Origin of the sequence: Komagataeibacter oboediens (assembly GCF_018491655.1) — a bacterium.
GTDB classification, from domain to species: Bacteria; Pseudomonadota; Alphaproteobacteria; order Acetobacterales; family Acetobacteraceae; genus Komagataeibacter; species Komagataeibacter oboediens.
Map to the genome: position 1 here is coordinate 57672 of NZ_JABLUU010000007.1, position 56633 is coordinate 114304.

General features: G+C 63.9%; 52 protein-coding genes and 1 other RNA gene (2 of these 53 cut by a window edge). 20 read left to right on the forward strand and 33 right to left on the reverse strand.

The window, feature by feature from the left end:
• Positions 1-627, reverse strand: partial view of a hypothetical protein gene (locus HNO79_RS08025; RefSeq protein WP_010513109.1) — the 5' portion only. The gene continues 66 nt to the left of window position 1, outside the view; only the first 627 of its 693 coding nucleotides appear in the window; the start codon lies at positions 625-627; its stop codon lies off the left edge, out of view.
• Positions 628-694: 67 nt separating this feature from the next.
• Complete coding sequence (gene aat / locus HNO79_RS08030) at positions 695-1354, reverse strand: leucyl/phenylalanyl-tRNA--protein transferase (RefSeq protein WP_214165169.1); 660 nt, start codon at positions 1352-1354, stop codon at positions 695-697.
• A gap of 83 nt (positions 1355-1437) precedes the next feature.
• On the opposite strand from aat, the gene HNO79_RS08035 reads away from it, so the two are divergent.
• Together HNO79_RS08035 and HNO79_RS08040 are read left to right on the forward strand one after the other, a co-directional pair.
• The gene (locus HNO79_RS08035; RefSeq protein ID WP_010513111.1) at positions 1438-2412 is read left to right on the forward strand and encodes a 2-hydroxyacid dehydrogenase; all 975 of its coding nucleotides are present in this window, start codon (positions 1438-1440) and stop codon (positions 2410-2412) included.
• Positions 2413-2443: 31 nt separating this feature from the next.
• On the forward strand, positions 2444-2632 hold the full coding sequence (locus tag HNO79_RS08040; RefSeq protein ID WP_010513112.1) for a hypothetical protein: 189 nt from the start codon (positions 2444-2446) through the stop codon (positions 2630-2632).
• 60 nt (positions 2633-2692) lie between these two features.
• Here HNO79_RS08040 and HNO79_RS08045 read toward each other — a convergent pair whose 3' ends face one another.
• From HNO79_RS08045 to HNO79_RS08055, 3 genes are all read right to left on the reverse strand, one after another.
• Positions 2693-3544 carry an EcsC family protein gene (locus tag HNO79_RS08045; protein ID WP_010513113.1) on the reverse strand — a complete coding sequence of 284 codons (852 nt, stop codon included), beginning with the start codon at positions 3542-3544 and terminating at the stop codon, positions 2693-2695.
• Positions 3545-3725: 181 nt separating this feature from the next.
• Positions 3726-4139 (reverse strand): EVE domain-containing protein, encoded by a 414-nt coding sequence (locus tag HNO79_RS08050; protein ID WP_048856423.1) that lies wholly within the window; start codon positions 4137-4139, stop codon positions 3726-3728.
• Between the two features lie 10 nt (positions 4140-4149).
• Positions 4150-4443: a YciI family protein gene (locus HNO79_RS08055; RefSeq protein WP_010513116.1), complete on the reverse strand. Its 294-nt coding sequence runs from the start codon at positions 4441-4443 to the stop codon at positions 4150-4152.
• A gap of 176 nt (positions 4444-4619) precedes the next feature.
• Here HNO79_RS08055 and HNO79_RS08060 point away from each other — a divergent pair, with 176 nt between their 5' ends.
• The 8 genes from HNO79_RS08060 to HNO79_RS08095 all read left to right on the forward strand — a co-directional run bounded on the left by HNO79_RS08060 (position 4620) and on the right by HNO79_RS08095 (position 10107).
• A complete protein-coding gene (locus HNO79_RS08060) occupies positions 4620-5423 on the forward strand; it encodes a heme ABC transporter permease (protein WP_048856424.1) in 804 nt (267 codons plus the stop codon).
• Positions 5420-5566, forward strand: a complete 147-nt coding sequence (gene ccmD / locus HNO79_RS08065) for a heme exporter protein CcmD (protein ID WP_010513118.1) — start codon at positions 5420-5422, stop codon at positions 5564-5566. The genes HNO79_RS08060 and ccmD overlap by 4 nt, the downstream gene beginning before the upstream one ends.
• Positions 5563-6093, forward strand: a complete 531-nt coding sequence (ccmE, locus tag HNO79_RS08070) for a cytochrome c maturation protein CcmE (RefSeq protein WP_010513119.1) — start codon at positions 5563-5565, stop codon at positions 6091-6093. The genes ccmD and ccmE overlap by 4 nt, the downstream gene beginning before the upstream one ends.
• Before the next feature lie 8 nt (positions 6094-6101).
• Positions 6102-8081: a heme lyase CcmF/NrfE family subunit gene (locus HNO79_RS08075; protein WP_200409653.1), complete on the forward strand. Its 1980-nt coding sequence runs from the start codon at positions 6102-6104 to the stop codon at positions 8079-8081.
• The gene (locus HNO79_RS08080) at positions 8078-8650 is read left to right on the forward strand and encodes a DsbE family thiol:disulfide interchange protein (protein WP_039734855.1); all 573 of its coding nucleotides are present in this window, start codon (positions 8078-8080) and stop codon (positions 8648-8650) included. The genes HNO79_RS08075 and HNO79_RS08080 overlap by 4 nt, the downstream gene beginning before the upstream one ends.
• Positions 8647-9126, forward strand: a complete 480-nt coding sequence (locus HNO79_RS08085) for a cytochrome c-type biogenesis protein (protein ID WP_010513122.1) — start codon at positions 8647-8649, stop codon at positions 9124-9126. The genes HNO79_RS08080 and HNO79_RS08085 overlap by 4 nt, the downstream gene beginning before the upstream one ends.
• A gap of 7 nt (positions 9127-9133) precedes the next feature.
• Positions 9134-9856 carry a c-type cytochrome biogenesis protein CcmI gene (gene ccmI / locus HNO79_RS08090; protein WP_048856427.1) on the forward strand — a complete coding sequence of 241 codons (723 nt, stop codon included), beginning with the start codon at positions 9134-9136 and terminating at the stop codon, positions 9854-9856.
• Between the two features lie 71 nt (positions 9857-9927).
• Positions 9928-10107: a DUF1674 domain-containing protein gene (locus HNO79_RS08095; RefSeq protein WP_010513124.1), complete on the forward strand. Its 180-nt coding sequence runs from the start codon at positions 9928-9930 to the stop codon at positions 10105-10107.
• A gap of 144 nt (positions 10108-10251) precedes the next feature.
• Here HNO79_RS08095 and HNO79_RS08100 read toward each other — a convergent pair whose 3' ends face one another.
• Both HNO79_RS08100 and HNO79_RS08105 read right to left on the reverse strand, forming a co-directional pair.
• Positions 10252-10773 carry a hypothetical protein gene (locus tag HNO79_RS08100; protein ID WP_039734914.1) on the reverse strand — a complete coding sequence of 174 codons (522 nt, stop codon included), beginning with the start codon at positions 10771-10773 and terminating at the stop codon, positions 10252-10254.
• 54 nt (positions 10774-10827) lie between these two features.
• Positions 10828-12000: a serine hydrolase domain-containing protein gene (locus HNO79_RS08105; RefSeq protein WP_214165168.1), complete on the reverse strand. Its 1173-nt coding sequence runs from the start codon at positions 11998-12000 to the stop codon at positions 10828-10830.
• A 156-nt stretch (positions 12001-12156) separates the two neighbouring features.
• Here HNO79_RS08105 and HNO79_RS08110 point away from each other — a divergent pair, with 156 nt between their 5' ends.
• Positions 12157-14781, forward strand: a complete 2625-nt coding sequence (locus HNO79_RS08110) for a M16 family metallopeptidase (RefSeq protein ID WP_244987473.1) — start codon at positions 12157-12159, stop codon at positions 14779-14781.
• Between the two features lie 163 nt (positions 14782-14944).
• A complete protein-coding gene (locus HNO79_RS08115) occupies positions 14945-15232 on the forward strand; it encodes a hypothetical protein (protein WP_010513129.1) in 288 nt (95 codons plus the stop codon).
• A 119-nt stretch (positions 15233-15351) separates the two neighbouring features.
• Here the strand turns inward: HNO79_RS08115 and HNO79_RS08120 are convergent, their stop codons facing one another.
• The 5 genes from HNO79_RS08120 to aroA form a co-directional block, all read right to left on the reverse strand.
• On the reverse strand, positions 15352-19134 hold the full coding sequence (locus HNO79_RS08120) for a cellulose synthase subunit BcsC-related outer membrane protein (protein WP_214165167.1): 3783 nt from the start codon (positions 19132-19134) through the stop codon (positions 15352-15354).
• Positions 19135-19149: 15 nt separating this feature from the next.
• On the reverse strand, positions 19150-23595 hold the full coding sequence (gene bcsA / locus HNO79_RS08125; RefSeq protein ID WP_244987474.1) for a UDP-forming cellulose synthase catalytic subunit: 4446 nt from the start codon (positions 23593-23595) through the stop codon (positions 19150-19152).
• Between the two features lie 599 nt (positions 23596-24194).
• Positions 24195-25910 (reverse strand): 30S ribosomal protein S1, encoded by a 1716-nt coding sequence (gene rpsA, locus HNO79_RS08130; RefSeq protein WP_010513132.1) that lies wholly within the window; start codon positions 25908-25910, stop codon positions 24195-24197.
• 275 nt (positions 25911-26185) lie between these two features.
• Entirely contained in the window at positions 26186-26827 is a 642-nt protein-coding gene (gene cmk / locus HNO79_RS08135; RefSeq protein ID WP_214165165.1) for a (d)CMP kinase, read from the reverse strand.
• Positions 26824-28176, reverse strand: coding sequence for a 3-phosphoshikimate 1-carboxyvinyltransferase (gene aroA, locus HNO79_RS08140; protein WP_214165164.1), 1353 nt, complete (start codon positions 28174-28176; stop codon positions 26824-26826). Before aroA ends, cmk begins: the two co-directional genes overlap by 4 nt.
• 178 nt (positions 28177-28354) lie before the next feature.
• On the opposite strand from aroA, the gene HNO79_RS08145 reads away from it, so the two are divergent.
• Complete coding sequence (locus HNO79_RS08145; protein ID WP_029329244.1) at positions 28355-28693, forward strand: TIGR02300 family protein; 339 nt, start codon at positions 28355-28357, stop codon at positions 28691-28693.
• Positions 28694-28735: 42 nt separating this feature from the next.
• Here HNO79_RS08145 and folB read toward each other — a convergent pair whose 3' ends face one another.
• The 9 genes from folB to HNO79_RS08190 all read right to left on the reverse strand — a co-directional run bounded on the left by folB (position 28736) and on the right by HNO79_RS08190 (position 37075).
• On the reverse strand, positions 28736-29137 hold the full coding sequence (folB, locus tag HNO79_RS08150; protein WP_214165163.1) for a dihydroneopterin aldolase: 402 nt from the start codon (positions 29135-29137) through the stop codon (positions 28736-28738).
• Positions 29138-29161: 24 nt separating this feature from the next.
• Complete coding sequence (locus tag HNO79_RS08155; protein WP_214165162.1) at positions 29162-29947, reverse strand: SDR family oxidoreductase; 786 nt, start codon at positions 29945-29947, stop codon at positions 29162-29164.
• Positions 29944-30540 carry a recombination mediator RecR gene (recR, locus tag HNO79_RS08160; RefSeq protein ID WP_010513139.1) on the reverse strand — a complete coding sequence of 199 codons (597 nt, stop codon included), beginning with the start codon at positions 30538-30540 and terminating at the stop codon, positions 29944-29946. Before recR ends, HNO79_RS08155 begins: the two co-directional genes overlap by 4 nt.
• Positions 30541-30562: 22 nt before the next feature.
• Positions 30563-30886: a YbaB/EbfC family nucleoid-associated protein gene (locus HNO79_RS08165; protein WP_010506817.1), complete on the reverse strand. Its 324-nt coding sequence runs from the start codon at positions 30884-30886 to the stop codon at positions 30563-30565.
• A 15-nt stretch (positions 30887-30901) separates the two neighbouring features.
• Positions 30902-32917 carry a DNA polymerase III subunit gamma/tau gene (locus HNO79_RS08170; RefSeq protein ID WP_214165161.1) on the reverse strand — a complete coding sequence of 672 codons (2016 nt, stop codon included), beginning with the start codon at positions 32915-32917 and terminating at the stop codon, positions 30902-30904.
• Positions 32918-32983: 66 nt separating this feature from the next.
• An RNA gene (gene ffs / locus HNO79_RS08175) (signal recognition particle sRNA small type) lies at positions 32984-33078 on the reverse strand.
• Positions 33079-33148: 70 nt separating this feature from the next.
• The gene (ggt, locus tag HNO79_RS08180; RefSeq protein WP_214165160.1) at positions 33149-34924 is read right to left on the reverse strand and encodes a gamma-glutamyltransferase; all 1776 of its coding nucleotides are present in this window, start codon (positions 34922-34924) and stop codon (positions 33149-33151) included.
• 73 nt (positions 34925-34997) lie between these two features.
• Positions 34998-35804, reverse strand: coding sequence for a type I methionyl aminopeptidase (gene map, locus HNO79_RS08185; RefSeq protein WP_214165159.1), 807 nt, complete (start codon positions 35802-35804; stop codon positions 34998-35000).
• A 137-nt stretch (positions 35805-35941) separates the two neighbouring features.
• A complete protein-coding gene (locus HNO79_RS08190; RefSeq protein WP_214165158.1) occupies positions 35942-37075 on the reverse strand; it encodes a D-alanyl-D-alanine carboxypeptidase family protein in 1134 nt (377 codons plus the stop codon).
• 311 nt (positions 37076-37386) lie between these two features.
• Between HNO79_RS08190 and clpS the strand changes: the two genes are divergently transcribed.
• From clpS to HNO79_RS08205, 3 genes are all read left to right on the forward strand, one after another.
• Complete coding sequence (clpS, locus tag HNO79_RS08195; RefSeq protein WP_026019524.1) at positions 37387-37767, forward strand: ATP-dependent Clp protease adapter ClpS; 381 nt, start codon at positions 37387-37389, stop codon at positions 37765-37767.
• Between the two features lie 161 nt (positions 37768-37928).
• Complete coding sequence (gene clpA, locus HNO79_RS08200; RefSeq protein WP_214165157.1) at positions 37929-40259, forward strand: ATP-dependent Clp protease ATP-binding subunit ClpA; 2331 nt, start codon at positions 37929-37931, stop codon at positions 40257-40259.
• A gap of 88 nt (positions 40260-40347) precedes the next feature.
• Positions 40348-40671, forward strand: coding sequence for a YnfA family protein (locus HNO79_RS08205; protein WP_214165156.1), 324 nt, complete (start codon positions 40348-40350; stop codon positions 40669-40671).
• 94 nt (positions 40672-40765) lie between these two features.
• On the opposite strand, the gene HNO79_RS08210 is transcribed toward HNO79_RS08205, so the two are convergent.
• From HNO79_RS08210 to HNO79_RS08220, 3 genes are read right to left on the reverse strand one after another with little or no spacing between them, the layout of a single operon-like run.
• The gene (locus HNO79_RS08210) at positions 40766-41335 is read right to left on the reverse strand and encodes a DUF3465 domain-containing protein (RefSeq protein ID WP_214165155.1); all 570 of its coding nucleotides are present in this window, start codon (positions 41333-41335) and stop codon (positions 40766-40768) included.
• A 55-nt stretch (positions 41336-41390) separates the two neighbouring features.
• A complete protein-coding gene (locus HNO79_RS08215) occupies positions 41391-42320 on the reverse strand; it encodes a polyphosphate kinase 2 family protein (protein ID WP_048856438.1) in 930 nt (309 codons plus the stop codon).
• A gap of 2 nt (positions 42321-42322) precedes the next feature.
• Entirely contained in the window at positions 42323-43081 is a 759-nt protein-coding gene (locus tag HNO79_RS08220; RefSeq protein ID WP_010513150.1) for an SDR family NAD(P)-dependent oxidoreductase, read from the reverse strand.
• 129 nt (positions 43082-43210) lie between these two features.
• On the opposite strand from HNO79_RS08220, the gene HNO79_RS08225 reads away from it, so the two are divergent.
• Entirely contained in the window at positions 43211-43795 is a 585-nt protein-coding gene (locus HNO79_RS08225; RefSeq protein ID WP_200409665.1) for a YqgE/AlgH family protein, read from the forward strand.
• A 16-nt stretch (positions 43796-43811) separates the two neighbouring features.
• On the opposite strand, the gene HNO79_RS08230 is transcribed toward HNO79_RS08225, so the two are convergent.
• The 6 genes from HNO79_RS08230 to HNO79_RS08255 form a co-directional block, all read right to left on the reverse strand.
• A complete protein-coding gene (locus HNO79_RS08230) occupies positions 43812-44687 on the reverse strand; it encodes a TIGR01459 family HAD-type hydrolase (protein WP_214165154.1) in 876 nt (291 codons plus the stop codon).
• Positions 44684-45760, reverse strand: a complete 1077-nt coding sequence (locus HNO79_RS08235; RefSeq protein ID WP_214165153.1) for a quinone-dependent dihydroorotate dehydrogenase — start codon at positions 45758-45760, stop codon at positions 44684-44686. The genes HNO79_RS08230 and HNO79_RS08235 overlap by 4 nt, the downstream gene beginning before the upstream one ends.
• Before the next feature lie 44 nt (positions 45761-45804).
• On the reverse strand, positions 45805-47013 hold the full coding sequence (locus HNO79_RS08240) for an L-dopachrome tautomerase-related protein (protein ID WP_214165184.1): 1209 nt from the start codon (positions 47011-47013) through the stop codon (positions 45805-45807).
• An 86-nt stretch (positions 47014-47099) separates the two neighbouring features.
• The gene (locus tag HNO79_RS08245; RefSeq protein ID WP_214165152.1) at positions 47100-48446 is read right to left on the reverse strand and encodes a cytochrome c; all 1347 of its coding nucleotides are present in this window, start codon (positions 48444-48446) and stop codon (positions 47100-47102) included.
• Entirely contained in the window at positions 48443-50230 is a 1788-nt protein-coding gene (locus tag HNO79_RS08250) for a GMC family oxidoreductase (protein WP_010513158.1), read from the reverse strand. Before HNO79_RS08250 ends, HNO79_RS08245 begins: the two co-directional genes overlap by 4 nt.
• Positions 50227-50877: a gluconate 2-dehydrogenase subunit 3 family protein gene (locus HNO79_RS08255; protein ID WP_408887042.1), complete on the reverse strand. Its 651-nt coding sequence runs from the start codon at positions 50875-50877 to the stop codon at positions 50227-50229. The genes HNO79_RS08250 and HNO79_RS08255 overlap by 4 nt, the downstream gene beginning before the upstream one ends.
• A 415-nt stretch (positions 50878-51292) precedes the next feature.
• Here HNO79_RS08255 and cbiB point away from each other — a divergent pair, with 415 nt between their 5' ends.
• A complete protein-coding gene (cbiB, locus tag HNO79_RS08260) occupies positions 51293-52312 on the forward strand; it encodes an adenosylcobinamide-phosphate synthase CbiB (RefSeq protein ID WP_214165150.1) in 1020 nt (339 codons plus the stop codon).
• A gap of 94 nt (positions 52313-52406) precedes the next feature.
• On the opposite strand, the gene HNO79_RS08265 is transcribed toward cbiB, so the two are convergent.
• The 3 genes from HNO79_RS08265 to cobU are packed head-to-tail and all read right to left on the reverse strand — an operon-like array spanning position 52407 to position 55104.
• A complete protein-coding gene (locus HNO79_RS08265; RefSeq protein WP_214165149.1) occupies positions 52407-53906 on the reverse strand; it encodes a cobyric acid synthase in 1500 nt (499 codons plus the stop codon).
• Complete coding sequence (gene cobO, locus HNO79_RS08270) at positions 53906-54514, reverse strand: cob(I)yrinic acid a,c-diamide adenosyltransferase (RefSeq protein WP_010513162.1); 609 nt, start codon at positions 54512-54514, stop codon at positions 53906-53908. The genes HNO79_RS08265 and cobO overlap by 1 nt, the downstream gene beginning before the upstream one ends.
• Positions 54511-55104: a bifunctional adenosylcobinamide kinase/adenosylcobinamide-phosphate guanylyltransferase gene (cobU, locus tag HNO79_RS08275; protein WP_214165148.1), complete on the reverse strand. Its 594-nt coding sequence runs from the start codon at positions 55102-55104 to the stop codon at positions 54511-54513. Before cobU ends, cobO begins: the two co-directional genes overlap by 4 nt.
• On the opposite strand from cobU, the gene cobT reads away from it, so the two are divergent.
• Positions 55103-56131 (forward strand): nicotinate-nucleotide--dimethylbenzimidazole phosphoribosyltransferase, encoded by a 1029-nt coding sequence (gene cobT / locus HNO79_RS08280; RefSeq protein ID WP_214165147.1) that lies wholly within the window; start codon positions 55103-55105, stop codon positions 56129-56131. The genes cobU and cobT overlap by 2 nt on opposite strands.
• Positions 56128-56633, forward strand: partial view of an adenosylcobinamide-GDP ribazoletransferase gene (gene cobS / locus HNO79_RS08285; RefSeq protein ID WP_214165146.1) — the 5' portion only. The gene runs 247 nt beyond the window's last position; only the first 506 of its 753 coding nucleotides appear in the window; it begins with the start codon at positions 56128-56130; its stop codon lies beyond the right edge, outside the window. Before cobT ends, cobS begins: the two co-directional genes overlap by 4 nt.

Below are 56633 nucleotides of genomic sequence, written 5' to 3' on the forward strand. Positions count from 1 at the left end.
CTTGCGGTATCCCTCCGGCGGCTGGAACATGCTGTCGGGAATGGGGCCGTACACCACCTTCGTCGCCTCCAGCCTGCCCTTCAGCCCGTCGCCATCCACGCCGATTTCCTGCAGCACCACGCCATCATCGGTCACGCAGGCCGTGGCACTGCCCTGATCCGTCGTGACGTCCCACTGCGTGCAGGCCACGCCAGCCACGGTGGAGCCACCCTTGCGCACGAAGGTCATGGACAGGTCGAGCAGGAAGGGATTGCGGATGCCATAACGGGCATCAAGCTGGCTGTACACCTTCTGCGGGTTGATGATGATCGTGACCTGGCGGCTCATGCGGTTGAGGATCGTCTCCCCCATGCCCTGTGGGCTGTCGATTCGCATCAGGCCACCGTTATAGGCGAACCATGTGCGCACGGCCTTGGGTTCGGGCACGCCGTCGGGCTGCACGTTATAGTCCACCTGCACGTCCCGGGTGGGGGTCAGCGGGGGATGAATGCTGCCCGGGTCCTCCGCCCGCGCGGGGGAAATGTCATGGCCGGACGCAATTCCCATGGCCACCGCCGTCATGCCCAGCCGCAGCGCACCCGCCCTTGTCCACTGCCATCGCGGGCGGGCCGTTCCATGCTTCATCATGTTTCCCCTTGCTCATCTGCCACGACGGAACCCTGCATGGCCGGTCATGTCAACCGCCCGCCCCGCATCACGAACGCAGGGTACGGATGGCGGCCTCCAGTTCCGTTACGCGATCATTTCCAATCCATGTCGCCTGTTCACGCACCGCATGGCCAAGCTGGCGCATGTAGTCGCGCGCCGGGATTTCCACCCCGCCAAAGCTGGCCAGGTGATCGGTACCGAACTGCGTATCCAGAACGCTGTATCCCCCCAGCCGCAGGCGCGCGACAAGATGGACAAGTGCGACCTTGGATGCATCGCGCATGCGGCTGAACATGCTTTCGCCAAAGAACGCCGCCCCGATCGCCACGCCATACAGACCGCCGACCAGCCTGCCGTCGTGGCGCACCTCCACGCTGTGGGCGTACCCCATGTCATGCAGCTGGCAGAACAGGGTGCGGATGCGTGGGCTGATCCATGTCGTCTCCCGCCCCGGTGCCGGTTCCGCGCAGCCATCCATGACGGCGGGGAAATCCTGATCTACCACCACGGCAAAGCGCGCCGACAGCACCGTGCGCATGAGCCTGCGGCTGACATGAAACCCGTCCAGCGGCAGGATACCGCGCATTTCGGGACAGAACCATTCCAGTTCATCCGACCTGGCGTCGGGCGCCATGGGAAACAGCCCCGCCATGTAGGCACGCAGCATAAGTTCCGGCGTAATGGGAACCGTCTCTTGACCCGTCATGTTCTTAGGATAACCCTTCCGCATGCTTTCATGGGCATAACGTCCCATCGCATGCCCCCGTTTGGCAGGAGAAACCACCCCATATGTCCGATACCCGTCCCCGCCTGTTACTGACCCAGCGCCAGACCGCACCGGTCATGCAGCGCATTGAACAGGATTTTAACATACCCGCCGTGCCGGAACGTCAACTGACAACGCGCGAACTGCTGGATACGGCACGTGCGTTCCAGCCACAGGCCATCCTGATTTCCACCGGCCTTCCGCTGCGTGGTGATGACGTGCTGCTGCTGCCCGACAGTGTGAAGGTCGTGGCCACCGTAAGCGTCGGCACGGACCATCTGGACATTCCCGCCCTGCATGCGCGTGGCATCGTGGTGACCAACACGCCCGACGTGCTGACTGAATGCAATGCGGACATGGCCATCCTGCTGATGCTGGCGGCGGCACGACGGGCGAGTGAGTATGGCGCGCTGATGCGCGAAGGCTGGGGCCGGTCGCTGGCCATGGACGAACTGCTGGGCACGCGCATAAGTGGCAAGCGGCTCGGGATTGTCGGCATGGGCCGCATTGGCCGGGCCGTGGCCAGGCGTGCGCGCGGCTTCGACATGGACGTGATGTATTCCAACCGCCGCCGCCTGCCTGCGGACCAGGAAGCCGGGGCGACCTATTTCAGCACCGTGACCGACATGCTGCCGCATTGCGACATCCTGAGCCTGCACATGCCAGCAAGCCCGGAAACCGATGGCATGATCAATGCGGACCTGCTGTCACGCCTGCCACGCGGGGCGATTTTCATCAATGCGGCGCGTGGGGCGCTGGTGGATGAAGATGCGCTGATCGATGCCCTGCGCAGCGGCCAGCTTGCTGCCGCCGGGCTGGATGTCTACCGCAACGAACCCAATCCCGACCCGCGCTTCCTTGAGCTGCCCAACGTCTTCCTGACCCCCCATGTGGGCAGTGCGACGGTGGAAACACGCACCGACATGGGCATGCTGGCGGTGGACAACGTTGTTGCGGTGCTGAATGGCCGCGACGCGCTGACGCCGGTCCGCGCCTGATGGCGACGCGACAGCGGAAAAGGACAGGGTCATGATCGGACTGCCCGGCGTTTTTGTGGTATTTGCGCTGATCACGCTGCTGCTGCAGTATCTTGTCCCCCGTTACCACGGAATACTGGATACGCTGCTGGGGTTTTACGCGCTGTTCGCGCTGGTGGCTGCGATCATCGAACTGCGCGCCCACCCGAACCCCGCGCCCGGCGTACCGGACAGATCATAAAGGCGCTTCCGGTGTGGCCTTTTCAAAAAAAGGCGGCACCGGAAGTCCCGTTCCCCTCAATCAGCTTTCGCGCATCTGCGCGGCCGCATGGGCCTTCAGGTCAATCGCGGTACGACGGACTTCGGGCCCGTATTCACGTTCCAGCCGACGGATGGTGAAATGCGCCTGCGCCACCGCGCGGTAATGCGACAGGAACGCGACATTCAGCGATGCCCCGCACAACGCACCGGCCACCGGCATCATCTGCAACGCGAATTTACGTGACAGGCCCAGCCCGTAATGGGTCGCGACCTCACTGACCAGCATGACGACCGGGCGACCACGCAGCATGGCGCGGGCGGAGAAATAGCCCAGTTCGTTATCTTCTCCCTGCCCCTGTCCCTTTGACGCGCCAAAGGGGAAGGCACGCAGCGCGAACACTTCCAGACAGGCGGCGCGCGCCTCCTCCTGTGACAGGTCTTCACCCTGTTCGCGTGCGATGCGGGCGATTTCACGCATGATGGTCAGGGTGGTGAAACTGACATCCGCCATAAGCCCGGGCAGGCCGGTAAAGCCACCCACGGCCCCCGACACCGTAACGGCGGCCTTCAGCGCCGGGTCACGCCAGGCCGCCCCGTCATCAGGGGTGGCCGATACGTCACGGGGGCGGTCCATGCCCACAACCGCCAGGTCAAAGGCGCGGCGGATGGCGGTTTCCGCTGTCGCCTGCAGCCGTGCCTGCAGCGCCGGGGCCAGACCCAGCGTGCGCATGCCCAGCATGGCCGCCTGCCCCACGGCCCCGCCCATAAGGTCAGCAAGGCGCACCAGCACGCCGCGCCCTGACTCGACCCGTTCCAGCGCCTGCTGGAGTTCAGTGATACACGCGCTGTCCAGCGTCAGCGGCGCCAGTTCGTTTGAGGAACCTGCACTCATTACAATGCCCTTCGCCTGATCTTCCGTACCTTACGGACTGGTGCGCCCTGCCCGGCCATGATGGCCGGGCACGGGCAACCGCCCGCAACACCCATGCGGCAGTTCCCACCGTTTCAGCACCATGATGCGGTTCTTGCAACGTGCATCACCATGCCCACAGCCATGAAACGTGGCATGGGGCCTAGCTGTTCCAGCCGCCCATCCGGCACAGATGGCGCCAGTGCGCATCCGAAACCGGCACGACAGACAGCCGCGACTGCCGGATCAGCGCCAGATCCGCAAGGTCCGGGTCGGCCTTCATTGCCGCCAGCGTGACCGGTTGCGGCATGGGACCGATGGCACGCACGTCAACACAGACCCATTTGCCATCCGCCGCCGTAGGATCGGGATAGGCGTCCCGCGCCACCTCGACCACGCCCACGATCTCCCGGCCCACGTTGGAGTGATAGAAAAACGCCCGGTCCCCCACCTTCATGGCCGCGAGGTTTTTCTTCGCCTGGTGGTTGCGCACGCCGGTCCACGGTTCAATGCCGTTTTTCACCTGCTCGGACCATGAAAAGGCATCCGGTTCGGACTTGATCAGCCAGTACGCCATGACCGTTTTTTTACTCCACCCGAAGCCCATCACGAAAAACTGAACGGAACGGACGGATCACCACGCTCTCGAACAGGTCAACCTTTGCGTACGGGTCTTCCACCGCGAATCCTTCCGCCGCAGCACGGTCAGCCACATCCACCACCAGCAGGCTGCCACAGGGGCGGTTTTCCGCGTCCAGCAGCGGACCGCCATGAACAATGTGGCGCTTCCACCGTTCCAGATAGGCCAGGTGACGTTCGCGTGTTGCCTTGCGGGTTTCAAGACTGGCGGGCTTGTCGGTACAAATGATCGCAAACAGCATGTTTTCTCCTCCTGCGGGCCGACCGTACCATGATGGGACAGGACTGGCCGTGTCTTTTTTAACGCGATAGTGTAGAGCAGGAAAACGCAAGCCCCCACCCACACCGGGGGGATGCCACGAATTTCTTGACCGTTTTCATCGCAGGGACAGGTGCCCCGGGCACGGATGGATCAACCTTGAACGCAACGCAGAGCCTTACCGCACGAACCGGTAACCTTTTTCACCGTTACGCCAATCCCGGCCGTTTCCTGCGCATGGGGGCGAAGCTGCAGCCATGGCTGACATGGCCCGCGCTGGTGCTGTCCGCCGCCGGAATCATATGGGGACTGTTCTTCTCCCCCGCCGACTGGCAGCAGGGTGACAGCGTGCGCATTATGTACGTGCATGTGCCGACCGCGTGGCTGGCCTCGTCCGGTTACATGGGGCTGGCGGTGTGTTCGCTGCTGTCACTGGTCTGGCGGCACCCGCTGGCGGATCTGGCTGCGGTGGAAATCGGGCCGGTGGGTGCCGCCATCACCGCGGTCTGCCTTGCCACCGGTTCGCTGTGGGGCAAGCCGATGTGGGGCACGTGGTGGGTATGGGATGCCCGCCTGACATCCGTTCTGGTGCTGTTTTTCCTGTATCTGGGCCATATCGCGCTGATCCGTGCGTTCGATGAACCACAGCGTGGCTACCGCGCCGCCGCCATACTGGGGCTGGCGGGCGCGGTCGACCTGCCGATCATCAAGTTCAGCGTACAGTGGTGGAACACCCTGCACCAGCCCGACAGCATCACGGTTACGGGGGCACCGACCATGTCCACCTCCATGCTGTGGCCGCTGGGCCTGACCACACTGGGCTTTACGCTGGGGTTTGGCGCGATCGTGCTGGCCCGCCTGCGCGCATCGGTCATGGAAAGCCGTATCCGCACGATCCTGGCCGCCAGCCGTGGCCGCCAGTCCACCAGTCCCGCACCCCAGCCTGACAGTGCCGCCGTATGACCCATCTGCCCTATATCCTGGCCGCCTATGGCCTGACGCTTGGCGTTGCGACGGTCCTGTCCGTCAATGCCGCCGTCCGCCTGCGCAGGGCGCGCAGGCGCCTGTCCGCCATTGAACAGCCCCGGACACGCCAGCCGTCATGACCCGCAAGAGCCGACGCCTGTGGCTGGTGGTGGCATGCATGATTGGACTTGGGTCCGCTGCCGCCCTCACCCTTAACGCCTTTTCATCCAATATCGTCTTTTTCATGGCCCCGTCGCAGGTCCAGGCCAAGCCGCCGCCGGCTGACCGCACCATCCGCCTTGGCGGCATGGTCGTGGCTGGCAGCGTGCGCCGTGAAAAGGTAAAGGATTCGCCTGTCGCCATATTCGACGTGACCGACGGGCAGGCCGCCGTGACCGTGCGGTATGAAGGCATCCTGCCCGACCTGTTCCGCGAGGGGCAGAGCGTGGTTGCCGTGGGCACCGTCAGCCCCGACGGCACTTTCCGCGCCAGCGAGGTACTGGCCAAGCATGACGAAACCTACATGCCCAAGGAAGTGGCCGAAGAATTACGCCGCAGCGGCAAGTGGGACCCCCGTTTCGGCAAGGCCCCCGACGCGGCAAGCTGGAACACCATGACGGCGTCCGACCCGAAAAAACCGGCCACCCCGACACCTGACGGAAACTGACATCCGCAATGAACCCGGAACTTGGAAATTTTGCACTGGCGCTGGCATGCTGCATGGCCGCCGGACAGGCCATCCTGCCCCTGATCGGGGCCAACCGGCGTGATGCGCGCCTGATGGCGCTGGCGCCTGCGCTGGCGGTGGGGCAGATGATCGCGCTGATCACCTCCTTTGCGTGCTTGATCCACGCAGCCATCACAAATGACTTTTCGGTGCAGAACGTGGCCGCCAACAGCGCGGTCAGCAAGCCGCTGCTGTACAAGATCACCGGCGTATGGGGCAATCATGAGGGATCGGTCCTGCTGTGGGCGATGATCCTGTCGATCTGCGGTGGCGCCGTAGCACTGTTCGGCCGCAACCTGCCATCCGCACTGCAGGCGCGCGTGATCGCGGTGCTGGGTGGGGTCGCGGCGGGCTTTGAACTGTTCTGCCTGACCACGTCCAACCCGTTCGCGCGCGTATGGCCTGCGCCGCTGGATGGACAGGGCATGAACCCGCTGCTGCAGGACCCCGGCCTCGCGTTCCATCCGCCCATTCTCTACACTGGTTATGTCGGCTTTGCCGTACCGTTCGCATTCGCCATCGCCGCCCTGATCGAGGGCCGGGTGGATGCGGCATGGGGGCGGTGGGTACGCCCATGGGCGGTGGCAGCATGGTGCTTCCTGACCTGCGGCATCGCCATGGGGTCGTGGTGGTCTTACTACGTGCTGGGCTGGGGTGGATACTGGTTCTGGGACCCGGTGGAGAACGCCTCGCTGATCCCGTGGCTGACGGGCACCGCGCTGGTTCATTCCGCCATTGTGGTGGAAAAGCGTGAGGCGCTGAAGATCTGGACCGTCCTGCTGGCCATTGGCACGTTCTCGTTCTCGCTGTCCGGCACGTTCCTTGTGCGGTCGGGCATCCTCAATTCCGTGCATGCCTTCGCCAATGACCCGGCGCGTGGCGTGTTCATCCTTGGCCTGCTCGCACTTGTCATTGGCGGGTCGCTGCTGCTGTTCGCCATCCGCGCGCCGCAACTGACCACGGGGGGGCTGTTTTCGCCCGTATCGCGTGAGGGGCTGCTGGTCCTGAACAACATCCTGCTGTGTTCGATCTGCGCGGTGGTGCTGACGGGCACGATGTACCCGCCCTTCATGTCGCTGCTGTTCGGCAAGACGATTTCGGTTGGCAAGCCGTTCTTTGACGCCACCACCATTCCGCTGGCCATACCGCTCATGGTGTTCATGGGGTTTGGCCCGATGGTGCCGTGGAAGCGGGCACAGATGTGGCCGGTGCTGCGCCGCCTGTGGTGGGCGGCCTGCGTTGCGCTGGTGGCGCTGGTTGTCGCGACCTTCCGCATGCGTGACATCCTGCCGGTGCTGGCGACCGCAACCGCCGTGTGGGTGATCTGTTCCAGCATCGCCGATATTGCCGAGCGACTGCGCCTGTTTCGCCAGCCGCTGGGGCAGAGCTGGCAGCGCGCCCGCAGCCTGCCGCGCGCAGTGTTCGGCGCGGCACTGGCCCATGCGGGCGTTGGCATCGTGGTGCTGGGCATTGCCGGCATGTCGCAGGCGGCCCACCGCATTGTGGAAGTGCATGTAGGCGAGAGCGAGATGCTGGCCGGTGACAGCTGGACCCTGACCGACGTGCATCCGGCGGAAGGCCCGAACTACAGCGCGCTGGTCGCCACCATCGAGGTCCGCCACAATGGCCGGCTGGTCACCACGCTTCACCCCTCCAAGCGCACATTCGCCAGCCAGCACCAGACCACGACGGAAGTCGCGATCCATACCAACCTGATGGCCGACATCTATGGCGTGCTGGGCGACAAACATGGGGATGACGCCAACCCGACCTACGTGCTGCGCCTGCATTACAACCCGCTGGCACCGTGGATGTGGCTGGGCGGGCTGATCATGGCCTTTGGCGGGGCACTGTCGCTGTCCGACCGGCGCGTACGCGTCGGTGCGCCACGCCGGGCGAAAACCGTTGACGTGGTGGTGGTGCAATGAGCGGCCAGCCGTCTTCCCCCACCCGTCGCCGCCTGCTGATGGCGGCTCCGCTGGTTGTCGCCGGCGGGGTGGGCGTGGGATTCTGGCGCATGCTGTCGGGCATGACAAAGGGATCGTTCGACCCGCATGACATCCATGCCCCGGCGCTGAACCGCCCGGTGCCGGATTTCGCCCTGCCGGACCAGGCACCGGGACAGGGCTTTTCCGCGCAGGACCTGCGTGCGCTGAAATCCCCGGTTCTGGTGAACTATTTTGCGTCATGGTGCATTCCATGCGTTGCCGAAATGCCGGTGCTGAACGCGCTGAAGGAACGGCTGCCGATATGGGGCATTGCCTACAAGGACAAGCCCGAGCACGCGCTGGGCTTCGTGCAGCGCGCGGGGAATCCCTATGCCCGTATTGCCGCCGACCGTGACGGGCTGGCGGCAATTGACTGGGGCGTGTCCGGCGTGCCGGAAACCTTCCTGATCGGCCCGGGCGGCGTGATCCGCTGGCATACGGCCTCACCCATTACCGAAACCATGATTACCAGTACGATCATGCCGCTGGCGGACAGCCTGAAGCCATGAAGACACATTCCCTGCGCCATGGGGGCGTGATCGCCCTGCTGGTCTGCCTGCTGTCCGCCCCGCTTGTAGCCATGGCGGTGGACGACCCGTCGGAAATGCTGCCCGACCCGGCGCAGGAACAGCGCGCCGAGGCCATCGGGTCACAGTTGCGCTGCCTTGTGTGCCAGAACGAGTCGATCGAGGACAGCAGCGCCGACCTGGCCCGTGACCTGCGCCATGTCGTGCGTGAACACGTGGCCAGGGGCGAAAGCAACCGGCAGATCATGGACTGGATGGTCAATCGCTATGGCAACTTTATCCGCCTCAGGCCACCGCTGACCGTTGGCACGCTGCTGCTGTGGATCATGCCGCTTCTGGCCCTGTGCATTGGCATCGGCGTGGCGTGGTGGACATTCCGCAGGCCCCGCACGGTGACGCCCACGCCCCTGACGGACGAGGAACGCCGCCGTCTGTCCGACCTGACCGAAACACGCTGAGAGTCACATGATCTGGATTGGTATCTGCCTGCTTGGCGTGATCGCACTGCTGCCCGCGCTGATCTCGTTCCGTCGCACCACCCTGCTGCGTGATGAACGCGAGACGGCGCTTGTCCTGCATCAGGCGCAGCTTGCGGAACTGGAACGCGATCTGGTCGAGGGCATGATCGCGCCCTCCGAACATGACAGCGCGCGGCTGGAAATCCAGCGCCGCCTGCTGGGCACGGACATGCTGCCTGCCTTCGTCGCGGGTCAGGGGGCGTCCACCGGGGGCATTACCGCAGCGCTGATCGCGCTGCCGGTTGCCGCCGTCGGGCTGTATCTGACGGTCGGGCATCCGTCGCTTCCGGCCCAGCCGCTGGCCCCACGCCTTGTGGCCCTGCAGCATGAAGACCACCGCAATGACGCGATCATCGACCGCCTGCGCGACCAGCTGAAACAGATCCCCGCCGGTGACCCCAGCCTGTTCCAGGGCTACGTGCTGCTGGGCCAGGCCGAAGCCGGGCGTGACCACTATGCCGCTGCGGCGCAGGCATGGCGCAGCGCCATAGAGCAGCGTTTCGACCCCGAAGTCGCCGCCCGCGCGGCAGAAGCGCAGATGATGGCCGATGGCGGCCATATCTCGCCCGAGACGGCGGACCTGTACCGCCGCGCGCTGGATGCGGCACCGCCCGATGCACCGTGGCGCATGACGGTGCAGCAGCGGATTGCGCAGTCCGAACATCAATAACGCGCTATCCCGGCATCCGTCCGGGCGTTTTGGGCTTGCCAGTTTCATGGCGTTGGGCGGAAACTGATGTCATGAGCAAGGACAACACCCCCTCCCCCGCCCCTGTCGCCGATACGGCGCAGGACGAAGCGGCCAAGGAAGCCGCGCTACTGAAACAGCCTGCCGAGGCGGATGAAGTCGGTGGCCCCAAGGGGCCTGAACCGACCCGTTATGGTGACTGGACGGTCAAGGGACGGTGCGTGGATTTCTGAGAAAGCATCTCAAAATACTCCACCGATAAAAATGAAAAGTTTCTGGTGGTCGCCTTTTTCAAAAGGGCAGCGTTCTTCGAAGCTTTTTGAAAAAAGCTTCACCAGAAACTTCTTACAGTCCCTGATCCATTCCCGGCGTGGCGATCAGCCGATTTCGTTTGGCAGCGGACCACGACCGAAGGACGTCTGTCGCGCGCGGTGCCCCGGCGGCGGCACGTTACATGAAATCAGGTAGATCCCCGCAACGAACACAAGCTGCGACAGGGAATTGAACCACAGCGCCAGTTCATATGCCCGGTCCGCCGTAACGGCCTGATAGAAGGCATAGGCCGCGAACGGAATGGAAATGGGCCGCATGCCCGCCAGCATGACGCGCAGCGGATTCTGGTATCCCGGTTTTACCAGCCTGCGCATGCGGTGGATGCCGATATAGAAAATCACCTCGAAAAACCAGCCGAGCACGTTTGTAATCAGGTTATCCAGCGTCATGCCCTCCAGCACCAGCAGGGCGGAAATGGACGCAGCCGACAGCACGATGGACCCGACCTGAAAGCTCATGCCCATTTCCATGGCCGTCAGGCGTTCAGGCAGGGCATCGGCAAAAGGCTGGAAAACCCGGTCCAGCAGCCAGGCGTCAAACTGGTTGACGCGATTACCAAATGACATGACAGTTCCCAGTATCCTCATATCGATCGTGGCGCAGGCGCATCCGCCGTTCCATCACGCGCCACAGGCGGCAGTGACCACCGCATCGGGATATACCCCCGCCATTCCGGCCACCGCGGTATTGCTGAGCATGACGATGCTCATGCCACGCGCACGATCCACCACCCATTGATGCCCGTACACGCCCCCCCATGTAAAACTGCCGGGGCTGAGGGGCGTACGCGCCACCGCCGGGTCCGCTATGATCGCCGCCCCATAACCGAAGCGCCGTCCCCTCGCCAGTGGCCCCATATCAATATCGCCAATCGCGTTCCTGCCAAACAGCATGGCGGACGCGGGGGACAGCATCCCTTCACCACCAATGCGCACCGCTTCGAGGAATGCGAGGAACTCCGCAGCCGTCCCTACCATGCCCGCGCCGCCGGATGGATAGGACGCGGGATTGGGGATGCGGTCGGGGGCGAAGCGGATTTCCCCCACCCCGCCGCCAGGCAGCAGGCGCGGCAGGGCATATTCCGCCCCCATGCGGATTGGAACCGGCCGGGCATCGGCATAACAGGTGGCAGGGGACTGCAATGGCGTCAGCATGAAACCGCTATCCCGCCACCCCAGCGGCGTGCCGACATACCGCCGCACCGCTGCAGGCAACGACAGGCCGCATGCCTTTTCAATCACCCCGCCCATCACATCCAGTCCCAGCGAATAGGCCCATCCCTGCCCCGGCGCGAAGATCAGCCGCGTTGACGCCAGTCGGGCCAGATTGTCCGCCAGCGACAGTCCCGGTTCCGCAATGCCGTCAGATACACCCACGCGGGTATAGGGATTGTCATCACGCGGAAACGAAAATCCATAGCTCAGACCACTGGTATGGGTCAGCAACTGGTGCAGCGTGATTTCGCACGCACGCCCATCGGGCATGGCGGGACGGAAATGCGGCAGGTACCGCGTAACGGCGGCATGCAGGTCCAGCAGCCCTTCCTCCGCCATGGCCAGGGCGACGGCGGTCACCACCGGCTTGGTCAGGGATGCAAGGCGGAACAGGGTATCGACCTGCATCGGCAGGCCGCCTTCCCGGTCGGCCTGACCCGCGGCTTCCGCCACCACGACCTCTCCATCCACCGCCACCATGACCACGGCACCGACCAGACGGGACGTCTCAACAGCTGCATCCATGACCTGACGGATACGTTCGCGCATATGGGCCTTATCCACCGAGACATGGGACATGGTTCGATCCTTATAAGGGAGGGTTATGACAGGCAGGGGCCGCATGAACTGGTCGCCATGACCAAAGCAGCGTAGTCTGGAGATATGATAGCACGCCTGTTTTCCAAAACATTATGCCTCTCCCTCCTGTTATGTGGCAGTTGCCTGGTACCGTCCATGGCCCGCGCGGTGTCCCCCGCTTCCGCCACCGTCCAGCCTGAAACGCCGTTGCAGGCCACCCTGCCCAACGGACTGCGCGTGGTAATCGTGCCCGACCGGCTGGCCCCGGTTGTCAGCACCGAAATCAACTATCTGGTGGGGTCCGCTGCTGCACCCGCGGGCTTTCCCGGCACTGCGCATGCATTGGAACACATGATGTTCCGTGGCAGCAAGGGGCTGGACCGTGACCAGATGGCGGCCATCGGCGCGCGACTGGGGGGTGATTACAATGCGGATACCACGGAAAACGTAACGCAGTTCTTTTATACCGCACCTGTGGACAACCTTGATGTCCTGCTGCGTATCGAAGCCCTGCGCATGAATGGCCTGACCCTTGCAGCCGATGACTGGACGCACGAACGCGGCGCGATCGAGCAGGAAGTCTCCCGCGATCTGTCCAGCCCCGGCTATGTCTATCTGTCGCGGCTGCAGTCCATCCTGTTCGCCGGTACGCCCTATGAGCATGACGCGCTGGGCAGCCGTCCATCCTTTGACAGGACGGATACGGCCCTGTTGCGCCGCTTTTACCGGCAGTGGTACGCGCCCAACAACGCCATCCTTGTCATTGCAGGTGACGTGGATCCCGCGCGCACGCTGGCGATGGTGCGCGAAACCTTTGGCGCGATCCCCGCGCGCAGGCTGCCGGCCCGTCCGGAAATCCACCCGGGTCCCGTTCATGCGCAGACCCTGCAGTTCCCGACCGATTACCCGGTAGGCCTTGTGGCCATCGCCAGTCGCATGCCGGGCCAGAGCAGCCATGATTATGCCACCGCACGCATCCTGTCCGACGTGTTGTGCAGCCAGCGTGGCGCGTTGTACGACCTGGTGCCACAGGGGCGTGCGCTGCTGTCGAGCTTCGATTTCGTGACCAAGGCGGATGCCGGCATTGGTATTGCGATCGCAGCCTTCCCCAAGGGGACCAGCCCCGCCCCGCTGGAGGCGCGCATGCGCGACATCCTGCGTACCTTGCGTGAAAACGGTGTGCCATCAGATCTGGTCGATGCAGCCAGACGCAAGGAACTGGCGCAGCTGGGCTTTGCCGCCAACAGCATTTCCGGCCTTGCGGAAAGCTGGTCGGAGGCACAGGCCATAATGGGCCTGCAGTCGCCCGATGATGAAGCTGCCGCCTTTGCCGCCGTCACACCCGAAGACGTCAACCGCCTTGCGCGTGAGGTGCTGGACCCGCAACAGGCCATTACCGCCATCCTGACCCCGCGCGATGGCGGCCATCCTGTCGCGGACAAGGGATTTGGCGGCGCGGAATCTTTCGCCAGCACACCGGACCATCCCGTCACCCTGCCCCGCTGGGCCAATGACAGCCTGCTGGCCCTGCGCCCGCCCGAAACATCGGTCCAGCCAGCGCAGTACACCCTGCCCAATGGCCTGCACCTGATCGTGCGTCCGGCATCCGTCAGCCATACCATCAACGTGTATGGCACCATCCGCCAGAACGAGGACATGCAGGAACCACCCGGCAAGGAAGGCATTGCCGACATTACGGATGAACTGTTCCGTTATGGCAGCACGACGCACGACCGCGTCGGACTGCAGAAGGCGCTGGACGATATTGCCGCGACCGAAAGTGCCGGATCCGATTTCAGCCTGAACGTGCTGACGCCTGACTTTGACCGGGGGCTGGACCTGCTGGCGGAAAATGAACTGCATCCCGCCCTGCCCGAACAGGGGTTCAGGGTCGTGCGCGGCAATACGGCGGCATCCCTGTCCGGCCTGCTGCATTCACCCGAATACCTGTTCCAGCGCGCCATGCAGGGCGCGGTATCCCCTGCGGGCGACCCGTCATTGCGGCAGGCGCGGCCGGAAGGGGTGATGAAACTGACGCTGGCGGACTGCCGTGCCTTCTGGAAAGCGGCCTACAGGCCGGACCTGACCACCATCGTCATTACCGGCGATATTACGCCCGCTGCCGCCTACCGCGCGGTCTCGCGCACATTCGGCGCATGGCGGGCCAGTGGCCCGACACCCGTGGTTGACCTGCCCCCCCGGCCCGACAGCCATACCAGCGTGATGAAGGTGCCCGACCCGTCCAGCACGCAGGCTACTGTCTCGCTGCCAGAAAGCCTGTCGCTGAACGTGTCCGATCCTGACCATTTCGCGCTCAACCTTGGTAATGAAATCCTTGGGTCCGGCTTTTCATCGCGCCTGTATCGCGACCTGCGGGTGCGCAGCGGCTATGTCTATACCGTACGCAGCCATCTGACATGGAAACGCCACCGCAGCGCCTACAGCATTTCCTTTGGCGCGGACCCTGACAAGGTCGCGGCGGCGCGCAATGCCGCCATCCATGACATTACCGCCATGCAGGAACAGCCCGTCAGTGAAGATGAGCTGGCCATGGCGCGCGCGGGCATGCTGCGCGGGCTGGCCCTGCAATCCGCCAGCCTGGACACCATTGCGGCAACTTACCTGCATTTCAGTGATCTTGGCCTGCCACTGGACCAGAACGACATTGCGGCCCGGGCCTATTACACGCTGGATGCCATCGCGATACGCGACGCATTTCGCAAATGGATACGTCCCGCCGACCTGGCTGAAATCATCAAGGGACCGCCTGACGCGCCATAATGCCACGAACCGGCCCAAAACATGGACGGGGCGGGTTGGCCTGCCCCGATCTTCAGGTTATGAACCAGATAGGATAAATTCGACGTAGATGACCTCTTGTTACAGTTTGCTGAAATTTTATTTCAAGACAGAATAAAACCGGTTTCAAAAGGAATTTTCAGTCATGGATACCCCCGCAACGCAGGATGAAGTCGTTGGCACATGGTTATCCATTTCGCATCGGTTCTATATTTCCTATGTTTCGCAAAAAGACGAATGGCATATCTTCCGTGTGACCGTAAAACACATCCTGACCATGTTCGGGATCAGGCCATCACGGCAGGCACGGACATCGTGTGGCGATTTTTATGTCAAAGACAATGAACTGAAAGACATGACGGACAAACAGTTTGTCCGTCACATCATGCACCTGTCCGACAAGGCCTCCTATCAGGAATACGGCCTGCGTTGACCTGCCTGACAGACGGATATGTCACCCGTTGCGATGCTGACGGAAAACAATAAAGGGTCCGCTGAAAACGTCCGGAATATGTGCAGGACGTTTTGCAGACAGACCCTTCAGACAGTCCCCTAATGGGACGGGGCGTAATGGATCATGAAGATCCCATGCACTTCATCCCAGCTTCCGGAGCGGGAATATCCCCCCTCCAGTCCCATGCGCCATCCGGGTGTCAACTGGTAGATCATGCGCGCCTGTACGTTCCCCGCCAGACCGCCAGTCGACAGCCCGGCATAGGTCTGGTGCCCCTGAACACCACGTCCCCCCAGCGGAAAGATCGCGGTCGGGTCCTGCGTATAATGCTGGTAGCCTGCTTCCCCCCTGAACATCCATGACCACCGGCCGGAATGTCCGTCATAAGTCACCGGCACCAGCGCCGCCATGAAGGCGCGGGGGGAGAAGTATCCCCCCTGTCCCCACGTGAAATAATACGTGTTTCGCTTGTAACCGAAATAGACCAGATCAAGCCCGAGCCGCAGGTGCTGGGTATCGCGCCCCTTCCATATCTGCGCCGATCCGCCTGCCCCGGCTTCCGCTTCATGGTTGGCGACCGTGTTGGTTCCCTTCATGACGGCATAGCCGCCACCGGCATAGACATTATAGGCCTGCGTGCCCCATTCCAGCTGGCCATGCCCCCGGTTGCGGGTCACACCACCCCAGACCTGTCCCGTGCCCGGATCACGCGCCCCGGCATAGGACAGCAGGCTGTCGATCACGGCGCGCCGTTCCCCCGTCACGCGCAGGGTCAGGTTACGCGTCAGTTGCGGAGCCAGTTCGATCCCGCCCACCACGTTTGACGTGGTAAAGCCCAGCGGGGTCGAGCCGACGTCCGCCGTCACCCAGTCATATTTGTAGCGCACCCCCACCGCGACACCCCCAACGGCGCCGGGCATATGGAAACCGGGCCGCACGCCATTCGCCGCCACCGTTCCATATTGCTGCGCGTTGGCTGGCTGCGCCAGCGCATTACCCGACAGCAGCACGCTGGGCATGATGGAAAAGGATACCGTCTGGCGGGTGGACGATAACGGGATCGTGGCCGTCATCGGAATATTGATCGATGTCAGGTGACCCAGCCCGCTCTGCCCGGAACGGTCGCGGATCTCGACATTGCCATCCGCCTGTGGCGCAAGGGCGCGGGACAGGTAGCCTGCCTGCCGGTCCAGTGTCTGCACCGGTGTCAGTCGCGGATCATAGGTATAGGTTTCGGGCATGGTCACGCCGGACCCGACAACAAAGGGAAGGCTGGCATCGGGCCGTTCATCACGTGCGCGCGTGCGTCCCTCCGCACAGCCGGGGTCAAGGCGCATGGCGGAATTCATCTGTTCCTCCAGCGAGGCGGAGGTTGCGCAGTCCAGCATGCGGGCATGGCGCAGGTCACCCAGCTGCCGCCGTTCCCGCCCGGCATGACCGTCCAGTTCCGCCTGGATTTCCCACGTATCACCCCATTTCGGGTGATGATCCATAAGGGATGCGGCCATGTCACGCGCGACATGATCCTGCCCCACGGCCAGTGCGTCGCGGGCAACGGTGGCCTGCACCACCCTGTCATCCGGCTGCAGATGCAGGGCCCGCATGTCGAAATCCAGCGCCTGCCGCGAATGGTGACGGACATTTTCCACCCGTCCCCGCGCCAGCAGAAGCGCCACGGAATCCGGGTCCTGCGCCAGTAACGGATCAATGACCTTTTCAGCCAGGTCGGGCTGGCCGGCCACGTCGTACTGGTCCGCACGGGCAACGACAATGCTTTCTCGTATCTGCTTGCGGGCGTCACGCTGCTGCGGTGTCAGATCCAGACCTTCTGCATCCAGTCGGTCCATGACACGCTGCGCGGCAGAAGGATCACCCAGTTGCACGAACGTTCCGCCACACGCCAGCGCCTGATCCACCCCCAGCGTACCGCCCGCCTGCATCATGGCCCGGTCCAGCACCGCCATGGCCTGGGCATTCGACGCATGGCGGCGCAGCATGGCATCCACGACCATCTGTCCACGCATGCCATCGGGATCGGGGGCGACCGGCATGTCCTGCAGCATCGCCACGGCCTGTGCATCATTGGCAGGCAGCGCCTGAAGCCGTTTCCACAATGTCACCAGCGCCACGCCACGCGCCATATCGGGGGTTATGGCGGCGGGGGGCATATGCGCCAGCAGCGCTGCAGCCCCGGACATGTCATGTGTCTGCATGGCGAACGCGAAACAGGCCTGAAGCGCATCCGTGCGTCGAGACGCAGTATCACAGAAATGCTGCATCAATGTCTGGGCGCGATCCGTCTGGCCCAGCGCCACCAGCGCCTGGGCCAGATGCAGGTGATCCCAGCCGTTATCCGGCAACTGCCGCAACGCCTGTTCCAGCAGGGTCGCGCGCAGGCGCGGGTCGGTTGTCGCCTGTGCGCGGGCCTGCAGCAGCAGTCCCTCCAGCACGGGCAGGCCCGCGTAATGCACGGCGCGCAGCCTGTTGATCTGCCGTGCCGCTTCCCCCAGCCTGCCTTCACGGATCAGGATGCCCGCAAGCCCGGCTTCGGCCGAAGGGTTGCCCGGCGAGAGGCGCAACAGGTCCGTCCAGGCCACTTTTGCGGCCGGCCAGTCGTGCCGCGCTTCCAGTATGATGGCACGGACCTGAACGGTATCGGCAATCCGGCCGTGCCTTTTTTCAATTTCTTGCAGCAGGGTCCATGCACGGTCGTATTCACGGTGCGACACCAGTTGCCACATCTGTGGCAGCGCCGGGTCATTTTCCGGAGCGTCAAGGGCCACAAGCGCACTGTGGATTTCGACATTGGCCGGATCCAGCGCCACGGCCTGCGTCAGCAGCGCCCGGGCCTTTGTCATGTCTCCACGCCGTTGCGCGACAAGGCCCAGCCCCTCGGTCGCGGCAGCGCGGACGGATGGCTCATCCACACAGTCCTGAAACGCGGCTTCCGCCTGCTCCAGATCGTTATGCGCCAGCGCCGTAAACCCCGTATTGACCCGCTGCATGCGCTCAATCTGCTGCATGCGCTGGCTGATCACCGTGTCATCGGGGTGAATGTCCAGCCATGCCCGGTAATAGGGCGCGGCCTGCGGGTCCACCCCCATCCAGTCCAGCGTCCTGCGCCATACCTGAACCGCTTCATCACGGATCCGGGACGACGTATCGGGCGATGTTGCAAGCGCACGCATGTCGGCAAGTGCTTCAGGGCGGGAAACGGGCCGGTATCCCAGCGACTGATCCAGGGCGATGCGGGCTTCCATATCGTGCGGCCCGATTGACAGCAGGGTTCTCAGCCGCCGAACGGCATCGTCATATCCCAGTGGCGCCCCCGACAGGACGCGGTCATATTCCACCTCCAGCGCGGGGGGCAGCAAAGGCTGAGGAAACAGGGCACGATACTGGAACATCGCCTGCGTGGCATGCCCGGCGTCCGCCGTGGCGCGCGCATGCGCAAGGGCTGCCCTGTCGACCGGTGGCTGCGCGATCCACTGCCGCAGGGCCGCGATCTGTTCGGTGGACCCATGCGCGTTTTCAAGCCTGAGCAGGGTCTGGCGCGCGGCTGCGGGGTCGCCCTGATGCGCCTGTACCGCACCCAGCATCAGCAGGGCCTCGATATTGTCCGACTGGATCTGCAACGCACGCTGCAGGGCATGCAGGGCGTGCGTGTCCTCGTCATGGTTGATCCAGAAATACCCTTCCTCGATCTGCTGGTTGACGATCCCCTCGGCATAGCTGACTGACGGAGGCACAGCGGCCCGTGCCGCCCCCGCCGTCCCCAGCATGCCAATCGCGCCCGCCAGCATGATGCGCCTGCACGCCGCCACAAGGCTGGTGCCAGAAGAAAGAAACTGCCGGTACGGCACGGATGGGTCAGGGTGCATTGATCGATTTTTCTGTTACAGATTGCCGGTCAGGTCATCATTGAGAACCCGCCTACGGCTGCGCGCGCGCAGCACGGACATGGCGCAGGACGTACCCGCGACGCTGCCGATGACACCCAGCAGGTACAAAAGGAACGGATGTCCACCCAGATACCAGTCGGGCCACATCCACGCCGGCATGTACCCCTCCGTATAGGCGCTGGAGGTGCGGTAATTATCCAGCCGCGCCCCGTGCCGTACCACCATGTCCCCCTGGAAACGTTCGCCCTGGGCCGGGTCGCGCAGGTCCCTCGCCATGGCCGACAGCGCATCGGGTGTCGCACCCAGCAGCGCCACGACCGAGTGGTGCGGCGCGAATGGCGACTGCGCTGCGACCAGCGCCCCTTCATCCAGACTGCCCGGCGGATTGGCCGCCCCCATCCCGACCAGATGGCGCACCCATTGCCCTGCCTTCACGCTCCATGTCCCGCCGGTACGGTAACCGGCCCGCGCCAGCGCCTGCGCCGCCGCGCCAAGCTGGTCAAAGGGCGAGATGACCAGCAGGTCCCCGGCCTGTTTTCCCCCTGCGTGCATGTCCGTCGTATCGACATGCAGGCCGGTGACCGGATACTGGTCCACAGCCCCAAGGAAGCCCATGAGGTCCAGAAAGGCGCCCTGCGTTGCGGGTGCCGGGTCCGGCGGCAGCAGGACGGTCGTCTGCGACAGATCCGCCATGCGCGAAAACGGAAAGCCCGACATGGCGAACAGCTTCACACTGGGCAGGACCGCCAGATGCCGTGATGCCGACAGGTCGATTGTCGAGGACGGATCAAGCCCGACCTCACTGACGGCAGGCCCCTCTCCCCCGCCGTTCCGGGCGCGGACATTAAAATAGACCGACAGGACATTCTGTTCCTTCAGCACCCATGACGGCAGTTCCACATCATGTTCAACCAGCCCGTCATGCCTGCCGAACGGATTGAGCGACCATGAAACCAGCGGATAGGAATGGAGGAACATGCCGTTGAGCATGACATCCACCTCGGAATGGTGACGATCCACCAGCGCGCCGGGCGGCGCCCTGACCCGCAGGCGCGCGATAAAAGGTTTCGAACGCCATGTATGCAGGTCGGGCGGCACGGCAAACGGAATATCGACCACCATGGGCTCAAGCCCGGCCCGGTGCAGCTGCGTATCAGGCAGCAGGTCGCCAAGGCGCACCGGATGATCCGTCGGCAGAAGGCCCGGGGCGTCATACGGCCTGCGCGCAGGGGGCGTCACGTCGGGCGCTGTAGCCTGCGTGCCATCAACCTGAAGCTGTGGCGCGCCCATAACCAGCGCGCGCGCCGCCGTGGCCACATCCGTATCCGTGCGTCCGCTGACCACCAGCACGGTGCCGAACACGTCATGCGGATTGGGGATTTCAGCCACGACCGGTCCCGCAGGCATGTTCCCCCACGGCCCCGGCAGTCCGACCCCGACCGCAATGGCATTGCCCGGCCCGGACAGTGCGGGCGCAACCGCGAAGTGGATACGCCGGTCATGCAGCTTCATGCCCAGCCATGAAGCAACCATGCCGGCCGCCGCCTGCACCTGCGTGCTGGTGGTGGGCTTCAGCACGAAGGTCACGGGAGCTGTTCCCGCCATGCCACGATCCACCAGCGGATATGGCAGGGCGGACAGCAGCCGGTGCGGCATCAGCTGGACCGTTGTAAATGACAGCGTGGACTCCGGATCAATGACGACCTCCAACCCCGTCGCCTTCATGGGCAGGCCCACATCCGCAGGCGGCTGCGCATCAGGGCCACATGCGCTGGCCGGGAAGGTGGCGCCCGCCCCCTGTCGCGCGACAAGGCGGAAATTGAAGCGGTTGCGCGTATCGAACAGCAGCGGACTGACCGGCAGGTCCACAGGCCCGAACCGGCCATTACCCGGCGTGCAGACAACACCCACAGGCTGGTCATTCAGCATGACGGCAATCGCCGCCTGCCCTGTCGTCGGCGGCAGACTGACGCTGCCGAACAGGCTGAGCCGTGCGCTGCGGATGATCTTGTCCCGGCCTACATCCGCGTCCATCCCGTATATCGGGGCCATGGCGCGCAGCAGCATCGGCTGGAACTGGCCCAACTGGGTAAAGGTCCGGCTGACCGTTACCGGTGTCCGGGACACATGCGCCGCGTCGGCCTGTGTCATGTGTTCATCATCAAACACCGCAACGGCATTATCCGCGTCCCTGTCCGCAACAGGGGTGTCCGCGTCAGTTGCCACGGCGGAGGGGGCCGCCGGAACCTGCGCCCATGCCGTCATGCCCGTTGCCAGTACCAGGCACAGCGCCATGAGCCCGGTTGCCGCCCCGCGCGGGCGGCGGGTCGGCTGTATGACAAGGCGTTCCTTGGGCAGGACGGCTTCCTTTTCCCTGCCCGTCACGCCCGGGGTGGATGCCGGGGTCTTTTTCGTTTCCCCATCCCGGGGGGATGGCAGGAACAGCGCAAGGATGCTGAGCAGGACGGTATAAAAACTCCGTACCGGGTTGTCGGGCGGGAAATCAGACCATTGCGCCCAGGCATCGTCCCGGCCGAAAACCAGTTCCACGACCTGTTCTTCCTGTGCCAGCCCGTCTATCGCCCATTTCAGGTGCACGGTGCTGTCCGTCCGCGCGATGACAACCGCGCGCACGGCCGCGGAACAACCAGCCAGCGTCCAGCTGACGGTCACGCCATGCCCGACCGGAAACCGGTCCGCCGCATGCAGGCTGACACAGCATCCCCCCATGGACACGTCACGGGTATGACAGGCGAACTGCTGGTGATCATCGGTAGCCAGATGCACGGGCAGCTTCGCCTGCACGCGATGACAGGTGCGCCGCTGCCGGGTTTCCCGTGCCACTGCGATCGAACCCATGACAATGGTCAGGCTGAACAGGATCCACAGGCTGTTCATGGCCATGGCGCGGAACACCAGCGTTTCGTGATAATGCACGCACGCCGACCACACCCCCATGCCCAGCCCCGTCATCAGCGCCATGGCGATGATGATGTTGGGATAGACCGCACGCCAGTCGAAATACCCGTGTTCCAGCAGGCCGCCCTTGTCGGTGACGTTGAACTTGCCCTTGTGCGGCGCGATCAGGGTAATGAAGGTCATGCGCACCAGAAAGGGCGCCAGCACGGTTTCGTACAGCTCGCTCCAGAATGAATACCGCCACCGCCCCTGCAGGCGGGACATGGTCATGGTCGTATGGAACAGATGCGGCAGGGCATAGACCGCGAGTTCGTACGGTGACGCCGCGATCATGGTCACGCCCAGAAACAGGTACCCCAGCGGCGCCAGCAGGAACAAAAGGCGCGATACCGAAAACAGGTAATGCGTGGCGGCCGCGAAATAGCATATCCGCTGTGTCAGCTTCAGCCCCGGCCCGGTCAGGGGATTGTCGATACGCAGCATCTGGAACATGCCACGCGCCCAGCGCATGCGCTGCCCGATCTGCATGCCCAGGGTTTCCGTCTCCAGTCCCGCCGCCATCGGTTCACGCAGATAGGCCGATCCCCACCCCTGGCGCTGCATGCGCAGGGCGGTGTGGGCGTCCTCGGTCACCGTTTCGGTAGCGAACCCGTTGATCGACATGATGGCCTTGCGCCGCAGCACCGCGCACGACCCGCAGAAAAATGTCGCGTTCCAGTAATCGTTCCCGTCCTGAAGCAGCCCGTAGAACAGGTTCGTCTCGGGCGGGATTTCGCGCCCACGGCTCATGTTGCGCTGGAACGGATCGGGCGAATAGAAATGATGGGGCGTCTGCAGCAGCGCAAGGTTGGGGTCCGCCACCATCCACCCGATCGTCTTTTTCAGGAAGCTGCGGACCGGCACGTGATCACAGTCGAAAATGGCGATCAGGTCGCCCGTCGTGATCTCCAGCGCATGGTTCAGGTTGCCGGCCTTCGCATGGTTGTTGTGCATGCGGGTGATGTAGCCGGCACCGGACTGGTGCGCGAAATCCCTGAACGCGGCACGCCTGCCGTCATCAAGAATATAGACATTCAGCTTGTCCGCCGGCCAGTCCAGCGCAAGGCAGCCCAGCACCGTGGTGCGGACAATGGACAGGTCCTCGTTATAGGTCGGGACATAGACATCGATCACCGGCCAGTGCGACGTGTCCTCCGGCAGGGGATGAACCGTCCGCCGCAGCGGCCACGCAAGCTGGAAATAGGTCAGGCCGACGCGGATGGTCGTATAGATTTCCCCCAGCGCAAGCGCCAGGACCATGATGGTCTGCAACACACCGGAAAAATCGAGCGTCGAGGTAAAACGCCACACCAGATACCGGGTGGAAACAAAAATGGACAGGAACATGAGGAAACAGCGCGACCAGCGTTCATGATGCCGCCGCACGAGGAAAAACAGCACGACACCCCCAATCGCGACGAATAACTGCCGGTCGGTTGGCAGATACGTCAGACTGGAGACAAGCAGTAAAACAACAAACACAAGCGCCAGAAGGCCTGTGTATACTGATTTTTTATTAACCATTACCGATCATTCACTAATAAAATCAGATTTATTAATTTTATTATTGATTTTTATCTTTTTTTCATTCCAGCGGGGGCATCTGAAATCTGTCCTGTCCGTTTAATTGACCTCACTGTTTTGTCAATATCTTTAAAAAAAACAGACAATATTGATGCCATAATTGTGGAATCTACCCATTATGAAGGATAATATTCCTAATATATTCTATTTTATCCTCTTTCCTCTGGTATCAGGATGCATCTTATACATATCCCTGATGCATACGCATGCCATCGTACGACCGGGCAGTCGCCCCGCATCGATAACCTGGCTGAATATGTTCAGATACAATCAGGGGTAGAAAAGTATTTTCTTGATTACAACCGCTTGCCATTCCGGCGCATGAAATAAATATAAATCTGTATTATCCCCATATGGAACAGGCCGGCAGGGCGCTACAGCCGACCGCTCCCGTCAGTTTCGAACTGACATAAAAAAGGGGGAGATGCATTGCTGCACCTCCCCCTTTCCGGCATGGCGTCCGGCCTGCATCAACAGGCCAGACAGTCCATCTGGTATCAGTTCTCGGCGTTACGACGACGGATCGCGGCACCCAGAATGTCACCCAGCGAAGCCCCGCTATCGGACGAACCGTAGTCGGAGATGGCCTGCTTGTCTTCCTCGACCTCACGGCCACGGATGGTCAGGGCCAGCTTGCGGGCTGCGCGGTCAACCGACACGACCTTCGCATCGACGCGTTCACCAACGGCGAAACGCTCCGGACGCTGGTCGGCCTTGTCACGGGCCAGTTCTGCACGGCGGATGAAGCCGGTCAGCACATCATCAACCTTCACCTCGATGCCGTTCGACTGAACAGCGGTGACGATGCAGGTCACGATCGCGCCCTTCTGCACCTTACTCAGCGTGTCAGCAGCGGGGTCTTCCTGCAGCTGCTTGATGCCCAGCGAGATACGTTCCTTCTCCACGTCCACATCCAGAACCTTGGCCTTCACGACCTGGCCCTTTTCGTAGTGGCTCATGGCGACTTCGCCCGGCTCGTCCCAGGACAGGTCGGACATGTGAACCATGCCGTCGATGTCTGCGGACAGGCCAATGAACAGGCCGAATTCGGTGATGTTGCGGATCTCGCCTTCCACCACGGAACCAACCTTGTGTTCCTCGGCGAACTGCTCCCACGGGTTGCGCTGCACCTGCTTCAGGCCCAGCGAGATGCGGCGCTTCGCGCTGTCCACATCCAGAACCATCACGTCGACTTCCTGCGAAGTGGCGACGATCTTGCCCGGATGGACGTTCTTCTTCGTCCAGGACATTTCGGACACGTGCACCAGACCTTCGACGCCCGGCTCCAGTTCCACGAATGCACCGTAGTCGGTGATGTTCGTGACGCGGCCGGTGTAGCGGGCACCCGGCGGGTACTTGATCGCCACGTTTTCCCACGGGTCAGCTTCAAGCTGCTTCATGCCCAGCGAGATACGCTGCGTGTCGGGGTTGAAGCGGATGACCTGTACGCGGACCGGCTGGCCGATCTGCAGGGCTTCGGACGGGTGGTTGATGCGCTTCCATGCGATATCCGTCACATGCAGCAGGCCATCGACGCCGCCGAGGTCCACGAACGCACCGTAATCGGTGATGTTCTTGACCACGCCATCGAGGATCATGCCTTCCTTCAGGCCCTGGATCAGTTCGCTGCGCTGTTCCGCACGGGTTTCTTCCAGAACCGCACGACGCGACACGACGATGTTGCCACGCGCACGATCCATCTTCAGGATCTGGAACGGCTGGGGCACACCCATCAGCGGGGTCACGTCGCGCACGGGGCGGATGTCCACCTGGCTGCCGGGCAGGAACGCCATCGCGCCGCCCAGGTCAACGGTGAAGCCACCCTTGACGCGGCCATAGATGGTGCCGTTGACGCGCTGGTTGTTCTCGAACGCCTTTTCAAGGTTCGACCAGGCTTCCTCGCGGCGGGCCTTTTCGCGCGACAGGACGATGGACCCGTCACGGTCTTCGTACCGCTCGACAAACAGTTCGATAACGTCACCCGGCTTGACATCGGGGGTTACACCCGGCGGGCCGAATTCTTTCAGGGCGACGCGCCCTTCGCTTTTCAGGCCGACATCGACGATCGCGTATTCATCCGTCAGGCGGACGACGCGACCGGTGACAACGGAACCGTCAAACGCGGAGTCGCGACCAAGGGTTTCCTCAAGAAGGGCGGCAAAGTCCTCGCCACCCTTATGGTCGGCGACGGGCTGTGTTGTGGCTGAAGCCATGAGCTACTCGTAAATCCTGTAACCCTGTGCCACGCATGGGTGGACAGGGACAATCCTGCGCCCCCGCGTGCCCGCGCATGCGGGACATATGGGAACGGCTTGCCCGGCGGATATGCCACGACACGGTCGCGGCGCGCCTGACGGCCAATATTGAAACGCCATACCCCGCGCCACACGGGCGCGTGGGGCATATACCGTTGAGCACAGACACCCTATGGGCGGCGCATGTCAATAAAAACCCGCGATATGGGACCGGGTTCCCGCATAAAATCGTCCTAGCGCGTCATGCGCGCCACGATCCGCAGGGCTTCGGCCAGCACGTCATCCGCGCTCAGGCCATCAGTCTCGATGCGCACGGCGTCCTCGGCCGCGCGCAGGGGGGCGACGGCACGTTCTGAATCGGCCCGGTCCCGCGCCGCGATTTCGTGCTCGACACGGGTAATCTGTTCCTCGCGGTCGGGCGCGGCGGGATCGGTCGCAAGCTGTTCCCACCGCCGCGTGGCCCGCGTGCGCGGGGAAGCCGTGATGAACAGCTTGACCGAGGCATCGGGGAAAATGACGGTCCCGATATCGCGTCCATCCAGAACCGCACCATGTTCGCCTGCAAAACGCCGTTGCACGTCAACCAGCACGCGACGCACGGCGGGCTGTGCCGCGACAAGGCTGGCCGCGCGATCGACCTCGGGCACGCGCAGGTCGGTCCGGCTGAGGTCCTCCAGCCCGACACTGGCGGCAAATTCCTCCGCCGCCCCCTGTGCGGGGTCATGGCCCGCATCAATCATCCGTCGCCCCGTCGCGCGATACAGCAGCCCCGTATCGAGATATGGCAGGTCGAGCGCCTGCGCCAGCCGCTTCGCAAGGGTGCCCTTGCCTGCCGCCGCAGGGCCGTCAACCGCTATGACCAGCCGCCGGGTCATGCCGCAAGCCCGGCGCCGATGCTGTTCATGAGCGTGATGAAACCGGGGAAGCTGGTATCGATGAACGCGGTATCGTCAACGGAAACCGGCTTGCCCGCCGCAAGGCCCATGACGATGGCACTCATGGCCAGGCGATGATCCATGCGCGTTTGGACCAGTCCGCCACCGGGGATCGCGCCCCCCGTGCCATGCACGATCATGTCATCGCCCACAACCTCGACCTTCACGCCATTGGCTTCCAGCAGGGCGACCGTGGCGGCAAGGCGGTCGCTTTCCTTCACCCGCAGTTCCTCCAGCCCGCGAAAGCGCGACTGCCCCGTGGCATGGGCCGCGACCACCGCAAGGACAGGGTATTCGTCAATCATGGACGGCGCACGGGTGGCGGGCACGTCCACGCCATGCAGCGCGCCTGCGGTGGCGGTGATGTCGCCCACGGGCTCGCCCCCTTCCACGCGTTCGTTGCTGATGACCAGATCGGCGCCCATTTCCTTCAGCGAGGTGAACAGTCCGGTGCGTAGCGGGTTCAGCCCCACGCCACGCACGCTGACTGCCGACCCCGGCACCAGCAGGGCCGCCGCCAGCACAAAAGCCGCCGATGACGGATCGCCCGGCACCACGATATCACGCGCGACCAGTTCGGGCCTGCCCTGCAGGGTAATGACCCGGCCACCCGCCCCCATGGGTTCGACATGCACGCTCGCACCGAAATGACGCAGCATGTTTTCGGTATGGTCACGGGTTGCCACGGGTTCTTCCACCCGGGTCTCGCCCTGTGCATTCAGCCCCGCCAGCAGCACGGCCGACTTCACCTGCGCTGACGCCACCGGCAGGCGGTAGGACAGCGGCGGCGGGTTGGCGTTTCCCTGTATGGCCAGTGGCAGACGCCCGCCCTGACGCGACAGGAACACGGCACCCGTCGCCGCCAGCGGGTCCATCACCCGCTTCATCGGGCGGCCACGCAGGCTGGCGTCGCCCGTCATGACCGAGGTGAAGCCGTGGCTGGCCAGAATGCCCGACAGCAGCCGCGCCGCCGTGCCCGAATTGCCCATATCCAGCACATCCGCCGGTTCATGCAGCCCGTCCAGACCGCAGCCCCGAACCGTCCATGTTCCCGCGCCTGTGCGGGTGATGTCCGCCCCCAGCGCGCGCATGGCGTCCGCGGTGCGCAGCACGTCCTCGCCTTCCAGCAGGCCGGTGATGTGGGTCGTGCCACGCGCAAGGGCCGCGAACATCAGCGAACGGTGGCTGATTGATTTGTCACCCGGAACCTGGACCGAACCGGAAAGGGGCGCGCGCGGGGCATGGACCGTCAGCGCGCGGACGGAAGATTGGACATGATCGGTTTTCATACGCCATCCAATTCCGTATTCCGGGTGGCAAAGTCAATCGCAGATCGGCATGATCGTCCTACCGGCGCATGCCCCGGTGTTTGACATTCCGCCTACAAACTGGCATGGGGCTGCGCCTTTTGCCACTTCCGGATATCGTGGCTTCATTCATAATCAAAACAGGATCGACAGGTTCAAGATGGCTCAGTCCAACCTCGGCACCAAACGTGTCTGTGTCTCCTGCAGCGCCCGTTTCTACGATCTGAACAAGAATCCGGCCGTCTGCCCCAAATGCGGCGCTGAACAGCCCGTGGAACTGCCCCGCGTCCGTCGCCCGGTGGAAGCTGCCCCCGAATCCAAGCCCAAGACGGCTGATAACGCGCTTGAGAACGACGTCGATGTCGATCTGGACACCGACGCCGATGATGATGATGACACCGTCCTGCCCGACGATGCGGGCCTTGATGACGACGATGACGACGACATCAGCAGCGCCGACATCGACGTGAAGACCGACAAGGACGACCACGACAACTGACCTGATCCGGCCCGGAGCACACCGCCCCGGGCCGTTTTTGCATCAGGCGTCGGGATTGCGGCGTTCAATCTCGACCCCGACCGATTCGGCATCGTCGAAAATATCGAGCTTTTCCACGCAGACGCGCGCGATGCGGACACGCCTGTCCGCCAGCACGCCCGCTGCGATTCGTTCGGCCAGTGTTTCCACCAGCGCGACATGGCCCTGCGCCACCAGTTCGCGCACCAGCAGCACCACACGTTCATATGATACCGTGCGCCCCAGGTCATCCGGGCCCACCTCCAGCGTCGTACTGTCCGGCACGCCAAAGGCCACGTTGACCCGGATACGCTGGGTCACCCCCTGTTCATGTTCAAACACGCCGATATGGGCATCCAGCACCATATTGCGCACAAACAGGCAGCGCAGGGGCTGCGACCCGTTCCATGACGGCAGCACGGACATGATGTTTCCTGTCGGTTGGGGTGTTCAGGCGGGACGCGACGCCGGGGACCACTGCATATGCTGCCCCCCGTCCAGGGCGAGCATCTGCCCCGTCACGGATGGCAGGCATAGCAGCGAAAGCGCCGCGCGCGCGATTTCATCCGGCGTCGCCCCATACCCCAGCGGGACGGAGGCGCATTGCCGGGCGAACTGTTCCGCCGTCTGTCTGGGCGTGGGCAGCACCGGACCGGGACCAATGGCGTTGACCCGGATCCGGCGCGGCGCCAGCGCCAGCGCCATGGTCTGGGTCAGTGTCCATAACGCGGCCTTGGACATGGTATAGCTGACAAAATGCGGGGTCAGCGACCACACGCGTTCATCCAGCATGTTCAGCACCATGCCCTCAGCCCCCTGCGGCAGCAGGCGGGCGAATTCCTGGATCAGGACAAAGGGCGCGCGGGTGTTGGGTTCCATATGGGCATCCCAGCCCGCCCGCGTGGCGTCATCCCATTCATCGCGGCGGAAGGTGCTGGCATTGTTCACCAGCACGCCCACCGGCCCCAATGCCTGCGTGACAGCAGGCAGCAGGGGATGGACCGATTCCTCCCACGACAGGTCGGCCTGAACGACATGGGTCCTGCGGCCCAGCGCCCGGATGTCCGATGCCGTCCTGTCGGCGGCACTGGCGGATTCGTTGTAATGGATGGCAATGTCAAAACCCGCGCGCGCCAGTTCCAGCGCAATGGCGCAGCCCAGGCGGGCAGCGCCCCCCGTTACCAGCGCCACGCGCGGGATGGCGGGCGACACCGGCCATGGGAACGGCCCGGTCATGCCGGCCTGCGCGCCATGATGGCAGCGGCAAGCGTGCCGTCATCCAGCACGTCCAACGCACCGCCCACCGGCACGCCCTGCCCCACGCGGCTGACCTGCACATCAAAGCGGGCGAGGCGTTCATGCAGCCAGTGCATGGTGGTCGCCCCCTCCACCGTGGTGCCCAGCGCAAGGATCACTTCGCGCACCCCGCCTGCGGCGATACGGTCGAACAGGGGCTGCACATTCAGGTCATCCGGTCCCATGCCTGACAGGGCGGACAGTGTGCCGCCCAGCACCTGGTACACGCCCCGATGCACGCCCGCACGTTCCAGCGCCCACAGGTCGCCCACGTTTTCCACCACGCAGACCAGCCCGTCATCACGCGCCGGGTCCGCACAGATGCCGCACGGGTCGGTGGTATCAAGGTTGCCGCAGGTCGAACAGGTCCGCACAGCGCGGGCCGCCTGCTCCATTGCCTCGGCAAGAGGCAGCATCCGTGCATGGGGCTGACGCAGCAGGGCAAGGGCCGCGCGCCGGGCGGACCGCGGCCCCAGTCCCGGCAGGCGGCCCAACAGGGTCACCAGCCGGTCAATTTCGCCCCTGCCGCTCATTCATATCCCCCGGTGTTACGGATCAGAACGGGAATTTCATCCCGCCCGGCAGGCTCAGGCCGCCCGTGACCTTCTTCATTTCCTCGCTGGCGGTGGCGTCCAGCTTCTTGCGGGCATCAGCACTGGCCGCAAGGATCAGGTCCTGCAGCATTTCCATCTCGGCCGGGTCCGCCAGCTTGGGGTCGATACGGATCGCCTTCATGTCGCCCTTGCCGTTCATGGTAATGGTCACCATGCCTGCGCCCGCGCTGCCTTCAATCGTCATGTCTTCCAGCTTGGCCTGCATTTCTTCCATGCGGGCCTGCATCTGCGTGGCCTGTTTCATCAGGCCGGCAAGATTTTTCATATTCAGTTCCTCTCTTCAGGCAAAATCATCTGCATCCAGATCGTCCTCTTCTACCAGATCGGCATCAAGAGGCGCGAATTCGAGATCCGGAGCCAAATTCTGGACCGCCATTTCTTCCGGGGGCAGGCCGTAATCATCAAGCGCATGGTCCGTGACCTCACCAAGGCGGGCCGTGGGGAAAACCTGCATCGCGGCCTGCACCAGCGGGTGGGCCTGTGCTGCCGCGCGGTGAAGCTGGATGATCTCCGCCCCCTGTTCGGCCAGGGTTGCCTCCCCTTCTGCCTCCGACAGGCGGACCTGCCATGCGGGATCGCCTGTGCCTTCGCGCAGTATGGTTTCCAGACGCCGGGCCAGACCCGGCAGGCTGTTGCGCTCGACACGGATCTCGATCAGGGGCGGGGCAAAGGACACCAGATGCGTCGCATGCCGCAGGTGACCATGCAGCATGGCGTCACGGCCAGAAACGAATGCCACGGTCTCGCGCCATGTCCGCGGCGGGGCGAGCGGTTCCGGCGCGGGAGCGGTTTCCTCGACCCTGCCGGTCCGGGGTGCTGCGGGACGTGGCGTGCCCTCAACCCGCATGCCGCCATTGGCCACCATGCGGATCGCGCCCCCATCGCCCCCGACGGGCGGCCCGCCGGCCACGGGCGGCGCGGAAACCGCCGGGCCGGACGCGCTGTTGTCCCCACCCGCAGGCTCCGACACGTGCAGGGGGGCCGTCTCCGCATCCTGCCCCAGCATCTTGCGCACAAGATCACCCGGCGGCGGCAGGTCGGCCACGTAACACAGGCGGATCAGCACCATTTCGGCGGCCTGCCTGCGATCAGGGGCCTGTTCCACTTCTGACAGGCCCTTGAGCAGCATCTGCCATGTCCGCCCCAGCACCGGCACGGGCACACGTTCAGCCAGGGCAGCACCCCGCTGGCGTTCAGCTTCGGGCAGTTCGGGGTTGTCGCGCAGCGCCGGAATCGCCTTGATGCGCGACACCGTGTGGACCAGTTCCAGCACATCCCCCAGCATCACGCCCAGGTCACCGCCACGCACATAGACATCTGCCGTAATGGCCAGCGCCCGATCGGGTTTTCCCTCCAGCACCGCATCCAGCAGGTCAAACACCAGCCCGCGATCCGCCAGCCCCAGCATGCCCGCCACAAGATCCACGCCAATGGGGGCTGCATCCGTGCCGCCTTCCCCATCCAGCGTGCCTTGGGCAATGGCCTGATCCAGCAGCGACAGCCCGTCACGCACCGACCCGTCCGCAGCCCGCGCAATGAGTGACAGGGCATCGGGAGAAAAGCGGACATGTTCGGCCTGCGCCACGCGGTCGAAATGTGCGGCCAGTTCCACCTGCGGCACACGGCGCAGGGCAAACGTCTGGCAGCGTGACAGGACGGTGACCGGCACCTTGCGCAGTTCGGTGGTCGCGAAAATGAAGGTGACCTGTGCGGGCGGTTCCTCCAGCGTCTTGAGCAATGCATTGAACGCATTGCGCGAAAGCATGTGCACTTCATCGATGATGAACACCTTCATGCGTCCCTGCATGGGACGGAATCGGGTGGCTTCGATGATCTCGCGCACGTCATCGACACCGGTGCGCGACGCGGCATCCATTTCCAGCACATCGGGGTGCCGGTCCGCCAGGATGGCGACACAGTTGGGGCAGACGCCGCACGGGTCGGCCGTGGGGCCGCCCCTGCCATCCGGCCCGGTGCAGTTCAGGGCACGCGCGATGATCCGCGCCGTGGTGGTCTTGCCCACGCCGCGCACGCCCGTCAGCATGAACGCATGCGCGACACGCCCCAGCGCAAAGGCGTTGCGCAGGATTCGGACGGTGGTTTCCTGTCCGATCAGGTCATCAAAGGTGGTGGGGCGATATTTCCGGGCCAGTACCCGGTAGGGCGCGGCAGGGGCGACATCCTGCATGGCCGGTGCGGGCGGCTGCGGTGCGTCACCAAAAAGTCCGGGGCCGTCTGCGGGCGGCGCAGGCAGCCCGGCCTCCTCGGAACGATCCTGATCCGACGGGACGGTCATTGATGCATCCGGGCTGGAGAAGTGGCGATCGCGCGTAAAGCGCCATGGCGACACGGAAACTTTCGGGTGGAAGACCGGCCATAACCCGGACGAAACTCACTACGGCTGCTTCCTTCCGGACCTGACCAGGTTAGCAAGGTATCCGTCTACAACCGATCTCCCGAGCGGGTTCTAACACATACACCCGCCCCATGCACAAGGGGGCGATGGAAAAAATCGCGCCCCTTCCCCTTATTCCCCGACAGCGGCACCGGACTGGTGGCGCATGTCCGCCCCGCCATAATAACGGGCCTGTCCGGCCCTGCCGATCCGTGGGCCACCCGAAAGAATGCTTTCGGCCAGCCCCCACGGGGCATGTTCCTCGATATGGTAGCCTTCACGCGTCAGGGTGCGCACCACGGCGGGCGACAGCGCGCCATGTTCCACCTGCACCACATCGGGCTGCCACTGTTCATGGATACGCGGCAGGTCAACCGCCTGCTGCACATCCAGCCCGTAATCGATCATACCCGTCAGCACCGACAGGATGATGGTGGGAATGCGCGACCCGCCCGGGCTACCCACCACCATGACCGGCTGCCCCCCACGGGAAACAATGGTGGGGGCCATGGATGAAAGCGGCGTCTTGCCCGGGGCGATGGCATTGGCGGCACTGCCAACAATGCCGAACATGTTCGGCGCGCCCGGACGGCTGGAGAAGTCATCCATTTCATCATTCATCACGATGCCGGTGCGCCCCGCGACGACCCCCGCCCCGAACCAGCCATTCAGCGTATAGGTCACGGCCACCGCCGTGCCGTCCTGATCCGCGATGGAATAATGGGTGGTTTCTTCCTTTTCGGGCTCCGCAACACCCGGGTGCAGGCTGGCGGATGACACGGCATGATTCAGCGGCAGGGCCCGACGGACCTGCTGCGCATAGGCCGGGTCGATCAGGTGCGCGACCGGGTTGTTCACGAAGGCCGGGTCGCCCAGATCCTGCCGGTCGGCATAGGCATGGCGCATGGCCTCGACCTCACGCTGCACGCCCGCCGCCGTATGCAGCCCCAGGGCGTGCAGGTCATAACCGGACAGGATGTTCAGCATTTCGCATAATGCGACGCCCCCCCCGCTGGGCGGTGGCGCGGTATCGATGTGGTAGCCACGGTATTCACATGACAGCGGCGCCATCATGCGCGTGTGGTAACTGGTAAAATCCTTGCGCGACAGGATCCCGCCGCCCTTGCGGCTGCTTTTGACGATTTCCTTCGCAACCGGGCCGTCATAGAACGCCCGCGCGCCATCGCGCGCGATCCGTTCCAATGTGCGGGCCAGATCAGCCTGCACCAGCCGTTCGCCCGCAGCCAGCGGCGTGCCATCGGGATGCAGGAAAATCGCGCGTGCGTAGGGGTCTTTGGCAAACGCTGCCGTCGCGGTGTGCAGCAGGTCGACATCGCTCTGCTTCAGGATGAAACCGTCACGCGCAAGGGCGATGGCCGGGGCCATGACATCGGCGCGCGACAGCCTGCCCCAGCGGCCGTGCACCTCCTCCATCCCCGCCACGGTACCCGGCACGGCCACCGACCGCCAGCCCGCGGTGGATGCCCCGGCAATGACCTGACCCGATGCATCCTGGTACATGGTGGGCGTCGCCGCGCCCGGCGCATGTTCGCGGAAATCAATAAAAGTGACATGCCCATCCGGCGTGCGCAGGGTCATGAACCCCCCGCCACCGATATTACCCGCTGCGGGATAGACCACGGCCAGCGCGTAACCCACGGCGACGGCGGCATCCACCGCATTCCCCCCGCGCGCCATGATGTCGGCACCGACGCGGGATGCGAGATCCTGCGCGCTGACCACCATCGCATGCTGTCCCGGCGTGGGGGCCAGCCCGACAGCCTGCCCGGTGCGTGTCGTCTCAAAGGCCAGCGGGTCGCTTACCGCGGCCTGTCCCGCATCCGGCACGACCGCCACAAGGCACGCAAAAAGGGCGGCGCTGTACCGCAGGCTACGGGAAAAGGACATGTTGGCTCCGTTATTGATAATCCGTTCCGGCGCTGCCTTCCCCCGAACCACCCGTTGCAGGGGAAGCCAGCCCCTATGCGACCGGGTAAGGCGGACAGGTATAGCCCGCAGGCGAAAGGGTGAAGACCTCACACCCGTCTTCCGTCACACCCAGCATGTGTTCGAACTGGGCCGACAGGGAACGGTCGCGGGTGACGGCAGTCCAGCCATCCTCAAGGATCTTCACATCGGAACGGCCGGTATTGAGCATCGGTTCGATGGTGAAGAACATGCCCGGACGCAGGACCAGCCCCTCACCGGGGCGGCCGTAATGCAGCACGTTGGGGGGCGCATGGAAGGTGCGTCCGATCCCATGACCGCAGAAATCCTGCACCACGGAAAAACGGCGTGCCTCGGCATAGGTCTGGATGATGTGCCCGATATCCCCCAGCGTCGCCCCCGGCCGCACGGCATCGATGGACAGCATGAGGGATTCGTACGTCGCCTCAATCAGCTTCTGCGCCTTTATGGGCACCTTGCCGACGGTGTACATACGGCTGGTATCGCCATACCAGCCATCAAGGATAACGGTCACATCGATATTGAGGATGTCGCCGTCCTTCAGTTCCCGCTCACCCGGTATGCCGTGGCAGACAACGTGGTTGATCGAGATGCAGCTGGATGCGGGATACCCCCGGTAACCCAGCGTCGCGGGCACCGAGCCATTGGCAATCATGAAATCGTGGATCAGCCTGTCCAGCGCGCCCGTGGTGACCCCGGCGCGCACATGCGGCGTGATCATGTCCAGCGTCCGTGCGGCAAGCTGGCCTGCGGCACGCATCCCGGCAAAATCCTCCGGGGAGTGGATCTGCACCCCACCGCCGCGCATATCGCCTTCCATGGCGTTATCCTTTCCTGTGTTCGACACATGACCACCCGCCCGCAGTCATGAAGGGGACAACAGGAACACGTCTGACACGCCTGCCAGCCGCACCGGATGGATGATGATGCCTTCTATACAGCGCCCACATCGCGCTGTCAGCTTCGCGCCTTCGCATGGGTATGCGTGGCATGGGCGACATGTCCCATTCCCACCAGATGCACATGGGCGCGCACCGGTGCGGGGTGGATATGCGCGACCGTGCCATGTCCGCGCCGGATGCGGGCGTAGCCTGCAGGAATCGCGGGGGCTTCAGCCACCTCGTCAGGCTGCACGGGGTTCAGCCGCGCGCTGGCAAGGCGTACGTTGTGCGTGCTGCCATGCCGCGCCACCACGGCACCGCCACCCGCACGCGCCAGCAGCAGCGGACGCATGGCGGGATGGGCGACAGGCGCGACACCTTCCGCCTGGAAGCTGCTGTCGAGCAGTGCGGTCATGGTCGCGTTGCGGCGGCTGTTGGACTTCGCCCCCATCACCACACCGATCAGGCGCACGTTGTCACGCACGGCAGATGTCACGAGGTTATGCCCCGCTTCACCGGTATAGCCGGTCTTCAGCCCGTCCGCGCCGGGATACGCGCCCAGCATCGGGTCATGGTTGGGCACTTCATGCCCATGGAAATAGAATCCGGGCACCGCGAAATAATGATAGTACTCGCCATAATCCACGATCAGGTGCCGCGCCAGCACCGCAAGGTCGCGGGCGGATGTCATCTGTTCCGGATTCGGCAGGCCCGACGCATTACGGAACACGGTGTCATACATGCCAAGGCGACCGGCCTCGCGCGTCATCATCGCGGCGAAGCGGGTTTCATCGCCACCGCCCAGGAATTCACCCAGCGCGCAGGCGGCGTCATTGGCGGATTTGGTGACCAGCGCCAGCACGGCCTGTTCCACCGTAAGCGTGCTGCCAGGCCGCAGGCCCAGCTTGGACGGTTCCATGGACGCCGCGTGCACCGATACCGGCATCTCCTGATCCAGCGTGACCTGCCCTGTCCGCACGGCCTTGAAAGTCAGGTACAGCGTCATAAGCTTTGTCAGGCTGGCAGGGTAACGCCGCAGGTCTGGATCCTGCTGTGACAGGACGGCGCCGGTACGGGCGTCAAGCACGATCGTGCTGACCTGACCGACATACTGGGCACGGGCGGCATGCATACCGCCCAGGCCGACACACAGGCCGACGGTCGCGGTGACCTTCAGGCGGGACAGGCGGGACAGGGGCATACGGCTCATGGAATGGTGAAACCTGCGCGTGCAATGACATTCATACGGCTTCCGAGCGCACGGTAATTATCCGGCACCCCTCCATCCATTCATGGGTTGCTTGGCTGCAACCATTCTAAAAGAAAGGTTTTCTATTCGTCCAGAGCGTATTTCCATCCCCGTCCCATGCGGGGACCGGATGGCACGGGGCGCGGATTGCAAAAAAATCCTTGCCACCCTGCTGCGCCACCCCTTTCAACCGACGGCAAAGTTCCAATATGGTACCTGTCATGTCTGCTATTGCTCGCGCTTCCCTTCCCCGCCCCGTGTCGTCGCCCGAAATGGGCGGCACGTATCCGCACGGACATGGCGGCAACACGCCGCCACGCCGCAACGGCGGGCAGGATTCCCCCCCCGGCAATGATGACGGCATGATCGACGTGGTCATCCGCACCCGCCCACAGACCCGCAAACCGGCGATGTACAAAGTGCTGATGCTGAACGACGATTACACACCCATGGAATTCGTGGTGCATGTGCTGGAGCGTTTTTTCCAGAAAAACCGCGAGGAAGCGACCGACATCATGCTGCATGTTCACAAACGTGGCGTCGGCGTGTGCGGGGTCTTTACGTATGAGGTTGCCGAAACCAAAGTAACACAGGTGATGGACCTGGCGCGCCAGAACCAGCACCCGCTGCAATGCACCATCGAAAAGGACTGACCCCACGGACAAGCGCATCTTACCGCCCCCACCGCGATCCGATCGCGTTCCATGGCATTTTGTGCTGGCATTTCCGCCACAACGGGGCAAGGATTGTCCAGACTTACCGGTTATGATCTCCGGGGCCCGGATGGCCCCTCTTGAAAAAGGAGCGTCTCGGCATGTTGTCACGTAATCTTGAACAGACGCTTCACCGTGCGCTGACACTGGCCGGCGACCGCCGGCACGAATACGCAACGCTTGAACACCTCCTGCTCGCCCTGATCGATGACCCGGATGCCGTGACGGTATTCCGCGCCTGCGGGGTGGACCTGACCAAGCTGCGCACCGACCTGACCGACTTCCTTGACAAGGACCTCGCGGGACTCGCCGCAGACCGTACCGTTGATCCCAAGCCCACCGCCGCCTTCCAGCGCGTGATCCAGCGCGCTGCGATCCACGTGCAGTCCACCGGGCGGGACGAGGTGACGGGTGCCAACGTGCTGGTCGCCCTGTTCGCCGAACGCGAAAGCCACGCCGTCTATTTCCTGCAGTTGCAGGACATGACGCGGCTGGATGCGGTCAACTTCATTTCCCACGGTATTGCCAAGGCGCCTGACCGCTCCACGCGCCGGCCTGTCGCGGGCAGCGCCCCGGAAGGGAACGAAAACGAGGAACGCGGCAAGACCGGGCAGAAAAGTCAGGATGCACTGTCCACCTACTGCACCAACCTCAACGAGAAGGCGCAGGAGGGCAAGGTTGACCCGCTGATCGGTCGCGACTCCGAAATCGAGCGCACGATCCAGATCCTGTGCCGCCGCACCAAGAACAACCCGCTGTACGTGGGCGACCCCGGCGTGGGCAAGACCGCCATTGCCGAAGGGCTGGCCAAGCGCATTGTCGAAGGTGACGTGCCCGAAGTGCTGCTCAACGCCACGATCTATTCGCTGGACATGGGCGCGCTGCTGGCGGGCACCCGCTACCGTGGCGATTTCGAGGAGCGGCTGAAGGCGGTCGTGACCGAACTCGACAACAATCCCGGCTCCATCCTGTTCATTGACGAAATCCATACCGTCATTGGGGCGGGGGCGACGTCGGGCGGGGCCATGGATGCGTCCAACCTGCTCAAGCCCGCGCTGGCCGCCGGCACGCTGCGCTGCATGGGTTCGACCACCTACAAGGAATACCGTCAGCATTTTGAAAAGGACCGCGCACTGGTGCGCCGGTTCCAGAAGATTGATGTTGCGGAGCCGACAGTCGATGATGCGGTGCAGATCCTGCGCGGCCTGAAGGTCAATTACGAAAAGCATCACAAGGTGCGCTACACCGATGATGCGATCCGTGGCGCGGTGGAACTGTCCGCCAAGTACATCCACGACCGCAAGCTGCCGGACAAGGCCATCGACGTCATTGACGAAGTTGGCGCGTCACGCATGCTGGTGCCTGAAAACCGCCGTCGCAAGACGATCACGCTGAAGGACGTGGAGGATATCGTCGCCAAGATCGCGCGCATTCCGCCCAAGAGCGTGTCGTCCGATGACAAGGAAACGCTGCGTTCGCTGGAGCGTGACCTCAAGGGCATGGTCTACGGGCAGGACAAGGCGATCGAGGCCCTGACGGCTGCGATCAAGCTGTCACGCGCCGGCCTGCGTGATCCGGAAAAGCCTATTGGCAACTATCTGTTCTCCGGCCCCACGGGTGTCGGCAAGACGGAAGTGGCCAAGCAGCTTGCCAGTACGCTGGGGATCGAGCTGATCCGCTTCGACATGTCGGAATACATGGAACGGCATTCGATCTCGCGCCTGATCGGCGCGCCGCCGGGCTATGTCGGCTTCGACCAGGGAGGCCTGCTGACCGACGCCATCGACCAGCACCCGCACGCGGTCCTGCTGCTGGATGAAATCGAGAAGGCGCACCAGGATCTGTATAATGTCCTGCTGCAGGTGATGGACCATGGACGGCTGACCGACCATAACGGCAAGACGGTCGATTTCCGCAACGTGGTCCTGATCATGACCACCAATGCGGGCGCTGCCGACCTGAGCAAGGAGGCGATCGGCTTCGGTCGCACCAGTCGCGAGGGCGAGGACGAGGATGCGATCAAGCGCCTGTTCACGCCGGAATTCCGTAACCGGCTGGATGCGATCATTCCGTTTGCCAACCTGTCGCCGCATGTGGTGGACCGGGTGGTGGAAAAGTTCATCTTCCAGCTTGAAGCCCAGTTGGCGGACCGCAACGTGATGATCGAAATCTCGTCCGCTGCGCGCGAATGGCTGGCGGAACGGGGATATGACCGCCTGTATGGCGCCCGCCCACTGGGCCGCGTCATTCAGGAACACATCAAGAAGCCGCTGGCGGAAGAACTGCTGTTCGGCAGGCTGACCAAAGGGGGCGTGGCCAAGATCACGCTCAAGGACGGGAAGCTGGACTTCGAATACATCTCGCAGGCGGACAATTCCTCCGCTGAAGGGGATGAAGGCGACAGCACGCGTGAAGCGGAAGCTGCCGACTGATACAGGCCCCTTGCGGGCATTGACTGAAAATGACAGGGACCAGAAATGGTCCCTGTTTTTTTGTACCCCTGCCCCCGAAAGGAACCTCATGCTGACGGCCGCCATTTATATTCCCGCTGCATTTGCCGAAATTGGCGGGTGCTTCTGTTTCTGGGCATGGATGCGCCTTGGCCGATCGGCGCTGGTACTGGTGCCGGGCTGCCTATCGCTGATCGTGTTCGCATGGCTGCTGACATTCAGCCCGGCCGATAATGCGGGCCGGGCCTATGCCATTTATGGTGGGGTCTATATCGTCGCCAGCCTGATCTGGTCATGGCTGATGGAAGGACTGCCGCCCGACCGCTGGGACATCGGGGGCGCTACGATCTGCCTTGTCGGGGCCGCCATCATCCTGCTGGCCCCGCGTGGCTGAAGACAGCACCCGCCAAAAATAATACGAAGTTTCAGGAGACGCCGCCTAAAACAGGCGGCACCCGAAATATGCCTGAAGACCCGGAACAGTTCCGTTACTGATAACGGGTGCCGTTGACCGTCACATATCCCTCCACGGGCCAGGTCCGGCCGGTGCCATGATGGGTCCAGTCGATGCCCTGGCTCCGGGCGTTATCATAATAATACCGGCCCAGCACATCAGCCTGATCCCCCTTGGCCACCCATGGCCATGCGGGGGCCGACATACGATCCAGATCGGATACGATGCGAATGGACACGCCGTTGCCGACATCCACATAGAAATAACCATGCAGCCCGCTGCGGGTCCGTTTGGATGCGGACACGGCGATCACACGGCCACAGACATGCTCGACCCGGTCAGGCTGATCCGCCTGCGAGGCTTCCGCCGCTTCGACATCCGCAAGAAATTTGTGGTCATCACAGGACTGCGGCACGGGGCTGGCGATGGCCTGGGTCTGCGCCCTGTCCTTCTCGCTGCCAGACTGCTGGTAGTCTTCCCCGGCCTGCTCGCGTTTGTGATGATGGTGACGACGTGCTTCCGCCGGCGCCAGCAACGCTCCCTGCACCGCAAGGACCGCCGCAAGTCCCATCACCCCACGTATATGCCAGCGCGTTGCCGCCATGACTGTTCTCCATTCACACAAGATCACAATCTTTTGCGGGGTGTGGGCGCGCCCGTCAATGAACGGCGTGATGGGCGTCCTTCGGCGCTTCGGCTTCCAGCTGCCGACGGGCCTTTTCCATTTCCGCCGCCATGGCGGGATCGGATGCCGGCATCTTCAGGTGCAGCTTCTCCAGCGCGTCGATGATGGCCTCGATCACCACCAGCCGTTCAAACCATTTCTGGTCCGCCGGCACGACAAACCACGGCGCATCCGGGTGTGCTGTGCGCCGGATCGCCTCTTCATACGCGCTCTGATAATCATCCCAGTACTGCCGTTCATGAATGTCGGAAGGCGAGAACTTCCAGTTCTTGGTCGGATGATCGATCCGGCGCAGAAAGCGCTTGCGCTGCTCCTCTTTCGACAGGTGCAGGAAGAACTTCAGCACGACCGTGCCCTGACGCGCCATATACTGCTCAAAATGGCTGATATCCTGATAGCGGTCCTGCCAGAATGTGGATTTCTTACGCAGGGGCGCGGGCAGGCATTCATGATCCAGCAGTTCGGGATGCACGCGGGTAACCAGCACTTCTTCATAATGGCTGCGGTTGAAAATGCCGATGCGCCCGGCCGCAGGCGCTGCCAGATGCTCGCGCCACAGATAGCCATGCGACAGTTCAACCGGACCGGGCTGCTTGAACGATGTCACGCTGACGCCCTGCGGGTTGATGCCGGACATGACGTGCTTGATCACGCCATCCTTGCCCCCCGCATCCAGCGCCTGCAGCACGACCAGAACGGACCATGTGCCATTGGCGTACAGAACGGACTGCAACTGCGACAGGCGGCCGATGCGTTCCTTCAGCAGCCGCTTTCCGGTCTTCTTGTCCAGTCCGCAGGCCTCCGCCGCGCGCGTGGGGCAGGCCGCAAGGGAAAAACCATGTCCGTTGCGCACACTGAACTGGCGCGCCAGCCTGTTACTCGTCTCCTTGGTCTTGCGGGTCATGATCAGTCCTTCATGCCCCGTGCCACTGCAAGGCCGCCTGCCGCCTGACAGACGGGCATCATCTCGATCTCATTGATATTGACGTGCCGCGGCAGCGACAGGACCCAGGCCACCGTCTCGGCAATGTCCGTCGGCAGCAGCGGCTTCGTCCCTTCATACACCGCCTCCGCCTTCGCATTATCACGCAGGCGCACCTGGCTGAACTCACTCCCCCCGCACAGGCCGGGTTCAAGATTCGTCACGCGCACATTATGCCCCAGCAGGTCGCAGCGCAGGTTGCGTGTGAACTGCCTGACAAACGCCTTGGTCGCACCATACACATTGCCCCCGGTATACGGGTAGGTGCCAGCCGTGCTGCCAAGTGTGATGACATGCCCGCGTTCCCGCGCCACCATGCCGGGCAGCATGACGCGGGTCAGTTCAACCATACCGGTCACATTGGTGGAAATCATGGTCTGCCAGTTGGCGATATCCGCCTCCTGCGCCTTTTCCATACCCAGCGCCAGACCGGCATTGCTGACCAGAATATCCACGTCGCGCCATTCCTGCGGCAGGCTGCCGGGCAGGGCCGCGATGGCGGCCGCGTCGTCCATGTCCAGCCTGAAGGGCAACAGGTCCGGCCCCAGTTCTGCCGCCAGCGCATCCAGACGTTCCTGCCGGCGGCCGGTCGCTATGACGCGGTATCCATCATGCACAAGGCGCTGGGCAATCGCCCTGCCGAATCCGGCGGTCGCACCGGTTACCATTGCGATCTGCTTCATGGTCTGTCTCCTTCCTGCATGTTACGGCAGCCTTGCATATCGGGCGGCGTCCGTCATTGAGAACAATCAGCCTGCGGGTAAAGTCTGAAATAGTTGCAAACGAAGGCAAATCCGGTTCTATGGTTGTGTATGGCTTCCTTCACGACAACTCCGGGCTGCAGCCTGACCGGCCACCTGCTGGTGGCTACCCCTGCCCTGACGGATCCCGCCTTTGCGCGCAGTGTCGTCTATCTGTGCGCCCATTCCCCCGAGGATGGGGCCATGGGCCTTGTTGTCAACCGGCGCCTGTCCCAGCCCGTCCTTGATGATGTGCTCGAACAGCTTGGCATTGCCCCCGTGCCGCCACGTCGCCGCATCAACCTGTGCGCGGGCGGGCCGATGGATAACGGGCGCGGATTCGTGCTGCATACATCGGACTGGAGCGGCGACGGCAGCCTGCCGGTGGATCGCGCCACCACCCTGACCGCCAGCCTGGACGTGCTGCGTGACATTGCCGATGGCAATGGTCCGGCCCATGCATTGCTGGCCATGGGCCATGCCAGTTGGGAAGCAGGGCAGCTGGAAGAAGAGATGCTGCGCCATGATGCGTGGATCGCGGCACCGGCCACCGAAAACATCGTATTCGGGCCGGACCACAACGCCAAATGGCGGCAGGCGCTGGCCAGCGTGCATATCGATCCGGCATGGTACAGCACCGCCCCCGGTCACGCCTGACCGAGGGCAGCCGTCCCTACCAGCGCAGGGACGGCACGCAGGCGACCGGCGCAAGCCCGGCGGCGGAGGCTTCTTCCACCGCAAGGTCGTAATCCGGGTTGCGCCCCTGTTCCCAGTTCCCGCCAAGCATTTCCTGGTGGATACCACCCAGCACCCAGCAGCCATCAATACCTGCGGTAGCTGCCCCGCGCATGTCGGTCGCCAGCGCATCGCCCAGCGCCAGAACCCGGTCGCGCGGCACATCCAGCAATGACAGCGCCAGCCCGTATACCTCCGTATAGGGCTTGCCGATCCAGCGCACGTCGCGGCCATGTTCCGCATACCAGCTGGCCATGGCCCCCGCGCAGATCAGACGCTGCGTGCCACGGATCACCTGCTGGTCAGGATTGGCGCAGATCATGGGCAGGCCATGGGCGGCACAGCGTTCAAGCAGCGGCAGGTAGGGGGCGATGTCTTCTTCCCCCAGTTCGGCATCCGGTCCGGTATTCAGCACGAAATCGGCATTGGCCGGATCGGTGACCACATCAAGGTCCAGCCCGGCATAGACATCAACGTCCTTTTCCGGGCCCAGATGGATCATGCGCCGCCCCAGTGCGGCGAACCACGGGTCATCCCGGCTGGCCAGCATGCGGTGTGTGCATTCGCCACTGGTCATGATGGCATCATACAGGTCGGCGCTGATGCCCATGCGACGCAGGTTTGGCTCCACCGTTGCAGTCCGGCGCGGCGCATTGGACAGCAGCACGACACGCCTGCCTGCCTCGCGCAGGCGCTGCAGACATTCCAGAACACCGGGATAGGCCTGCACGCCGTTGTGCACCACACCCCACAGATCAAGGATGTATCCGTCATAATCGCCGTTCAGCGTGGACAGCCCGTCATGCCATTTCATTTGAGCGCGCTACCCTTTGCGTCCGCCAGTGTCTCGAAGCCATGCGCACGCAGTGCACGCAGGGTTTCGGCCTTCAGCCGCGCGATGATGCCCGGCCCTTCGTAAACATAGGATGTGTAGATCTGCACAAGGTCGGCCCCCGCGCGCACCCGGTCCACGATGTCCGCACCCGTCTCGATCCCGCCACAGGCCACCAGTGCGACGCGGCCAGCCGCCACGGTCGCCACGCGGGTCAGCATATCCTGCGCCAGCGCGCGCAGCGGGCGACCGGACAGGCCACCGGCCTCGCCCGCATCCGGGCTGCGCAGTCCCGCCGGGCGTGAAAGGGTGGTGTTGGACACGATCAGCCCCTGCGCACCACCGGCAATCGCGGCCTCGACCACCGCGCTCACGTCATCATGCGCGATATCAGGCGAGATCTTGACCAGCAGCGGCGGCCGTTCGGGGTGGGCGGCGCTGATGGCATCCAGAATGCCCTTCAGGCGTGTTGCTTCCTGCAGGTCGCGCAGGCCCGGCGTATTGGGCGATGACAGGTTGATGACGATATAGTCGGCATAATGCTTCACGCGCCCGACCAGCATGGGGTAATCGCGCTCGGGGTCCGCACCGGTCTTGTTGATGCCAAGGTTCGCACCCACCGGCACCTGCGCACCGGGCGTACGGCGCGGCGACGACACGCGGTGCAGCCGCGCCATGCGCACGGCAAAACGGTCGATGCCCTGATTGTTGAACCCCATACGGTTGATGATGGCGCGGTCTTCCGTCAGCCGGAACAGGCGTGGCTGCGGGTTGCCGGGCTGCGGGCGGGGGGTTACGGTCCCGGCTTCGACAAAGCCGAAGCCCGAACGTGCCAGCGGACGCACGACCAGCGCATTCTTATCAAACCCGGCCGCCATGCCGATGGGGTTGGGAAAACGCAGGCCCATGGCCCGTACCGACAACGCCGGGTCATCATTGCCCGGGCAGGATACCCCGCCCAGACCAAGCTGCAGGGCATCAAGGGCGATGCGATGGGCGGCCTCGGGTTCCAGACGCCGCATGAGCGGCAGGATCATACGCGACATAATATTCATGGCAGGAAGTGTTGCCGCAATTCAGCGCCGGGGGAAAGGGGCAACTAACCATGCGCGGGCTTTGTCGCGTCAACAGCCGCCGGTGCATCGGTGGGAAAGCGGATCAGGTAATAGGGCGGCGCCCGCAGGTCATGCCCGCCATTCAGCCCACCCAGCCGATTCCATTGCCCCAGCGTGCAGTACACCGTATCGCCATCAACGAATATCCCGTCGGGGGACAGGATTCGCGGGTCATGCACCATGGTGTCGAATGTCCCGTCCACATTGCGGCGGAAGATGGCGTCGTGTTCGAAATTGGTGGTGTAGATGCGTCCCTTCGCATCATTCGCCAGACCATCGGCCACGCCCTTTTCCCCCAGGTCGCGTATCCCGGCGGCAAGCTGCGCATCGGTTCTGGAAAAATCGGCCAGAAGGCTGGTGGGAATGCTGTACAGCCGCCTGCTGGTCAGGGGGCTGTAGTACAGCGTGCTGCTGTCAGGCGACAGGGTAATGCCGTCCACCCCACCCCAGACAAAGCCGGGTGGGTGCAGCGGGGGATCGAACACCAGTGGCCGCCCCTCCACCACCGCCATGAAGGGGCGCTGCGCCTGGATGGAGGGATGATCCGCCAGCACCCGGCGCTGCCGACCTGTTGCAATATCCACCACCACAAGGGCGGGCGACAGGCCGAAGGAGGAATCGGTCACGTACACCGTACCCTGCGCCCCATGCGTCAGGTCCACCCGCAGGTCGTTCATGTGACTATCCGGCAGCAGGGTCGGCGCACGCAGGAGGATGCTGGCGAAAATCCGGTCCGTTTCGGGGTCGATGCCGATCACCTTCGCCGCCCCCGGCACAAGTGGCTGTCCCGCCAGCTTGCCGTCATCAATGGCCCATAACCGTCCCCGCGCATCCGTGGTCATGCCATGTATCGACATGAGCCGGGTGGCCGGCGGCTGGTCGGACGGCATGCTGTGCGCCGCATCGGGATAGGGATACAGCCGGCCGCCCTTCAGTTCCGCAAGGGTCGCCCCGCGGTGATTGACCGCATGCCGGGGAAACCCGACAAATATGCGCCCATGGGTCACGGCGATGCCCGACGGGCCGGGCCCGTCAAACCGGGCAACGATTTCAAACGGACCGGACGACGCCACGCCATGGTCGCGGTTGGTGGCCTCATGCGCCGGCTCTGCCGCACGGGCGACGCCGCCGATGCCAATGGTCAGTGGCAGGATGGCACGGAACAGGTCACGCCTGTGCATGGACATGGTCATCGTCTCCCCTGACGCTGGCTGTTCCGCCATTCATGCAAGTCCGGGTGGCAAGGGCAATCGGCCCCGCCCTGACCCGGACTTCACAATCAGTTCATGGGCAGGGATATGGGTGGGTGTTCGGGCGACAGCGTGCGCCGTATCCGTCCCACATCCGCAGTCGTTACGGCGGATGCGTCATTTCCCCATGCCGCGCGGATGAAGGTGACGGTATCCGCCACGGCCGCGTCGTCCATGCTTGCCGCGAAACCGGGCATGACAAAGGCCGAAGGCGCCTGACGCGTTGCGCGCAGGACATTCCCCTCCAGCACGATACGGATCAGGGAATCCGGCCTGGGGTCCATGACCACCGGGTTGCCCGCCAGTGGCGGGAAAGTGGTGGGATAGCCATGGCCATCGGTACGGTGACAGGCGGCGCAGCGATCGACATAGGACCGCGCGCCACGGGCGGACACGTTCCCGGCGCGCAGGGCATCGGTTGCCGTGGGATCATAGGTCCAGCCCTGCGCAACCTGGGTTGCCGTGGGGGACAGGGTTTTGAGGTAACGCGCGATCGCCAGCCGGTCCTCATCCGTCATGTGCTGCGTGCCATGGCCGATGGCATCCGTCATGCCGCCAAAGGCCGCACCTAGCGGCATGCGCCCGGTGGCCAGGAAACGCACGATGTCATGTTCGTTCCACCGCCCCAGCCCGGTGCGGTTTTCGCCACGCAGGCTGACCGGACGCCAGCCATCCACCGCATCCCCGCCCGACAGGTACAATGGCCCGTCCGCCGCCGTCAGGGCCTTTTCCTGCATGGTCAGGGCGCGGGGCGTGTGACAGGCACCGCAATGACCCGGCCCTTCGACCAGATAGCTGCCACGGGCCACCAGCGGGTCGGCAAAGGTGCGGCGGTCCATGTCGCGCCGCACGTCCTTCGGGTCGGGGGCATACAGGGTGCGCCAGATGGCAAGCGGCCAGCGCATGGACATCGGCCATGACATGCCATCCTGCACCACCCTGTGGGCAACGGGCTTCACGCCATCCATGAAATAGACATACAGCGCATGCACGTCCTCATCCGTCAGGCGCGCATAGGATGGATAGGGCATGGCCGGATACAGCGTCGCCCCGTCACGGCGGATGCCCTGGCGCAGGGCCCGACGGAACTCGGCTTCGGAATACTGGCCGATGCCGGTCTGCCGGTCGGGAGTGATGTTGGGGGCATACAGCGTGCCGGTCGGCAGGTTGAAGGCCAGCCCGCCGGCAAACGGCGCGCCGCCGGATGCCGTATGGCAGGCGGCACAATCGGAAGCGACGGCCATGTAGGCGCCGCGCGCCACCACCGCATCGTGCTGCGCATCATCCTGCGCCCGTGCGGACCCAGTCCCGATTGTCGCCACCGCCAGCACGGCTGCCAGCAGGGCACGCCACGTTCCCTTCGCCACGCCCCTCATCCCGCCAGCGGTCCGGGACTGGCAAGATAGGTCGTGCGGATGTGGTGGGCCGCCCAGTACGCCAGTGCGGCGACCATGCCGGTCGGGTTGTATCCCGTTCCCTGCGGGAAGGCATTGGCCCCGATAACGAATACATTATGCACGTCCCACGACTGCAGGTAACGGTTGAGCGCACTGGTACCGGGATCACTACCCATGACCGCGCCACCACCCAGATGGGTGGTCTGGTACTGCCGGGTATCGAACGGCCTGCCGAATTCGCGCTTTGTCAGGTTGACGCGGCGCGCACCCATGGCCTTTGCCACATCGCCAATCCTGTCCACCACGTAGCGGTTCATGCGGATGTCGTTGTCTTTCCAGTCAAACGTCATGCGCAGCAGCGGCTGTCCGTACGCGTCCTTCCATGTCGGGTCCAGGTCGAGATACACATCGCGGTACGCCATGTTCGACCCATGGGCGTCAATGCGCAGGGAATGGCGGTATGTATCGATCATGCCCGCCTTCCACGCACTGCCCCAACGCGGCGTGCCCGGCGGTCCGCCGGAATGGGCGGCGGCAATGGCGCGCACCCCCGCCTGGTTCACCCATACCGGCGATCCGCCCACGAACCCCAGCGGGCCGTGGTCGAAGTTTTCGCTATTGAAATCATCAAACGCGACGCCGCCGCCACCTGCACCGATATACTGGTTCGTCTCGACACCCCGGTCGAGCCAGACAGTGCTGGTCGTCACGTTCTGGTAAACGAAATTACGGCCCACCACCCCTTCGTTGCGCACGGGGTCATACGGTCTGCCAATGCCCGACAGCAGCATGAGCCTGACATTATGGAACTGGAACGCGGTCAGGATGACCATTTCGGCAGGCTGGGTCACCACTTTCCCGTCGGGGTCGGTATAGGTCACCCCGGTCGCGCGCCTGCCATCCGCATCCAGTTCGACCTTCAGCACATGGCAGCCTGCGCGCAGGTCAAACAGCGGGTGCTGCCGCAGCACCGGCAGGATGTTCACGTTGGGGGATGCCTTGGAATACATGTAACAGGCATATCCGCTGCAATACCCGCAGAAATTACATGGTCCCATCTGCGCGCCATAGGGATTGACGTACTGGCGCGACGCATTGGCCGCCGGAAGGGAATAGGGGTGGAATCCCGCTTCTTCCGCCGCCTTGCGGAACAGATGGGCGGTATAGACATCCTTCAGCGCGGGCAGCGGGAAATGGTCGGAACGCGAGGGAGAGAACACATTCCCCTTCCCCACCACCTTCCCGTTTATCATGTAGGGTTCGCCCGACGTGCCGAATACCTTTTCGGCCTTGTCGAAAAAGGGTTCCAGTTCCTCATACGTGACGCCGTAATCCTGAAGGTTCATGCCTTCGGGGATGAAGCCGGCGCCATATTTCTCGATCACGCGCGAACGCATCCGCAGGTCATCGGGCGGGATGCGGAAATGCACGCCCGACCAGTGCAGGCCCGCGCCGCCCACGCCCTCACCGGGCAGGAAGGCCGCCATGCGACGATAGGGCAGCGCCGTCTGCTGGCTGTTATTGCGGATGGTGACGGTGTTCTTCGACAGGTCCTGGAACAGTTTATAGCGGAAATTGGCCTCCAGCTCGTCAATCGACGCGGGATAGGCCCCCTCCGACGCGGTGCTGCGGTCGGGGCCACGCTCCAGCATGACAACCGAGCGTCCGGCTTCCGTCATTTCCTTGGCCATGATCGACCCGGCCCAGCCGCCGCCGACGATCACCACGTCAACCGGCTTCAGCCTGCGTGCATCGTCGCTCATGCCGTTTCCCCCGATATGGACACGCTGCCCAGTGGGTAATGCGCGCCGTAACGGTCCACCCAGTCCATGAAATCCGCCCGCGCACCGGGAAAACCCAGCATGGTCCAGCCACCAAGGCCGGTATTGCCGCCATGCACGGGGTCCGAAAACGCCCCTTCCATTACATTGGCCAGCAACTGGTCAAAAAACACACTGGATGGAATATCGCCAAAAACCAGCCTGTTGTTCTCGGCCCCACGCAGCAGGTCGTCCTGCAACGCGGGCGCAAGGTCGGCAAACGGCCTGCCGTGACGGGTGGCGGCGTGTGCATTCATGCCTGCGATACCGCGCCGGTACAGATCACGCGGGGCATAGGGCAGCTGGTAGCCAAGATTATCCGGCCCCTGCACGAACGGGGCGTGCATGTACCATTGCGCCCCGAAGGCGTAGGGGGTGTCCATCTGCATGTCGATGAAGCGGGGCACGTCCAGCGCCCGCGCGCCGGGACCGTTTTCATCGGCCGGGATCAGGCGGTCACACGCGGCGATCAGGAACGCCCATTCGGCGGACGTGAAAAAACGCGGGACATAGGGCGCAGGCGGACGCGATCGCGCCGGGTGGGATGCAAGGGATGTACCACATGCGGCAATTCCCGCCAGTCCCCGCATGAACTGCCGCCGCGACGAAATGAACCGTAAACCACCAATACCCAAAAATGCCTACCCGCTATGCCATGTCATTCCTGATCCGAACGCTCACTATATCCGTGAGGTCCGGATAAATGCCTAGACCATTTTTTCGACATTTTTATTAATGCAAGAAAATATGATCATGAAAAAACGGCCTATAGATAAACTTTTCCAGAGCCAGCCCCTTTTTCGACAGATCGTTTCAACATGTTGCGGATAATGGACAGGTTTCTGGTTTGGCCTGTTTCTCAAGGCGTCCGGAAACGCCACCATGCTGGCAACCAAGGGGCCACCCGGAAACTTCCGCCCTGTTTATTCAGAAGGTTATTCTGGAACATGCCCCCATCGCGGTCGCACCCTTGACCGGTCACGGGACGCACCCTATCCCCCCGGCATGCGTATTCGCCTTTTCATGCCCGGAAGCCTTGGCACCGCCTGCATCGCATCGGTTACGGACATGGCCGTGGGCTACCCACAGGCTCTTGTGCGCCGGATCGGGCATCCGGTCATGTGGATCGGGGGGCTGATCGGCACGCTGGACAGGCGGCTCAATACTAAAGATGCCACCCCGGCACGGCGCAGGGCCCATGGCTGCCTGGCAGCCATGGTGATTGTTTCGGTGCCGACGGCAGCAGCAGTGCTGGTGAATCGCACCATCCGCCGTATCCTGCCCCGATGGCTGGCGCTGCCACTGACGGCGGTGCTGGCCAGTTCCCTTGTCGCCCAGCGTTCCCTGCACGACCATGTCAAGGCCGTGGCGGTCGCCTCACAGGACAGCCTGCCCGCCGCCCGGCGTGCGGTCTCCCATATTGTCGGTCGTGATCCAGAACTGTTGGATGAAGCCGCCGTGCTGAGGGCCGCGACCGAGACACTGGCCGAAAATTTTTCCGATGGCATTGTCGCCCCGCTGCTGTGGATGGCGGCAGGTGGCCTGCCGGGGGCCGTTTTCTATAAATCGGTCAACACGGCAGACAGCATGATCGGCCATCGCACGCCCCGGCATGAAGCCTTTGGCTATGTCGCGGCAAAACTGGATGATCTGGTCAATCTGCCTGCGTCCCGCCTGTCCGCGCTATGGATTATCCTTGCCGCCCTGACCATGCGGGGCATGGGCGCGCGTGCCGCCCTGCGTATCGTGCTGCGCGACGCCCGCCAGCACCGATCCCCCAACGCGGGCTGGCCCGAGGCCGCCATGGCGGGTGCGCTGGGCATACGTCTGTCCGGCCCACGATCCTATGATGGTGTCAGCGTGGCGGAACCGTGGGTGGGCGATGGCCGGTCCGACCTGCGACCTGAAGACCTGTATCGCGCCCTGGCGCTGTACCGTCGCGCCTGTCTGATCCAGACGCTGGCGGGATGCCTGGCTGCAGGCATGCTGACCCGCAAGCTACGGACTGTTCACAGGACACCCTGAAAACAGAAGACCGTTTCTGGTGAAGCTTTTTTCACGACACTTCGGGAAAATGCCGGCCGCCCGCCGGAAAGCGACATCCGGACACTTTCTTATTCTAGCGGGACAACGTCGCATCAATCTCGCGCTGCCTGCTGACGGGACGGGCCAGTTCCAGCAGACTGTCGATATCCAGATGCGTTTCCAGATGATCGGCCAGCGCATCGAGCGCTGCATCCACCGTCGCGTCATGGTTATGCCCGTGTGAGCGTGCCCCAAGCCGCGCCAGCACTGCCGCCCGCGTCCCGCCATCAGCCAGCAGCCCGTGGACATAGGTGCCCCACACCCGGCCCGACGGGCTGACCGCGCCATCATACCGCCCGCCCAGATCAGTCAGGGGGCGGGCGTCATTATCGGGACCGGCAGTCCGGCCGATATGCATTTCGTATCCGCGCAGGCCCACGCCTTCGGGCAGCAGACGACCCGTTACCTCCTCCAGCCGCTTGCTGCCTTCCAGCACGGTGGCAACATCCAGCAGGCCAAGGCCGTCCACCGTGCAGGCCGCCCCCTCGATTCCCATCGGGTCGGCAATGCTGCGTCCCAGCATCTGGTAGCCGCCGCATATGCCCAAGACATGGCCACCACGACGGACATGGGCATGGATGTCGATATCCCACCCCTCGTCACGCAGCACCGCAAGGTCGGTGATGGTCGCCTTCGCACCGGGCAGGATCACAAGGTCGCATGGCGGCAGGACCTGCCCGCGCGGCACCATGGTCAGGCAGACCCCGTCTTCCGATGCAAGCGGGTCCAGATCATCAAAATTGGCGATCATGGGCAGGCAGGGCACCGCAATGCGCAGCCCCTGTGTCCCGGTCTGGCTGCCGGGGTGCAGGTCGGCGGCATCTTCCGCCGGCAGGTCACGCACGCGGTCAAGGAAGGGCACCAGCCCCACGGGCCGCCAGCCGGTCATACGCGCGATTGCCGCCATGCCCGCATCAAACAGGGACGGATCGCCCCGCATGCGGTTGACGATAAACCCCTTTATGCGCCGCGCGTCCGCATCCGCCACCACCGCCTGCGTGCCCACAAGGCTGGCGATCACACCGCCACGGTCGATATCGCCCACCAGCACGACATTGACATCCGCTGCCTGCGCAAACCCCATGTTGGCAATGTCATCGGCCCGCAGATTGACCTCGGACGCTGACCCGGCACCTTCGACCAGCACGATGTCCGCCTGATCGGCAAGGGCGTGGAAACTGTCCAGCACCTCGGGCATCAGGCCGCGCTTGAAGGACTGGAAATCCTTTGCCCGCACCTGCCCGCGCATGCGCCCGCGCACCACCAGCTGCGATCCGGTCATACCCTGTGGCTTGAGCAGCACGGGGTTCATGTCCACCGATAGCGCCGCCCCGCAGGCACGGGCCTGCAGCGCCTGCGCACGCCCGATTTCGCCACCATCCGCCGTTACCGCCGCGTTGTTGGACATGTTCTGCGGCTTGAACGGGCGTACGCGCAGGCCACGGCGCGTCAGGGCGCGGGCGATTCCCGCCACCAGCACCGACTTGCCCACGCTGGACCCCGTGCCCTGGAACATGAGCGCGCGGGCCGCCATCAGAATTCGATCCCCGCCTGCGCCTTCACGCCCTTTTTGAAATGATGGGCGACCTGCGTCATCTCGGTCACGAGATCGGCGGCCTCGATCATGGCGGGACGGGCGTTGCGTCCCGTCACGACGACATGCTGCATGGCGGGACGGGCCGCGATATCGGCCAGCACATCATCAACCGGCAGGTAGTCGTAGCGCAGCGCGATATTGAGTTCGTCCAGGATCACCATCGCCACGTCCACGCGCTTCAGCGCGGCACGCGCCTGATCCCATGCCGCGCGGCAGTTGGCGATATCACGGGTGCGGTCCTGTGTATTCCATGTAAAGCCTTCGCCCAGCGCATGCCATTCCACCTGATCGCCAAAGCGTTCCAGCGCCTTGCGTTCCCCCGTGTTCCACGCCCCCTTGATAAACTGGATCACCACGATGCGCCCGCCATGGGCCAGCGTGCGCAGCGCCATGCCAAAGGCAGCGGTGGACTTGCCCTTGCCGGCGCCAGTATGGACCGCCAGCAGGCCCTTCTCGATGGATTTGCTGCTGACTTCCCTGTCCTGCACCTGCTTGCGTTTGGCCATTTTTTCACGGTGGCGGATTTCTTCGGGGGTAAGGGTCATTTCATCTCCATCGGCAGGCCAGCCACCACAAAAACAACACGCGCGACATCCCGCGCCACGGACTGGTGCAGCCAGCCTGCCTCATCACGGAAGCGGCGCGCCAGTGCATTATCGGGCACGATCCCCTGCCCGACCTCGTTCGACACCAGCACGGTCGGGCCCGCGCGGCGGCCAAGGGCTGCCAGCAGCGCCTGCGTGGCGCCCGCAATATCGTGTTCGCCCAGCATGAGGTTGGTCAGCCACAGCGTCAGGCAGTCCACCAGGACGGGCGATGTCCCCGCCCCGTCAAGGGCGGCCGGCAGGTCCAGCGGTTCTTCCACCGTATGCCATCCCGCCCCCCGCCGGGCACGGTGATGGGCCACGCGCTGCGTCATTTCCCCATCATGGGGCCGGCAGGTGGCAAGATAGGTCCATGGCGCGGGCCATTGGGGGAACAGGCCTTCGGCAAAGCGGCTCTTGCCCGACCGCGCGCCCCCCAGCACGAAAATGCAGCCCTGCATGCCGGACATCGTATCCTGTTGGCCCGCCGCCTTCATTTTATCCTCCGCCATCTTGCATCCGGGCGCATAAGACCACACAACGCTGCGCATGCCATCCCGTCTTTCCTTCCCACGCGACATGGCCGCGCTACGCCAGTTGTGCCGTGATCTTCCCCCGCCCGACATGACGGCGGATGCCGCCATTGCCGACCATGACAGCCAGCTGACCAAACCACCCGGCAGTCTGGGGCGGCTGGAGGAACTGGCCCGCTGGGCCGGACGGTGGCAGCATACCGACCGCCCCCGCGCCGAACGGGTGGATATCATTGTTTTTGCGGGCAATCACGGCGTCACCGCGCAGGGTGTGACACCATGGCCCGTCGATGTCACGCGCCAGATGCTCGAGAATTTCCGCAATGGCGGCGCGGCCATAAACCAGATCGCCCGCATCAGCGCCGCACGCCTGCATGTGGTGGACGTCGAGGCCCTGCGCCCCACCGCCGACATGACCCGTACCCCGGCCATGGATGAGCCGACATTCCTGCGCGCGCTGACCACCGGCATGCAGGCCGTGCGGACGGATACGGACCTGCTGTGTCTTGGTGAGATGGGGATTGGCAATTCAACCGCCGCCTCTGCCGTGTGTGCCGCCCTGTTCGGGGGCGGCGGCGCGAAATGGGCCGGGCGTGGCACCGGACTGGATGACGCGGGGGTACGGCACAAGGCCGCAGTGATCGACCGCGCGCTTGCCTGCCACGACGGCCACCTGTCCGATCCACTGGCCATACTGCGCCATCTTGGCGGACATGAACTGGCGGCGATCATGGGGGCGGTCATCGCCGCGCGGTACAGGAACATTCCCGTGCTGCTGGACGGGTTCATCTGCACGGCAGCGGCGGCCCCGCTGGCGCTGCTGCACCCCAGCGGGCTGGCGCATACCCGACTGTCCCACTGTTCGGCCGAAGGTGGGCATGCCCATCTGGCAGTGGCGCTGGGGCTGTCGCCACTGCTGGACCTTGGGCTGCGGCTGGGTGAAGGGTCCGGCGCGGGGCTGGCCATTCCCCTTGTCCGCTCCGCCATTGCCTGCCTGTGCGGCATGGCGACCTTCGCGCAGGCCCGGGTCAGCGAAAAGGAATGAGCACCATGGGCCATCTGCGTGCCGACCTTGTCTGCGGGCTGGGGCTGCTGACCCGCCTGCCGGTAGGGTGGCTGGCGCGTGACGGCCTGCCTTACTCCATGACGCGCAGCATATGGTGCTGGCCCCTGATCGGCGGTGGCCTGGGGGCTGGTGCCGGACTGCTTTATGCCGGGCTGCGGTGGCTTGGCATCGCCGCATTGCCGGCTGCGGGATGGAGTACCGGCATGTTGCTGCTGGCCTGCGGCGGGCTGCATGAAGACGGGCTGGCGGACATGGCCGATGGCTGCGGAGGGGGACGGGACAAGGCCCGCAAACTGGAGATCATGCGCGACAGCCGTGTAGGCAGTTATGGCGTCATGGCGGTGGTGATCGCGCTGCTGGTACGGGTGACGGCGCTGGCGGCCATGCCGGGGCATATGGCCATGACCGTCATGCCCGTGGCGGGTGCGCTGGCGCGTGCGGCCATGACGGTGGTGCTGTGGCGCCTGCCGCCCGCGCGCAC

What these genes read in the sequence shown, in the direction of transcription:
- aat (WP_214165169.1), bottom strand. Translation starts at nt 1,354, where the DNA reads ATGACGGGTCAAGAGACGGTTCCCATTACGCCGGAACTTATGCTGCGT.
- HNO79_RS08035 (WP_010513111.1), top strand. Translation starts at nt 1,438, where the DNA reads ATGTCCGATACCCGTCCCCGCCTGTTACTGACCCAGCGCCAGACCGCA.
- HNO79_RS08040 (WP_010513112.1), top strand. Translation starts at nt 2,444, where the DNA reads ATGATCGGACTGCCCGGCGTTTTTGTGGTATTTGCGCTGATCACGCTG.
- HNO79_RS08045 (WP_010513113.1), bottom strand. Translation starts at nt 3,544, where the DNA reads ATGAGTGCAGGTTCCTCAAACGAACTGGCGCCGCTGACGCTGGACAGC.
- HNO79_RS08050 (WP_048856423.1), bottom strand. Translation starts at nt 4,139, where the DNA reads ATGGCGTACTGGCTGATCAAGTCCGAACCGGATGCCTTTTCATGGTCC.
- HNO79_RS08055 (WP_010513116.1), bottom strand. Translation starts at nt 4,443, where the DNA reads ATGCTGTTTGCGATCATTTGTACCGACAAGCCCGCCAGTCTTGAAACC.
- ccmD (WP_010513118.1), top strand. Translation starts at nt 5,420, where the DNA reads ATGACCCATCTGCCCTATATCCTGGCCGCCTATGGCCTGACGCTTGGC.
- ccmE (WP_010513119.1), top strand. Translation starts at nt 5,563, where the DNA reads ATGACCCGCAAGAGCCGACGCCTGTGGCTGGTGGTGGCATGCATGATT.
- HNO79_RS08075 (WP_200409653.1), top strand. Translation starts at nt 6,102, where the DNA reads ATGAACCCGGAACTTGGAAATTTTGCACTGGCGCTGGCATGCTGCATG.
- HNO79_RS08080 (WP_039734855.1), top strand. Translation starts at nt 8,078, where the DNA reads ATGAGCGGCCAGCCGTCTTCCCCCACCCGTCGCCGCCTGCTGATGGCG.
- HNO79_RS08085 (WP_010513122.1), top strand. Translation starts at nt 8,647, where the DNA reads ATGAAGACACATTCCCTGCGCCATGGGGGCGTGATCGCCCTGCTGGTC.
- ccmI (WP_048856427.1), top strand. Translation starts at nt 9,134, where the DNA reads ATGATCTGGATTGGTATCTGCCTGCTTGGCGTGATCGCACTGCTGCCC.
- HNO79_RS08095 (WP_010513124.1), top strand. Translation starts at nt 9,928, where the DNA reads ATGAGCAAGGACAACACCCCCTCCCCCGCCCCTGTCGCCGATACGGCG.
- HNO79_RS08100 (WP_039734914.1), bottom strand. Translation starts at nt 10,773, where the DNA reads ATGTCATTTGGTAATCGCGTCAACCAGTTTGACGCCTGGCTGCTGGAC.
- HNO79_RS08105 (WP_214165168.1), bottom strand. Translation starts at nt 12,000, where the DNA reads ATGTCCCATGTCTCGGTGGATAAGGCCCATATGCGCGAACGTATCCGT.
- HNO79_RS08110 (WP_244987473.1), top strand. Translation starts at nt 12,157, where the DNA reads ATGGCCCGCGCGGTGTCCCCCGCTTCCGCCACCGTCCAGCCTGAAACG.
- HNO79_RS08115 (WP_010513129.1), top strand. Translation starts at nt 14,945, where the DNA reads ATGGATACCCCCGCAACGCAGGATGAAGTCGTTGGCACATGGTTATCC.
- HNO79_RS08120 (WP_214165167.1), bottom strand. Translation starts at nt 19,134, where the DNA reads ATGCACCCTGACCCATCCGTGCCGTACCGGCAGTTTCTTTCTTCTGGC.
- rpsA (WP_010513132.1), bottom strand. Translation starts at nt 25,910, where the DNA reads ATGGCTTCAGCCACAACACAGCCCGTCGCCGACCATAAGGGTGGCGAG.
- cmk (WP_214165165.1), bottom strand. Translation starts at nt 26,827, where the DNA reads ATGACCCGGCGGCTGGTCATAGCGGTTGACGGCCCTGCGGCGGCAGGC.
- aroA (WP_214165164.1), bottom strand. Translation starts at nt 28,176, where the DNA reads ATGAAAACCGATCATGTCCAATCTTCCGTCCGCGCGCTGACGGTCCAT.
- HNO79_RS08145 (WP_029329244.1), top strand. Translation starts at nt 28,355, where the DNA reads ATGGCTCAGTCCAACCTCGGCACCAAACGTGTCTGTGTCTCCTGCAGC.
- folB (WP_214165163.1), bottom strand. Translation starts at nt 29,137, where the DNA reads ATGTCCGTGCTGCCGTCATGGAACGGGTCGCAGCCCCTGCGCTGCCTG.
- HNO79_RS08155 (WP_214165162.1), bottom strand. Translation starts at nt 29,947, where the DNA reads ATGACCGGGCCGTTCCCATGGCCGGTGTCGCCCGCCATCCCGCGCGTG.
- recR (WP_010513139.1), bottom strand. Translation starts at nt 30,540, where the DNA reads ATGAGCGGCAGGGGCGAAATTGACCGGCTGGTGACCCTGTTGGGCCGC.
- HNO79_RS08165 (WP_010506817.1), bottom strand. Translation starts at nt 30,886, where the DNA reads ATGAAAAATCTTGCCGGCCTGATGAAACAGGCCACGCAGATGCAGGCC.
- HNO79_RS08170 (WP_214165161.1), bottom strand. Translation starts at nt 32,917, where the DNA reads ATGACCGTCCCGTCGGATCAGGATCGTTCCGAGGAGGCCGGGCTGCCT.
- ggt (WP_214165160.1), bottom strand. Translation starts at nt 34,924, where the DNA reads ATGTCCTTTTCCCGTAGCCTGCGGTACAGCGCCGCCCTTTTTGCGTGC.
- map (WP_214165159.1), bottom strand. Translation starts at nt 35,804, where the DNA reads ATGGAAGGCGATATGCGCGGCGGTGGGGTGCAGATCCACTCCCCGGAG.
- HNO79_RS08190 (WP_214165158.1), bottom strand. Translation starts at nt 37,075, where the DNA reads ATGAGCCGTATGCCCCTGTCCCGCCTGTCCCGCCTGAAGGTCACCGCG.
- clpS (WP_026019524.1), top strand. Translation starts at nt 37,387, where the DNA reads ATGGGCGGCACGTATCCGCACGGACATGGCGGCAACACGCCGCCACGC.
- clpA (WP_214165157.1), top strand. Translation starts at nt 37,929, where the DNA reads ATGTTGTCACGTAATCTTGAACAGACGCTTCACCGTGCGCTGACACTG.
- HNO79_RS08205 (WP_214165156.1), top strand. Translation starts at nt 40,348, where the DNA reads ATGCTGACGGCCGCCATTTATATTCCCGCTGCATTTGCCGAAATTGGC.
- HNO79_RS08210 (WP_214165155.1), bottom strand. Translation starts at nt 41,335, where the DNA reads ATGGCGGCAACGCGCTGGCATATACGTGGGGTGATGGGACTTGCGGCG.
- HNO79_RS08215 (WP_048856438.1), bottom strand. Translation starts at nt 42,320, where the DNA reads ATGACCCGCAAGACCAAGGAGACGAGTAACAGGCTGGCGCGCCAGTTC.
- HNO79_RS08220 (WP_010513150.1), bottom strand. Translation starts at nt 43,081, where the DNA reads ATGAAGCAGATCGCAATGGTAACCGGTGCGACCGCCGGATTCGGCAGG.
- HNO79_RS08225 (WP_200409665.1), top strand. Translation starts at nt 43,211, where the DNA reads ATGGCTTCCTTCACGACAACTCCGGGCTGCAGCCTGACCGGCCACCTG.
- HNO79_RS08230 (WP_214165154.1), bottom strand. Translation starts at nt 44,687, where the DNA reads ATGAAATGGCATGACGGGCTGTCCACGCTGAACGGCGATTATGACGGA.
- HNO79_RS08235 (WP_214165153.1), bottom strand. Translation starts at nt 45,760, where the DNA reads ATGAATATTATGTCGCGTATGATCCTGCCGCTCATGCGGCGTCTGGAA.
- HNO79_RS08240 (WP_214165184.1), bottom strand. Translation starts at nt 47,013, where the DNA reads ATGACCATGTCCATGCACAGGCGTGACCTGTTCCGTGCCATCCTGCCA.
- HNO79_RS08245 (WP_214165152.1), bottom strand. Translation starts at nt 48,446, where the DNA reads ATGAGGGGCGTGGCGAAGGGAACGTGGCGTGCCCTGCTGGCAGCCGTG.
- HNO79_RS08250 (WP_010513158.1), bottom strand. Translation starts at nt 50,230, where the DNA reads ATGAGCGACGATGCACGCAGGCTGAAGCCGGTTGACGTGGTGATCGTC.
- HNO79_RS08255 (WP_408887042.1), bottom strand. Translation starts at nt 50,877, where the DNA reads ATGCGGGGACTGGCGGGAATTGCCGCATGTGGTACATCCCTTGCATCC.
- cbiB (WP_214165150.1), top strand. Translation starts at nt 51,293, where the DNA reads ATGCGTATTCGCCTTTTCATGCCCGGAAGCCTTGGCACCGCCTGCATC.
- HNO79_RS08265 (WP_214165149.1), bottom strand. Translation starts at nt 53,906, where the DNA reads ATGGCGGCCCGCGCGCTCATGTTCCAGGGCACGGGGTCCAGCGTGGGC.
- cobO (WP_010513162.1), bottom strand. Translation starts at nt 54,514, where the DNA reads ATGACCCTTACCCCCGAAGAAATCCGCCACCGTGAAAAAATGGCCAAA.
- cobT (WP_214165147.1), top strand. Translation starts at nt 55,103, where the DNA reads ATGCCATCCCGTCTTTCCTTCCCACGCGACATGGCCGCGCTACGCCAG.
- cobU (WP_214165148.1), bottom strand. Translation starts at nt 55,104, where the DNA reads ATGCGCAGCGTTGTGTGGTCTTATGCGCCCGGATGCAAGATGGCGGAG.